General features: G+C 33.7%; 46 protein-coding genes and 11 pseudogenes (2 of these 57 cut by a window edge). 27 read left to right on the top strand and 30 right to left on the bottom strand.

Translation table 11 applies throughout. The annotated features are described in order from the left end of the window. The 3 genes from coxB to hemJ all read right to left on the bottom strand — a co-directional run. Positions 1 to 159 carry the start of a cytochrome c oxidase subunit II gene (coxB, locus tag AAE962_RS05920; RefSeq protein ID WP_343288959.1) on the bottom strand. Its footprint begins 606 nt before the window's first position, so the window shows 159 of its 765 coding nt (coding positions 1–159); its start codon is at positions 157 to 159; its stop codon lies beyond the left edge, outside the window. 556 nt (positions 160 to 715) lie between these two features. Continuing rightward, a complete protein-coding gene (locus AAE962_RS05925; RefSeq protein WP_343288960.1) occupies positions 716 to 2,227 on the bottom strand; it encodes an HlyD family type I secretion periplasmic adaptor subunit in 1,512 nt (503 codons plus the stop codon). Positions 2,228 to 2,381: 154 nt separating this feature from the next. Beyond that, the gene (gene hemJ / locus AAE962_RS05930) at positions 2,382 to 2,810 is read right to left on the bottom strand and encodes a protoporphyrinogen oxidase HemJ (protein ID WP_343288961.1); all 429 of its coding nucleotides are present in this window, start codon (positions 2,808 to 2,810) and stop codon (positions 2,382 to 2,384) included. Positions 2,811 to 2,875: 65 nt separating this feature from the next. Here hemJ and pdhA point away from each other — a divergent pair, with 65 nt between their 5' ends. Both pdhA and gatB read left to right on the top strand, forming a co-directional pair. Then, positions 2,876 to 3,856: a pyruvate dehydrogenase (acetyl-transferring) E1 component subunit alpha gene (gene pdhA / locus AAE962_RS05935; RefSeq protein ID WP_343288962.1), complete on the top strand. Its 981-nt coding sequence runs from the start codon at positions 2,876 to 2,878 to the stop codon at positions 3,854 to 3,856. A gap of 199 nt (positions 3,857 to 4,055) precedes the next feature. Then, positions 4,056 to 5,486, top strand: coding sequence for an Asp-tRNA(Asn)/Glu-tRNA(Gln) amidotransferase subunit GatB (gatB, locus tag AAE962_RS05940; protein WP_343288963.1), 1,431 nt, complete (start codon positions 4,056 to 4,058; stop codon positions 5,484 to 5,486). A 206-nt stretch (positions 5,487 to 5,692) separates the two neighbouring features. Here the strand turns inward: gatB and AAE962_RS05945 are convergent, their stop codons facing one another. From AAE962_RS05945 to AAE962_RS05965, 5 genes are all read right to left on the bottom strand, one after another. Beyond that, the gene (locus AAE962_RS05945; RefSeq protein ID WP_343288964.1) at positions 5,693 to 6,613 is read right to left on the bottom strand and encodes a tyrosine-type recombinase/integrase; all 921 of its coding nucleotides are present in this window, start codon (positions 6,611 to 6,613) and stop codon (positions 5,693 to 5,695) included. A 2-nt stretch (positions 6,614 to 6,615) separates the two neighbouring features. Beyond that, positions 6,616 to 7,995, bottom strand: a complete 1,380-nt coding sequence (lpdA, locus tag AAE962_RS05950; protein ID WP_343288965.1) for a dihydrolipoyl dehydrogenase — start codon at positions 7,993 to 7,995, stop codon at positions 6,616 to 6,618. After that, a complete protein-coding gene (locus tag AAE962_RS05955) occupies positions 7,988 to 9,097 on the bottom strand; it encodes a PQQ-binding-like beta-propeller repeat protein (protein WP_064085945.1) in 1,110 nt (369 codons plus the stop codon). Before AAE962_RS05955 ends, lpdA begins: the two co-directional genes overlap by 8 nt. 84 nt (positions 9,098 to 9,181) lie before the next feature. Continuing rightward, entirely contained in the window at positions 9,182 to 9,358 is a 177-nt protein-coding gene (locus tag AAE962_RS05960; protein WP_343288966.1) for a hypothetical protein, read from the bottom strand. 53 nt (positions 9,359 to 9,411) lie between these two features. Next, positions 9,412 to 9,609, bottom strand: a complete 198-nt coding sequence (locus AAE962_RS05965; RefSeq protein WP_410543844.1) for a hypothetical protein — start codon at positions 9,607 to 9,609, stop codon at positions 9,412 to 9,414. Between AAE962_RS05965 and AAE962_RS05970 the strand changes: the two are divergent. Continuing rightward, positions 9,518 to 10,706 (top strand): annotated as a pseudogene (locus AAE962_RS05970) (cbb3-type cytochrome c oxidase subunit I). The gene AAE962_RS05965 and the pseudogene AAE962_RS05970 overlap by 92 nt on opposite strands. 96 nt (positions 10,707 to 10,802) lie before the next feature. Here AAE962_RS05970 and AAE962_RS05975 read toward each other — a convergent pair. Continuing rightward, entirely contained in the window at positions 10,803 to 11,453 is a 651-nt protein-coding gene (locus AAE962_RS05975) for a hypothetical protein (protein WP_343288968.1), read from the bottom strand. A gap of 147 nt (positions 11,454 to 11,600) precedes the next feature. Between AAE962_RS05975 and AAE962_RS05980 the strand changes: the two genes are divergently transcribed. The 10 genes from AAE962_RS05980 to AAE962_RS06025 all read left to right on the top strand — a co-directional run bounded on the left by AAE962_RS05980 (position 11,601) and on the right by AAE962_RS06025 (position 24,281). Further along, complete coding sequence (locus tag AAE962_RS05980) at positions 11,601 to 14,048, top strand: valine--tRNA ligase (protein WP_343288969.1); 2,448 nt, start codon at positions 11,601 to 11,603, stop codon at positions 14,046 to 14,048. Between the two features lie 41 nt (positions 14,049 to 14,089). Further along, positions 14,090 to 16,624: a hypothetical protein gene (locus AAE962_RS05985; RefSeq protein ID WP_343288970.1), complete on the top strand. Its 2,535-nt coding sequence runs from the start codon at positions 14,090 to 14,092 to the stop codon at positions 16,622 to 16,624. A 37-nt stretch (positions 16,625 to 16,661) separates the two neighbouring features. Further along, a complete protein-coding gene (pyrF, locus tag AAE962_RS05990; RefSeq protein WP_343288971.1) occupies positions 16,662 to 17,342 on the top strand; it encodes an orotidine-5'-phosphate decarboxylase in 681 nt (226 codons plus the stop codon). A gap of 732 nt (positions 17,343 to 18,074) precedes the next feature. Further along, on the top strand, positions 18,075 to 19,199 hold the full coding sequence (locus AAE962_RS05995) for a phage major capsid protein (protein WP_343288972.1): 1,125 nt from the start codon (positions 18,075 to 18,077) through the stop codon (positions 19,197 to 19,199). A gap of 112 nt (positions 19,200 to 19,311) precedes the next feature. After that, positions 19,312 to 19,632, top strand: coding sequence for a hypothetical protein (locus tag AAE962_RS06000; RefSeq protein ID WP_343288973.1), 321 nt, complete (start codon positions 19,312 to 19,314; stop codon positions 19,630 to 19,632). Between the two features lie 270 nt (positions 19,633 to 19,902). Continuing rightward, positions 19,903 to 21,594 (top strand): hypothetical protein, encoded by a 1,692-nt coding sequence (locus AAE962_RS06005; protein ID WP_343289591.1) that lies wholly within the window; start codon positions 19,903 to 19,905, stop codon positions 21,592 to 21,594. Between the two features lie 208 nt (positions 21,595 to 21,802). Then, the gene (dapB, locus tag AAE962_RS06010; protein WP_343289592.1) at positions 21,803 to 22,597 is read left to right on the top strand and encodes a 4-hydroxy-tetrahydrodipicolinate reductase; all 795 of its coding nucleotides are present in this window, start codon (positions 21,803 to 21,805) and stop codon (positions 22,595 to 22,597) included. Further along, positions 22,594 to 23,352 (top strand): phosphate ABC transporter ATP-binding protein PstB, encoded by a 759-nt coding sequence (gene pstB, locus AAE962_RS06015; protein ID WP_343288974.1) that lies wholly within the window; start codon positions 22,594 to 22,596, stop codon positions 23,350 to 23,352. The genes dapB and pstB overlap by 4 nt, the downstream gene beginning before the upstream one ends. Before the next feature lie 74 nt (positions 23,353 to 23,426). After that, the gene (locus tag AAE962_RS06020; RefSeq protein WP_343288975.1) at positions 23,427 to 23,804 is read left to right on the top strand and encodes a hypothetical protein; all 378 of its coding nucleotides are present in this window, start codon (positions 23,427 to 23,429) and stop codon (positions 23,802 to 23,804) included. A 117-nt stretch (positions 23,805 to 23,921) separates the two neighbouring features. Next, a complete protein-coding gene (locus AAE962_RS06025) occupies positions 23,922 to 24,281 on the top strand; it encodes a hypothetical protein (protein WP_343288976.1) in 360 nt (119 codons plus the stop codon). A 322-nt stretch (positions 24,282 to 24,603) separates the two neighbouring features. On the opposite strand, the gene dxr is transcribed toward AAE962_RS06025, so the two are convergent. The 3 genes from dxr to AAE962_RS06040 all read right to left on the bottom strand — a co-directional run bounded on the left by dxr (position 24,604) and on the right by AAE962_RS06040 (position 26,939). Next, a complete protein-coding gene (gene dxr / locus AAE962_RS06030; RefSeq protein WP_343288977.1) occupies positions 24,604 to 25,782 on the bottom strand; it encodes a 1-deoxy-D-xylulose-5-phosphate reductoisomerase in 1,179 nt (392 codons plus the stop codon). A gap of 27 nt (positions 25,783 to 25,809) precedes the next feature. Continuing rightward, entirely contained in the window at positions 25,810 to 26,304 is a 495-nt protein-coding gene (locus AAE962_RS06035) for a hypothetical protein (RefSeq protein WP_343288978.1), read from the bottom strand. 116 nt (positions 26,305 to 26,420) lie between these two features. Next, entirely contained in the window at positions 26,421 to 26,939 is a 519-nt protein-coding gene (locus AAE962_RS06040; RefSeq protein WP_343288979.1) for a hypothetical protein, read from the bottom strand. Between the two features lie 303 nt (positions 26,940 to 27,242). Between AAE962_RS06040 and AAE962_RS06045 the strand changes: the two are divergent. After that, positions 27,243 to 27,840 (top strand): annotated as a pseudogene (locus tag AAE962_RS06045) (IS5 family transposase); the annotation flags it as partial. Positions 27,841 to 27,959: 119 nt separating this feature from the next. Here AAE962_RS06045 and AAE962_RS06050 read toward each other — a convergent pair. From AAE962_RS06050 to AAE962_RS06065, 4 genes are all read right to left on the bottom strand, one after another. After that, positions 27,960 to 28,271, bottom strand: coding sequence for an integrase core domain-containing protein (locus tag AAE962_RS06050; RefSeq protein ID WP_343288788.1), 312 nt, complete (start codon positions 28,269 to 28,271; stop codon positions 27,960 to 27,962). Positions 28,272 to 28,591: 320 nt separating this feature from the next. After that, positions 28,592 to 29,722, bottom strand: a complete 1,131-nt coding sequence (locus tag AAE962_RS06055) for a magnesium transporter (protein ID WP_343288980.1) — start codon at positions 29,720 to 29,722, stop codon at positions 28,592 to 28,594. A 145-nt stretch (positions 29,723 to 29,867) separates the two neighbouring features. Next, positions 29,868 to 30,626 carry a twin-arginine translocase subunit TatC gene (gene tatC, locus AAE962_RS06060; protein WP_343288981.1) on the bottom strand — a complete coding sequence of 253 codons (759 nt, stop codon included), beginning with the start codon at positions 30,624 to 30,626 and terminating at the stop codon, positions 29,868 to 29,870. A gap of 3 nt (positions 30,627 to 30,629) precedes the next feature. Then, on the bottom strand, positions 30,630 to 31,712 hold the full coding sequence (locus AAE962_RS06065) for a type I glyceraldehyde-3-phosphate dehydrogenase (protein ID WP_343288982.1): 1,083 nt from the start codon (positions 31,710 to 31,712) through the stop codon (positions 30,630 to 30,632). A gap of 300 nt (positions 31,713 to 32,012) precedes the next feature. Here AAE962_RS06065 and AAE962_RS06070 point away from each other — a divergent pair, with 300 nt between their 5' ends. The 4 genes from AAE962_RS06070 to AAE962_RS06085 all read left to right on the top strand — a co-directional run bounded on the left by AAE962_RS06070 (position 32,013) and on the right by AAE962_RS06085 (position 35,851). Further along, complete coding sequence (locus AAE962_RS06070; protein ID WP_343288983.1) at positions 32,013 to 32,222, top strand: hypothetical protein; 210 nt, start codon at positions 32,013 to 32,015, stop codon at positions 32,220 to 32,222. 264 nt (positions 32,223 to 32,486) lie between these two features. Further along, positions 32,487 to 32,615 carry a hypothetical protein gene (locus tag AAE962_RS06075; protein ID WP_343288984.1) on the top strand — a complete coding sequence of 43 codons (129 nt, stop codon included), beginning with the start codon at positions 32,487 to 32,489 and terminating at the stop codon, positions 32,613 to 32,615. A 361-nt stretch (positions 32,616 to 32,976) separates the two neighbouring features. Further along, the gene (locus AAE962_RS06080; protein WP_343288985.1) at positions 32,977 to 33,510 is read left to right on the top strand and encodes an HK97 family phage prohead protease; all 534 of its coding nucleotides are present in this window, start codon (positions 32,977 to 32,979) and stop codon (positions 33,508 to 33,510) included. Between the two features lie 94 nt (positions 33,511 to 33,604). Then, positions 33,605 to 35,851: a hypothetical protein gene (locus tag AAE962_RS06085; protein WP_343288986.1), complete on the top strand. Its 2,247-nt coding sequence runs from the start codon at positions 33,605 to 33,607 to the stop codon at positions 35,849 to 35,851. On the opposite strand, the gene AAE962_RS06090 is transcribed toward AAE962_RS06085, so the two are convergent. Continuing rightward, positions 35,844 to 37,070 carry a CCA tRNA nucleotidyltransferase gene (locus AAE962_RS06090; RefSeq protein ID WP_343288987.1) on the bottom strand — a complete coding sequence of 409 codons (1,227 nt, stop codon included), beginning with the start codon at positions 37,068 to 37,070 and terminating at the stop codon, positions 35,844 to 35,846. The two genes, AAE962_RS06085 and AAE962_RS06090, sit on opposite strands and share 8 nt — an antisense overlap. Positions 37,071 to 37,554: 484 nt before the next feature. Beyond that, positions 37,555 to 37,695 (bottom strand): annotated as a pseudogene (locus AAE962_RS06095) (IS110 family transposase); the annotation flags it as partial. Between the two features lie 233 nt (positions 37,696 to 37,928). Here AAE962_RS06095 and AAE962_RS06100 point away from each other — a divergent pair. Both AAE962_RS06100 and AAE962_RS06105 read left to right on the top strand, forming a co-directional pair. Further along, a pseudogene (locus AAE962_RS06100) lies at positions 37,929 to 38,228 on the top strand (phage tail protein); the annotation flags it as partial. A 225-nt stretch (positions 38,229 to 38,453) separates the two neighbouring features. Beyond that, a pseudogene (locus tag AAE962_RS06105) lies at positions 38,454 to 38,834 on the top strand (ankyrin repeat domain-containing protein); the annotation flags it as partial. On the opposite strand, the gene AAE962_RS06790 reads toward AAE962_RS06105, so the two are convergent. Further along, a complete protein-coding gene (locus tag AAE962_RS06790; RefSeq protein ID WP_410543829.1) occupies positions 38,720 to 39,004 on the bottom strand; it encodes a DUF2339 domain-containing protein in 285 nt (94 codons plus the stop codon). The pseudogene AAE962_RS06105 and the gene AAE962_RS06790 sit on opposite strands and share 115 nt — an antisense overlap. A gap of 246 nt (positions 39,005 to 39,250) precedes the next feature. Between AAE962_RS06790 and AAE962_RS06110 the strand changes: the two genes are divergently transcribed. From AAE962_RS06110 to AAE962_RS06120, 3 genes and pseudogenes are all read left to right on the top strand, one after another. Beyond that, a complete protein-coding gene (locus tag AAE962_RS06110; RefSeq protein ID WP_343288789.1) occupies positions 39,251 to 39,493 on the top strand; it encodes a helix-turn-helix domain-containing protein in 243 nt (80 codons plus the stop codon). A 320-nt stretch (positions 39,494 to 39,813) separates the two neighbouring features. Next, the gene (locus AAE962_RS06115; protein WP_343288788.1) at positions 39,814 to 40,125 is read left to right on the top strand and encodes an integrase core domain-containing protein; all 312 of its coding nucleotides are present in this window, start codon (positions 39,814 to 39,816) and stop codon (positions 40,123 to 40,125) included. A 105-nt stretch (positions 40,126 to 40,230) separates the two neighbouring features. Continuing rightward, positions 40,231 to 40,436, top strand: a pseudogene (locus AAE962_RS06120) (transposase); the annotation flags it as partial. Here AAE962_RS06120 and AAE962_RS06125 read toward each other — a convergent pair. The 4 genes and pseudogenes from AAE962_RS06125 to AAE962_RS06140 form a co-directional block, all read right to left on the bottom strand. Next, entirely contained in the window at positions 40,429 to 42,081 is a 1,653-nt protein-coding gene (locus AAE962_RS06125) for an ankyrin repeat domain-containing protein (RefSeq protein ID WP_343288988.1), read from the bottom strand. The pseudogene AAE962_RS06120 and the gene AAE962_RS06125 sit on opposite strands and share 8 nt — an antisense overlap. Before the next feature lie 141 nt (positions 42,082 to 42,222). Then, positions 42,223 to 42,444 carry a hypothetical protein gene (locus AAE962_RS06130; RefSeq protein WP_343288989.1) on the bottom strand — a complete coding sequence of 74 codons (222 nt, stop codon included), beginning with the start codon at positions 42,442 to 42,444 and terminating at the stop codon, positions 42,223 to 42,225. An 82-nt stretch (positions 42,445 to 42,526) separates the two neighbouring features. Further along, a pseudogene (gene tnpA / locus AAE962_RS06135) lies at positions 42,527 to 42,906 on the bottom strand (IS200/IS605 family transposase). 100 nt (positions 42,907 to 43,006) lie between these two features. Further along, positions 43,007 to 43,321 carry a hypothetical protein gene (locus AAE962_RS06140; RefSeq protein ID WP_343288990.1) on the bottom strand — a complete coding sequence of 105 codons (315 nt, stop codon included), beginning with the start codon at positions 43,319 to 43,321 and terminating at the stop codon, positions 43,007 to 43,009. Between the two features lie 200 nt (positions 43,322 to 43,521). Between AAE962_RS06140 and AAE962_RS06145 the strand changes: the two genes are divergently transcribed. Beyond that, positions 43,522 to 44,288 (top strand): IS5 family transposase gene (locus AAE962_RS06145; RefSeq protein ID WP_343288991.1). Its coding sequence is split into 2 segments (ribosomal slippage): positions 43,522 to 43,873 and positions 43,873 to 44,288, totalling 768 coding nucleotides; the frame shifts between segments, so codons are not numbered across the junction. A 478-nt stretch (positions 44,289 to 44,766) separates the two neighbouring features. Here the strand turns inward: AAE962_RS06145 and AAE962_RS06155 are convergent. From AAE962_RS06155 to AAE962_RS06165, 4 genes and pseudogenes are all read right to left on the bottom strand, one after another. Then, the gene (locus tag AAE962_RS06155) at positions 44,767 to 46,275 is read right to left on the bottom strand and encodes a hypothetical protein (protein WP_343288992.1); all 1,509 of its coding nucleotides are present in this window, start codon (positions 46,273 to 46,275) and stop codon (positions 44,767 to 44,769) included. Positions 46,276 to 46,417: 142 nt separating this feature from the next. Next, positions 46,418 to 46,837, bottom strand: a complete 420-nt coding sequence (locus AAE962_RS06795; protein WP_410543845.1) for a transposase — start codon at positions 46,835 to 46,837, stop codon at positions 46,418 to 46,420. Positions 46,838 to 46,889: 52 nt separating this feature from the next. Further along, a pseudogene (locus AAE962_RS06160) lies at positions 46,890 to 47,762 on the bottom strand (IS982 family transposase). A 328-nt stretch (positions 47,763 to 48,090) separates the two neighbouring features. After that, the gene (locus AAE962_RS06165) at positions 48,091 to 48,837 is read right to left on the bottom strand and encodes a transposase (protein WP_343288737.1); all 747 of its coding nucleotides are present in this window, start codon (positions 48,835 to 48,837) and stop codon (positions 48,091 to 48,093) included. Positions 48,838 to 48,966: 129 nt separating this feature from the next. Here AAE962_RS06165 and AAE962_RS06170 point away from each other — a divergent pair. Further along, positions 48,967 to 49,155 (top strand): annotated as a pseudogene (locus AAE962_RS06170) (transposase); the annotation flags it as partial. A 45-nt stretch (positions 49,156 to 49,200) separates the two neighbouring features. Here AAE962_RS06170 and AAE962_RS06800 read toward each other — a convergent pair. From AAE962_RS06800 to AAE962_RS06180, 3 genes and pseudogenes are all read right to left on the bottom strand, one after another. After that, a complete protein-coding gene (locus AAE962_RS06800) occupies positions 49,201 to 49,320 on the bottom strand; it encodes a transposase (protein WP_410543830.1) in 120 nt (39 codons plus the stop codon). A gap of 132 nt (positions 49,321 to 49,452) precedes the next feature. Then, a pseudogene (gene tnpA, locus AAE962_RS06175) lies at positions 49,453 to 49,923 on the bottom strand (IS200/IS605 family transposase). Positions 49,924 to 50,100: 177 nt separating this feature from the next. Further along, positions 50,101 to 50,846: pseudogene (locus tag AAE962_RS06180) on the bottom strand (IS5 family transposase). A 210-nt stretch (positions 50,847 to 51,056) separates the two neighbouring features. On the opposite strand from AAE962_RS06180, the gene AAE962_RS06185 reads away from it, so the two are divergent. Both AAE962_RS06185 and AAE962_RS06190 read left to right on the top strand, forming a co-directional pair. After that, positions 51,057 to 55,415, top strand: a complete 4,359-nt coding sequence (locus AAE962_RS06185) for a hypothetical protein (RefSeq protein WP_343288993.1) — start codon at positions 51,057 to 51,059, stop codon at positions 55,413 to 55,415. A gap of 703 nt (positions 55,416 to 56,118) precedes the next feature. Continuing rightward, on the top strand, positions 56,119 to 57,671 hold the 5' portion of the coding sequence (locus tag AAE962_RS06190; protein ID WP_343288994.1) for a hypothetical protein. Its footprint extends 592 nt past the window's final position; the window shows 1,553 of its 2,145 coding nt (coding positions 1–1,553); it begins with the start codon at positions 56,119 to 56,121; its stop codon lies off the right edge, out of view.

Consider the following 57,671-nt stretch of genomic DNA (forward strand, 5'->3'; position numbering starts at 1 on the left):
AATTGCAATCATTACACTCATCACAAACGAATGTGACTTAACTACAACCTCCATTATCTCAGTTGCAGGAGCAGGAAATCCAAATTGCCAAGAAGTAGGAGCAGAAGCAATTGATATGTTTGAGTAAAACATTATCAATAATGCAAATAACTTCACCATATTTTGCTGTAAAACTAACTGTATAATAATATATATATACACTTACTATGCAAACAGAAATTATAGAATGTACACAAGTGTTTTGCTAAATATTGAATCAAAAGTAAATGATGATTAATGTTTTTTTAGAATTTAATGAATATACTAATACGATACTAACTTGAGGAAAAAGCATTTACATGAATCTATTTTAACTTAAAATATTATAATATTTTAAGTTAAGTATTTACTTTAAGGAAGTTCTATAATAAGTTTAATAGTGTCTGTTATTGCTAATAACCCTCTAGCCTCACACCTAAAAGCAGTAACAGACACTATTAAACTTTAGGTAAGTTTGCCTATTTATAATTCATTGAGGTAAAAATCTTACTAATTCCTTTAATTCTATTATACAGCTGAGTTTACTAATTAACCTTTAATGTTTACGTTAGCATTTGCATCTTAAATCAAAGATTTACATATTATAGAAAATAATTATAAAATAATACACTACTTGTGTGTAAATTTTTTTGCATATCAAACTCTGTAAACAAATTTTTTAGAAAAGCAAAATAAATTATCTCTCTATGAAAGATCTATCGAATGTTGCAATTATAGGTGTAAACAAGAACGATAAAAGAGTGCGGGATTGAGTAACTATATATACTTCTGCTGGCATACCAGGATATAGGTATACGTTTTTAAATTGAGCAAGTTCTGATTTTGGTATCACCACTCGCACTGAATAATAACGCCCCATCCTTGGATCATCAAGAGCATCAGGGGAAATATGGTTTACTATACCGTTAATTAAACTTAAGCGACGTGCACTATAAGCGCTCAGCCTTACTTTAACTTTCAGCCCTTCTAGTCCGTCGATAGAGACTATATTACTATCTTTCTTTTTTGCTGACAGTATCTCTTCTATGTTTCTGGTTAGAACTTTAGCATCTATTATTAGATCATCATCTGATGGTACTATACTCATGATTGGAACTCCAGATTGTATAACACCACCTTCAGTGTGGTATCTTATATCTGTAACTATACCATCTTGAGGTGATTTAATTATTGTACGTGCTAACGAATCTTCAGCAACCATCATCCTCTCTTTTAAGTCTGCAATAGATGTATTAACTTCCTTAAGCTCAGCATTTGCTCTTTCTTGAGCATCATTCTTCACATTTATAATCTCTAACTCATTTTCTCCAATCTTTTGCTGTACTTGAGATATTGCAGAACGGTAATGTCCAACTCTACCCTCAATTTCAGCAAATTGTTTTTCTAAAGCTAAAATGTGTGGTTTGCTTATATGGCCACTATCAAGTAATTGTCTTTTTGTTTCTAACTCCTCAGTTATCAAGTCATATTGCTTATGGGCTGCATTTAGTTGAAAATTTAGCCCTGCTAATTCATCATTTAACTGCTTTATACGTTGTTGCAGTATGTCAGTTTTTCCTAATATACTCTTTCTCTGAGAGTTGAACAACTTTACCTGATTCTTTATCGCTTTATTTACAAGTTCATCGTTAGATAATCTTTTAACCTCATCAGAAAATTCTAGCGTATCTAAGTCTCCCCTAATTGCAATAAGTCTTGCTTCAGTTGCCAAAAATGATAAGAGTTTTTCTTTAATTATACTCAAATTTGCCTTTTCGTTAACATCACTTAATAAAACTAAAGGCTCATCTTTTTTAACTGTTTGACCTTCTTTTACTAAAATTTTGCTTATTATTCCCCCACCCAAGTGTTGCACTATTTTTCTATTTGAAGAGACAATAACTTCTCCACTTGCATGCACTGCTCCGTCAATTGGAGCTATAGATGACCAAATACCACCTATTCCAAAAAAGATGAATATCACCACTAAACCAAAAAATAGTGGTCCCCATGTGACTTTTAGGACTTCATTTACGTTATTACTCTCACGTTTAAAAATAAAATTTATCATCGCATCAATCCATGCGAACTTCTTATCCAAAAATTGATATTTCTTCTTTCTATTTCCTGCCCTTTGCATATCTATATCATCACTACCAATCAAGCCTGTCAAAGAAAGTCCAGCACTAAGCTTTTTTAACTTACTCATTATAATACTACTGCGAATTCTTGTTAACCAGGATAACACACAAAAACAAAGAATCTATACCTTAAGTAGTTTACTTAGACTACGGAACATCAGAATAAACTATTTAGTAACAATTCTTATACTCCATTCAATAGTTCAGCATTAGGCTAGAAAATCAAAAAGGTTTTACAATAACCATAATAACTATAATTATTATTAACACTGTTACTGCTTCGTTTAAAACACGAAAATAAACGTGAGTTTTCTTATTCAAGCCCACTGCAAAATTTTTCCTATGCTTTGCAAGTAGGACATGAATAGCAAACATCAAGAATAATGCTAGCGCTTTTACATGAAACCACCCTTCGCGATATGCTTCCCTAATAATCATTAGCATAATTCCAAAACTAAGGGAGAAAAGCATTGCAGGATTTATGATATATCTAAGGAGTCTCTTCTCCATTATTTGAAGTAAGCTGTCATTTTCTGACCCTGGTTTTACAGATGCGTGGTAAACATAAAGCCTTGGCAAATATAGCATACCTGACACCCACATAATTACAGAGATAACGTGAAAAGCTTCAAGCCAGTGATAGTAGTCCATGTAGATAGTATTATAAAATGTTAAAAATTTCTGGTATGATCTCAATTTAATAAAAGAAAGTCAATATGAAAGCAGAAAATTTCACTAAAGAACAGGTGATTGGATTCTACAGAAAAATGCTTCTCATACGCAGATTTGAGGAAAAAGCAGGACAATTATACGGAATGGGATTAATAGGCGGATTCTGTCACTTATCAATAGGGCAAGAAGCAGTTGCAGTTGGGACTCAAGCTGCATCAAAACCTGGTGATGCTTTTATCACAAGCTATAGAGACCATGGCTTAATGCTCTCATGTGATTCTGATCCAAATGTTGTAATGGCAGAACTCACGGGCAAAGAAACAGGATGTTCAAAAGGCAAAGGTGGCTCCATGCACATATTTGATGTTGAAAAAAATTTCTTTGGTGGACATGGAATAGTAGGTGCACAAGTCCCAATTGGTACAGGAATAGCATTTGCTAATAAATACAAGAAAAAAGATAACGTTGTATTCACATATTTTGGTGACGGTGCTGCAAATCAAGGACAAGTATATGAATCATTTAATATGGCAGCTTTATGGAAATTACCTGTGGTTTACATCATAGAAAATAACGAATACGCAATGGGAACTTCTGTGCAAAGATCAACTTTAGTAACTGAAATATATAAAAGAGGAGAGAGTTTTGGTATTCCTGGAAAACAAGTTGATGGAATGGATTTTTTCTCTGTCTATGAGATAACAAGTGAAATAGCTGAGCACGTACGTGGGGGGAAAGGACCTCTCTTACTTGAAATGAAGACATATAGATATCGTGGCCATTCGATGTCAGATCCTGCTACTTATCGCTCAAAAGAAGAAGTTGAAGATATGAAGCAAAATCATGATCCTATAAGCACCTTAAAGCAGTATATAACAGAAAATAAAATCGCTTCTGATGAAGAATGCAAAGCTATTGATAAGGAAATACGAGATTTAGTAAAAAGGTCGGAAGATTTTGCCAAAAATAGTAAAGAGCCAAGCGTTGATGAGTTGTATACTGATGTTTATAAATTTATTGGATAATCAGTTGCCATCAAGTTATGTTTTAGCCTACTATAGACATTTTTTGGCAGCGCGTAATATAACAACCCTAGCCAATAGAAACTGTAAAGTAAATCTTATATTATTGATATATACCTCTCTTAAATAATAGGTTAAATGAGTTTTATTTGACTTTTTGTACTATTTTGCAAAATATAAAGTTATTAGTTGAGTAAAATACATGACAAAAGAAAACTGGGAAACAGTAATTGGACTTGAGGTACACGCTCAGGTTTCTTCTAAGACAAAGCTATTTTCTAGTTCACTAACGGAATTTAGTACTGAGCACAATACTCAAGTTTCTCTAGTTGATGCGGCAATGCCAGGTACATTGCCAATATTAAATTATTTCTGCATAGAGCAAGCAATATGTACCGGTCTTGCACTTTCTGCAGAAATTAATAAATTCTCTTATTTTGATCGAAAAAATTATTTTTATCCCGATTTACCACAAGGTTACCAAATAACCCAATTCTTTGAGCCAATAGTTAAAAATGGTAAAGTGTTTATCAATAATAATGGAAAAGAAATAAGAATCGCAAGAATTCACTTAGAACAAGATGCAGGAAAGAGTATTCATGAAGAAAGCAAAACTTACGTAGATTTAAATCGTGCAGGGGTTGCTTTAATGGAAATTGTTTCAGAGCCAGATCTTCGGTCATCTGCAGAAGCTGCAGAATTCATGAAAAAATTGAGGCAGATTTTGCGTTATATCGGTTCATGTGATGGTGATATGGAAAAGGGATCACTTCGCTGTGATGCAAATGTTTCCGTTCGCCCAAAGGGTAGTAGCATATTTGGCACTCGCTGTGAAATAAAAAACTTAAATTCAATACGTTATATTGTGCAAGCTATAGATTATGAAGCACAAAGGCAGATCAAAATTTTGGAAAGCGGAGGAGAAATAAGTCAAGATACCTTATTGTTTGATGTCACTTTAGTAAAAACAAAAGTGATGAGAAGCAAAGAAGATTCAAGTGACTATAGATATTTCCCTGAACCTGATTTACTACCTGTTGAAATAAGCCAAGACAAAATTGATTCTATTAAATCATCTTTACCCGAGTTGCCAGATCAAAAAAAACTTCGATACATAAAGGAATTAGGTATAAATGAATACGATGCAGACGTTATCACTTCTGATAAAGAAATTGCTGATTATTTTGAAAAATTGGTAAGAAAGCACGATTCAAAGATTGCAGTTACCTGGTTAACCGTCGAGCTTTTCGGTCGTTTAAACAAAGCAAATATTGATATTGTTAGCTCCCCGATTAAAGCAGATGCTTTATCCGAGCTCCTCGACTTTATCGTCGATGGAACGATCTCTGCTAAACTTGGTAAACAAGTTTTTGATATTATGTTTGAAACTGGAAAGCCTGCATCCCTTATTATAGAAGAGCAGGATCTCAAGCAAATAACTGACACATGTCAAATCTCAGAGGTAATAGATACAATCATCAATAACAACCAAGATAAAGTTCAAGAATATAAGGGTGGTAAAACAAGATTGTATGGATTCTTTGTTGGTGAAGTTATGAAATCTACCAAAGGAAAAGCTAGCCCTGATGTCGTAAACTTGATTTTGAGTGAAAAATTAAAATTGAGTGCCTAGGTGTACGATCCCAGATCTTTTGCTATTTGCTTGACTTGTTTCTTTACATAGCTTCTAATTTAAATTCTGCTGTCTATTCTATTCACAACCTTTTGCAAAACGCTTTGCTTTCTCTCTGCTGGTCACTATTGCTTATATAAAGCAAGTATAGTACTGAATGATGTTGCAAGCACTCAGTTCGGTAATATTATCGATTTAAGACGAAGTTAAGATTTTGATTTTTTATTCAAACTCTTCTGAAAGTTTTTATACATATTGAAGACATCTTGATAATTTAGGTGAGTGTAAACTTGAGTAGTTTCAAGGCTTGAATGTCCAAGCAGCTGTTGTATTGATCTTATATCAATATCTTCATGAAGCAAATGAGTAGCAAAACTATGGCGAAATGCATGTGGAGATAAAATTTCTGGTAAGTTTAAAAATCTTCTTATTTTTTGCAAACGATTAGCAACATAAGTTCTTCCCAATTTTTTTCCTCTTACCCCCACAAAAAGATGTCCCGCTTCGTCAAAGTGGGGACAAGCTTTTATATATTTTTGTATACACTTTTTTACTACTGGAAGAATAAATACCTGCCTTTGTTTATCTCCCTTACCTGTTACTATTAAACTTTCATTGCTAATATCACTAACCTTAAGATTCAATGCTTCAGTGATTCTTAAACCCGTACCATATAGCAGAACGACAATTGCAATTTCTCTTTTTACCACCCAAGGCTCTCCTAGATCAGGCAATTTCATTTCTTTCAATAGAGTTTCTATGTTAGATATTGAAAGTGCTTTAGGTAGAGTTCTTCTCTGAATTGGCCTTGATAAAGAAAATACCGCTTCATTATTTATTTCATAATTGTTTTTTATATATTTGAAAAAATTTCTGATTACTGATAATGCGCGAGTGTTAGATCTCGCATTTACACCTCTTGTATAACGATAGGTAAACCAACTTCTCAGTTCAGGTATGCTTAATTTTTCTAAAGAGCCAACATTTACTTCTTCACTAATGTGAGTATTTAGGAAACTTATAAGATCTTTGAGGTCCCTCATGTATGACTCCAAAGTGTTTGGTGAGTAAGACCTGTTGTACTTTAGCCAATCATACCATTTTTCAATGATTGAACCGAGGTCCACAGTTACTTTTTAAAGAAAGCATCGATGCACGCATCCCTAAAGGCTTCATTTATATCAGGATGAGAGTGACAAATTCTGTATATATCCTCTGCTGCTGCACCATATGCCATTGCAACCGCTGCTTCATTGATTAGCGTATCAGCGTATGCTCCTATGATATGTACACCGAGTATTGTATCTGCTTTGCTACAAGTCAGAACTTTCACGAATCCCTCAGCATCGTCAGTGACTTTTGCTCTACCGTTTGCAGCAAATTGACATTTACCAACTTTATACTTTCGACCAGCACTTTTTAGTTCTTCTTCAGTTTTACCGATTGAAGAAACTGCAGGGTGGGTGTAAATGACTGACGGTATGATTTCATAATCAACGTGAGGCAATTGCCTTGCTAGTATCTCTGCAACTGCCACCCCTTCTTCCTCAGCTTTGTGAGCAAGCATTGCTCCACCAATCACATCACCAATAGCAAATATTCCTTTTAAGTTGGTTTCATAACTATTGTTGACTTTAATAAAGCCACGACTGTCTTTTTCTATTTTTTCAAGACCCTCAGAGCATGGTTTGCGTCCTGCTGCCACCAATACCTTATCCGCCTCTATAGTGTTTGTTTGATTATCTTTTACAGAGCAAACTTTCACACTCAAAGAGTTACTACTTTGTTTTATTACCTCAACTTTAGTGCTAAGTAAAAATTTTATTCCTTGTTTTTGTAGACTAGAAAGTAGAGACTTACTTAATTCTCCATCCATTGCTGCAGAGATTCTGTCAAAAAATTCTACTACAGTGACTTCAGACCCTAGCCTCCTCCATACAGAAGACATTTCAAGCCCTATTGCCCCTGCTCCGATTACGACAAGTTTTTTTGGTACTTCAGTTAAAGACAATGCACCAGTTGATGAAATAATACTTTTCTCATCGATATTAATTCCTGGCAAAGAAATAACGTCAGAACCGGTTGCAATTACTATATTTTTTGTCTTCAGCACCTTACCTTCAACTGAAACTTCAAGGTTGCCTTGATCAAAAGAAGTAATTTTTCCAAGTCCATTGATCTTAGTAATTTTGTAAAGGTTAAACAGATATTCTATGCCTTTTCCAAGCTCCTGAACTCTAGCGTCTTTATAGCCTATCATTTCTCTCAAATCGAGACTTACATCCTTAACTTTTATGCCAAGTTTTGATAGATTATTTTTCGCGCTAGCATACTGATAAGAGGAATGGAGTAATGCTTTTGATGGTATACACCCAACTCGCAAACACGTGCCACCAAAAATGCTATTTTTGTCTATACAAGCAACTTTGAGTCCAAGTTTTGCAGTAGCAATAGCGCATTTGTAACCACCTGGACCACCACCTATAATAATCAAATCATAATCAGTCATAAAAAACAAACCTATTTTCTAAAGAATAAACACCATTTCCTTCAGTCGTTATATACATCTTACCATGGGTAAATACTGGAGCATGAAACACATTAACGGGTATTTTAATTACCCTTCCTGTACTTTCAGATCCAGGAAAAGCAAATATTGAACCTTTATTACTTGTTACCCAAAGCGTATGGGCATACATAATTGGAACAAACAATTGCACATTCTCTATAAAATCAGATGTCCAAACTGTTTTTCCACTTTGTATGTCGATGCCAATTACCTTATTATCTTTAGTCACCATGAAAATTCTTCCGCCTTCTTTTTGTTTCTCTGCAGGAATAAGAGGGCTATAATATGACTCAATGTTTGATATACTTTTTACTTGTAGTGGCCTTGACCATAAAATATTTCCTGAGTTTACGTCAATGCTATAAATATAAGAGTTGCTCGTAGCTATTAAGATATTATCGTGTACTCTAGGTGTAGTAGTTACATCTGTAAGCTGTGTGTCTAAAAGATTTGTAGCTAATTTTTGGCTCCATAGTTTTTTACCTTCTTCATTAAAAGCTATTAACTCTCCATTTGAAAATGGTGCCATTATTTTATCATTAGAGACTGCTGGTGAGATGGAATATAAACCTCGAACCTCATTTATACCATTTTGATAAGCCCAAATGGGGCTGCCATCTTTTATATCAAATACATGTAGATAGTTATCAATAGTCAATACTACCAACTTATTGTTTATTACTATTGCTTTCCCTCTTGCCGGAGCTCTTAATTCTTTTTCCCATTGAATCTCCCCTGTTTTCGCATCTATTGTGTGTAGAATGTTATCCACTACAAAGAAAACATTTTCTTTGTAGCTCGATAAACTCATATTACCAATTTTTTTCCTACTTGAGAGGTATAATTTCCAATTTATAACTCTTGGGTTATCGATATCAAAGGAATATAAGGTACCGTGCTTGTCTGGTAAAATAACGCTATTTTCTGTAAGTATTGGAGCTACATATCCTTGAGATAATTTTTTATCTACTAAACTTATTCGTTCGCTTGCCATTGTATAGTTACTATACAATAACATTATCATGACAATTATTATTTTCATTATTTAGTGAAAACAAGATTCATTAATATACATACTAGAAACGTAAATCACAACGAAAATGTTCTTAATTGTGGATCAAAAGCATTAACGTAATGTCATGCCATTATGTAAAGATTCTCTTACTGTAATAATTTTTATCAAGTATTGATTAAAACACATTTCGATAGCCCAGACTAACTCTGTCAGTAATATTACCCCAATATGAAATGGAAATGGACGCAGCATTTTAACGATGAAAGATATTGTTGTAATGTCATTCATTTAAACTATGCATATCAATTTGAAAAATGTACATTGTCTTAATGCTATAGTATCTAAAAGTAAATGCTCAACATACAAAATAACGCTTCACTTTGCAGGCGATGGATATTCTTGGCAGTACTTGACCTTGCTTGTTCTGGATTATTGTCAATAATTGTTATTTTTTTGCGATTGCCTTTCATTTCCTCCCTTATTCCTTCTGCACAATATATTTTTGATAATGCACTGGTGATACACGTGAATTTATCAATTTTGGTGTGGATGTGCTCCATAATATCTCTACTCTTTATCATAAATCTACAAAACACCAGTAAATGGCTCAACTTTTTATGGGCTCTATCGACCCTTTCCATGTTGCTGATGTTTATATCCGCATTTGTTCCAAACACTGAAGTTATTAAAAGCAACTATATTCCGGTGTTACAAAACAAATTATTTTTGTTTGGACTAAGTCTGTTTGCTGCCAGCATATTGATAAATGCAGCTCTTACCTACATATCGAATAAACAAGCCTCCGTTGGGCAAATTGGACTGGTTATTATACTTGTGTCGTCATTTCTTTGCTTTGTTTTAGCATATAATAACATGCCGGCAGACATATATAACTTAGATAAGAGTATATTTTACGAATATCTCTTCTGGGGAGGCGGACATTTACTGCAGTTTGCCTTTTCTCAAGCAATGTTTTTAGTTTATTTGATCATACTGAATGCTCGCTATATTAGTCTAAATAAAATTACCATTTTATCACTATTTATAAACACAGTTTTGACCGTAGGTGCGCCGTTTATATACTTTATTTATTCGGCGGATAGTGCTGAATTGATACAGTTTTTTACCTGGCATATGAGAATTGCTGGAGCAGTTCTGCCGTGCTTTTTAACAATATTAGTGTATTGTAACATAAAAACTCTGCTCAATGATAAGGGTAATTATCTTCTCCATTCGTTTGTATTGTTCATTTATGGAGGTGTGCTTGGAGTGCTAACTATTGAAGGAAATGTCACTATCCCTGCGCATTATCATGGTTCTGTAGTTGGTATTACTATAGCTTTTATGAATTTTGTCTACTGGCTGTTACCAAAATTGGGCTGTAAAGAAATAAAAAGCTCCATAGTAAGATTACAGATTTATGCATATAGCTCGGGACATTTTCTCCACATTACTGGACTTGTTTGGCTTGGTGGATATGGTGCCTTAAGAAAAGTTGCAGATCTGGCCAAGTATTTCATCAATGTTGGCACGTGCTTGTTTTATTACGGGTGGAGCTATATCAGTTATTGGTGGAATGTTATTCGTAATAATTGTGATTTTACATCTTCTTAAAGGCAAGGCTAGTACCAACTAACCCACAGAAACAAAACTAAAAATTTTAGTGTAAAATTACCATACTTACTTTGTATTATGGTTTAAATAACTTGCTTCAAGTATGAGAATATAGATGTCAAGTTATTGAACTCTCATTTGCTACTCCTTGTGGTTCTTGTGTTCCATTTACTTGAAAGCTAGGTTTCATTATTAAACTACCAGCTAAGAATGCAGATACTGTTGCTATAACAACGATTAACCACATGTCCAATTTAGTTGTATGTTCAAGTGTAATATACACTACTAACCCAACAGCAAGACCAGTACTAGCAGTAGCGATGTATGTTGCTTTTTCTTTTAGTTGTTTATTTGCTCCATTTTTGACTTCTAATATTTTCTTTTCTTGCTGTGAATGCTGGATTTGAGTATTTAGTTTATTTTTTTCAGCTTTTAATTCTATATTTTCGTTCTGACCTGTCTTCCTTGCATATTCTAAGGATCTATTTAACCGTTCATCCTTATCCTTTTTAGTTTTTAAGTCTTTATTCTCCACCTCTAGCTGCTCAAGCTTACCTATCTTTTGTTTCATTTCATTTGATACTTTATTTTCTAGTTCATTTCTTATTTTGCTTTTTAATGTAGCTATTGCCTCTTCCGGGCTTTTTTTACCTTTTAGTTCCAACACGTCTTCAAGCAATTCTGCTAGTTTTATTTTTCCGTTGGAAGGTAGATACGTTCTATCGTATAGAGCATCAGCGAGATCTTTTAAATCAGAAAAACTAAGCATAATAAACCTCAATACTAAAAATTTATTGTGTAATACATAAAAAACTAAAATCAAGAAATTTTGTATTATAAACTAAAATGTCAGACATTAAAATTGCTGTATTTGCTCAATTGTGCTAACTTAGAGCTTAAAACTTAAGAAGTATTTATGTTAGAAGAAAAATATAGCTTTAGAGAAATTGAAAATAAATACAACATATTATGGGAAGGAAGTAAAATTTATAAATGGAATGGTGAAAAGGATAATACTTTCACTATAGATACGCCTCCACCAACGATATCTGGAAAGTTACACATCGGTCATATATTTAGCTATTGCCATACGGATTTTATTGCAAGGTTTCAGCGTATGCTGGGAAAAGATGTATTCTATCCAATTGGGTTTGATGATAACGGGCTTCCCACTGAAAGATTGGTTGAACAAACCTATAAAACCCGTGCAAAAGAAGTTGGCAGAGAAAAATTTATAGAGATGTGCCATGAAGTTATTGAGAAATCAAAGCAAGAATTCAAGGAACTATTTAAATCAGTCGGCATTAGTTATGATTGGAGTTTGGAATATCACACGATCAGCAAGGAAGCTGTGGCACTTTCTCAAATGTCGTTTGTTGATCTATATAATAAAGGGTATGTATGCAGGAAAATGCAACCTATTCTTTGGGACCCAATTGATAAAACCGCAATTGCGCAAGCGGAAATAGAAGATAAAGTCTTTGAGTCATCTTTGAACACGATAGTTTTTTCCACTGAAGAAAATGAGCAGATTCATATTGCAACTACACGACCTGAATTGCTACCAGCATGCGTTGCAGTTTTTTATCATCCAGAGGATGCACGATATGCACATCTGATTGGAAAAATAGCCATAGTGGCAATTACAGGGGAAAAAGTTCCAATAATAGCTGATGATAAGGTAAAAATAGATAAAGGTACTGGGCTTGTTATGTGCTGTACATTTGGTGATGAGCTTGACATATATTGGCAGCAAAAACATAACTTGCCGATGAAAATTATTATTGATCAGGATGGGAGGATGAACCTCTGTGACGGTGTCATCCGAGTAGCTGACACTGGGATCCATGGACTAAAAGTTAAAGAAGCAAGAAAGAGGATGATTGAAATCTTGAGTGGAAAGGGCCTTTTGATAGAAAGCACTAACATTTCTCATTCTGTTAAGTGTGCGGAAAGATCTGGTGCGCCACTCGAGATATTACCTACTTATCAGTGGTTTATCAATACTTTAAAACAAAAAGCTCAAGTGTTAGATAAAGTGAGAGAATGTAGATGGCATCCAGAATCTATGCGTAAACGTATGGAGATATGGATAGAAGGGCTAAATTGGGACTGGTGCATTTCAAGACAGCGTTATTTTGGTGTGCCATTTCCAGTGTGGTATTCAAAGCGTGAAGGAGAAGAAGGCAAAATTATTTTAGCTGAAGTAAAAGATTTACCTATAGATCAACTTAAAGATTTGCCAAAAGGATATAGTAAAGAAGAGGTTGTTCCAGATCAAGATGTGATGGATACTTGGGCCACAAGTGCGATCACTCCTCAACTAAGTGCACTAGCAGTAAACAGTGAGATCGGTTTACCAAACCATCGGTATGAGAAGATATTTCCTGCAGATCTACGCAGTCAAAGCCATGAGATAATAAGAACTTGGGCTTTTTATACGATTTTGAAGGCGCATTATCATGCAGATTCACTGCCGTGGAAAAATATCATGATCAGCGGTTGGTGTTTATCTGATGATAAAAAAAAGATGAGTAAATCAAAAGGTAACATCATCACTCCTCATGTAATACTTGAAACTTATGGAGCTGATGTAGTACGATATTGGGCAGCGAATTCAAGGCTGGGAGTTGATACAGTCTACTCTGAAAATATATTCAAAATTGGCAAGCGCCTAGTTACGAAACTTTGGAATGCTAGCAAATTTGTTTCCATGTTTATGGAAAAACATCAAGCATTGAGCATAAATTCTGCTCACGAGACAATGGATAAGTGGATATTGTCTAAGTTATACAAAGTTATAGAAAGAGCAACAAATAACCTATTACAGTTTGAATACTGCGAAGCTTTGGAGGCAGTAGAGGAGTTTTTCTGGAAGGATTTTTGTGATAATTATTTGGAACTAGTAAAGAAACGTGCGTATGGAAATGATTCAAGTGCGAAACAAAGTTTAGCATATGTATTGAACATTGTTTTGCGGTTATTTGCACCATTTTTGCCATACATTACAGAGGAAATATATCATCAGTTGTATAGTTATAATTCCGTTCACAATAAAAGTAATTGGCCTAACAAGGAAGAACTTATCTATGATAAGTATTCTGAGGAAATGGGAGATAATTTCGTGCAGATATTAAACCTTGTGAGAAAAATAAAAGCAGATAATAACGTATCAGTTAAGCATCTTATACAAAAGTTGATGATAAAAGCGAGTGTAAAAGAGGATGAGTTAAATTATTCTGCTCAGCATGATTTGCAGTTAGTTTGCAATGCTGAAGTGATAGAATGGGTTGAGAGTACAGAAGCAGAGCTTATAACTGAGAATGGAAAATTTACTGTAAGTTTATTGATTGATGTAACTTAGCATTCGTATTACTATACTAATTATTTAGTTGTGAGGTAATAATGATTGATAATACATATGATAATAAAATTGAAGAACAAAAAGATGATTATCATGACTTCATTCAAAGGTTTTTGTTTTTGCTCGGTAAGATAAAAGAAAAGAATAAATCAATTCACACTGCTGTAGCTAGTTTTCACATATTATCTTTTTTAATAAAATACAATGCCAATTTTAATGAAGATGAAGTGTATAAAGCCGTTATCCAAGATTTCAATAATGTAAAGGAGGCGAGACTAGAGCTTCAAGATAAGGCTAAAAAAGTATTGAATGGGTATATTGAAAGTGGTGTTGAAACAGTGTCAATATATGTTAGTTGTGCAGAAGTTAAATTGGGAGCTAATAAAAACAAATTCAAAGTCAGTGAGTTTTTGAATAGTAATTTCTGTCAAGATAATGGAATTGAAGGGTTTTCAACTCTACATAGCAATGGAAAAAATGGAATGCACGGTTTTGTTTCTGAAGAAGGAATAAGGCACTATGTTGTAACTGATGGTGCATACGAAATGACTCTGAATTGGTGTGATGAGGACGGAAAAAAGTGCACTATTATAATTAATATTGATGCTAATGGTATAGAACTTATCGAGCGTAATCGTGTTACTGATGATCAATTGAAAGCAAATAAAGATGTAAAAATAGGTAACTTATTCTTGTATCAAATAAAATTTAGAAATAAGGAGAAAGGCAATCATAAATCATCTGAGATTGTGATAGAAAATAGTAATAGAAATATTAACATTCAAACAACTCAAGAAATTGAGCGTGGCAGCAAAGAAGCTCAAATAGACAGTACTAAAATGCAAGACAAAAGTGCACAAGTTGTAGATGAAAGCTTAAACGAAAGAATTAATAAATTGGAAAAAGAAAATACAAGATTAACTGTAAATAATCAAACTATATTAGAACAATTACAGCAAAAAATGAGAGAGGTATATGAATTAAATGGAAAGGTAAGGAAAAAAGATGAAGTTTTGGATGAAGTAAAACAAAAACTCAAGCAGCTAAGTGATTCGGTAGAGAGTGAATTTGAAAAGAGAAGAGTAGAGAAGGAAGAGTTAGAATCGAAGTTAAGGAAAGCACAAAGAGAGATACAAAAGTTAAGTAAAGAAAAAGCTGAATTAGTGCAAGAAAAGCAACGCTTGGAAGAATATGCTAAAGTTCTAGTTGTCAAAATAGAAAAACTAACTGATCAAAGAAAGCGATCATATCTTAAACTGGATGAATTAGTGAATAAAAATAGAAGGTTAGAACAAGAATTGAATGATACTAAAAAAGAATTAGATGATAAATATAATCAAATCCAGAGATTAGAAAGTCAATCACATGAATTAGAATATAAAAAAGTAACAGAATTGATGACATGTTTAGAAAAGAAAGAGAAAAAAATAGCAGAGTTAGAAGCGCAGTTGCAAAAAGAAAGTTCTGAAACTTATGATTTAATACTTAAATCATCGGATTTAGAAGAAGAAAAAAGACGATTACAAGAAAAGTTAGATGAAAAAACTCAAGAAGTGATGAAACTAACTTTATATTTAGAAGAACTAGGTAATCAATCGGAAGAGAAAGAAGCTGGGTATCTCAATAGGATCAAAGAATTAGAAAGAAATCTTGATCAAGGAAGAAAAGAATTTGGTCAAAAAATAGAAGATGAGAGGAAATCTTTTCTTAAAGAAAAAAAATCTTTGGAGGAGAAATTAGAAGTAAAAATGAACCTTATAATTGGAATAACAGACGAATTAGAAAAAATAACGAAAGAAAGAGATGAGCTTGCTGCACAAGAAAAAGAATTACATTATAAAATCTTGCATTTGTGTAAACAGTTACAGGAAAAAGAAGCTAATCTAACTGAAAGGGAAAAACAAATAATGGAATTGAAAAGAAAAATAGACAATGATAAATATGAAGAATTGCATAAGGAAATAGAAAAATTATCCAAAGAAAAAGAGGAATTATCTAAGGAAATAGATAAATTACGTAAAGAGAAACATATGCTATATACACAAAAAGAAGAATTATATAAAAGGCAAGAAGAACTTTGTGTAGAATTAGGTGAATTACAATGTAAATTTAAAGAAATTAATCAAAAAAATAAAAACTTATCTCAAGAGTTAAAAAGGAAATTTGAAGAGCTAGATAAAGCAGATGGTTTAATTAAAAATCAGTCTTTTGAGTTAGGCAGAATAAGACAAGATTGTAATAATGAAGTGAAAAATTTAAGAAATTCACTTTTAGAGCGAGACAGTCAAATAAAACAACTTCAATATGTGATAGATAAGATAGAAGAATCGATAAGAGAAAATGAAACAATTAAAGATTATAGCAAAAAAATAATATTAGGGGAGACTCAGAAAATAAAATTTATATTAGGTGAACTTGTTCAATTCACGCCAGGTGAAGATTATAGACCATTAGAAGAAGCTTCAATGGGAGATCTTGGATATGAATCACTACCTGCCACACCAACCAAATCGCCAAATTCACTATTAACAGAATCTTATGAACTTAATCAGAGTGAAGGTATTTACAAAACATAATAACTAGCTTTATTATAAAAAAAAATTATACAAGATAATGAACCCAATAATATGCCCACTAGATACACAAGATTTGAATAAAGCTATATCTTTAGCTAATGCTCTGCGTGATAAGATTGGCATGATAAAACTTGGGTTAGAATTTTTTGCTGCACATGGTCCTTCTGGAGTGAGAGAAGTTGCAAAATGCAATGTACCAATTTTTTTAGATCTAAAATTGTATGATATTCCAAACACTGTAGCCAGAACAGTTGAAGCAATAAAAGCTCTAGATGTTGAAATGCTAACATTGCATATCAGTGGTGGAACAAAAATGCTTAAAGAAGCACTAAGTGTAGTGCAAGGAAAGAAAATAAAGCTAATTGGAGTAACAGTACTAACCAGCATGATCAATGAAGATCTGAGAGAACTCGGAGTGGCAAGAGAAACAAAATCACAGGTAATTTTGCTGGCAAAGCTTGCAAAAAAGATTGGTCTACATGGAATAGTTTGCTCTGCACTAGAGGCTCAAGAGGTGCAGCAAGAATGTGGTAAAGACTTTAAAATTATTACTCCAGGAATCCGTATGAATCGAGGTCATGATGATCAAAAAAGGACAGCAACACCAAAAGAAGCAATAAATTCAGGAGCTGATTATATCGTAATTGGCAGACCAATTACAAAAAGCGGCAATCCCGCAAGTAGTGCAGAATTAATATTGAAATCCCTTACTGATTGAAGCAGGAGAGCGGTAAGGTAGATAAGGTACCATAGAATAAAAGCAACAAACGGTATGTATCCGTTCAGCAGGGTGGCAAAACAAGGTAGACGAGAAAAGATAACTAAATGGGTGTCATCCCAGTGCTTGACCATTTTTCTTTTTTTTCTGGATTCCAGCGTCACGCGCTGGAATGACAGGGCTGTGAGTGTCATCGAAGTAGCCGATACAGGCCTTTTTCTTCTGTCATCCCAGTGCCCTGAAACTGGGATCCAGTTAAATTTACAGGTATAAAAGTAATCAACGTTTCTGGTGATGATAGAAAAATGGATCCTAGCTTTATACGGCTACGTACTTTATTTGCACATTCTCCTACTCAGTGAAAATAAAGTGCTTGACACAAAAAAAATGGATGATGTATAGTACTGACAATTAAGTATAATACTTAGCGTGGTGTAATGCTACACTGCTTTTTTTACTTCAACAAGTAATCATTCATGAAGCCAATGCTAGAATCCAGAAAAAAGACAGGTAAATGGCAGGTACGAGCATTATACGTCACAGTTGTATGAACTTTGTTTACCATTAGGGCGCCTCCCAGCACTGGTTGTAAACAAGCGTTTGAGTTATACTAAGCTGCCATTCACCGGTCTTTTTTCTGAATGCAGTTTGCATGACAACGCTGAGATTACTGATAAAGATTACCTTCAAATTACAATAACTATTCTAATTTTATTTTTAAAGGAGGCTATTATGTCACTTACTGATATCACTCACCGTGTTAATGAACTTGCTTCATCATGGGAGCAATTTAAACTAATAAATGATCGTAAACTAAAAGAAATCGAAAGCAAAGGGCCTGAGCAGCTATGCAAGATAAATAGTAATATTGATAATTGCAAAGAGCGCTTAGATTTTATTGAAACCTCAGCTCAACGCCCAGAGATTAGCACAGATTTTAATACAGGTGATAAATATTTTTCTGATTATATTCGCAAAGGAATGGAAAACAGGTTATCACACAAAACCCTAAGTGGAGATGAAAATGATATTGGAGGGTATTTAGTTACTCCTCATATTGTAAAACGCATAAACAAGCGTATAGCTGATTCATCTCCAATGCGGCAGATATGTTCTAGTCAAAGAATCTCTACTGAAACATTGGATTATATTATAGAGGATTGTGACCGTGCTGGTGCAGGTTGGAGTGGTGAAGTCGTAGAGGACGAAGATGGTGGCTATAAATCTAAGTATGATTTTACACAAGACACAAGTACACCTAAAATTCAAAAGATTTCCATCACAACTTATGAGCTCTATGCTCATCCGCAAATATCACAAAAATTGCTCGATGATGCATTTGTCAATGTTGAAAGTTGGCTTGTAGAAAAGGTTGCCGAAACTTTCAGTAAGAAAGAGAATGAAGCCTTTATTAAAGGTGATGGCACTTTTCAGCCTAAAGGAATTTTAGCTTACGAAGATAAAATAGAGCAAATCAAAGCTGATAAGCTAGACAGCGACGCCATAATGATATTGTACTACTCTCTAAATGAACATTACTCTAAAAATGCATCATTTTTAATGAACAAGAGTACGTTAAAGGACGTGAGGCTACTAAAATCTGATACAGGTCAATATCTCTGGCAGCCGAGTTTATCGCTTGAGACTCCAGATACTTTAATGGGAATACCAGTATATCAATCTGCTGATATGCCACCTACAGTCATTGCAGTAGCAGATTTCAAACAAGCTTATAAGATCTTGGATAACAGAGGAATGAGGATACTGAGAGACCCTTATACAAACAAACCTTATGTTAGATTTTTTGTCAATAAGCGTGTAGGCGGGGAAGTTGTAAACACCAGCGCTATTAAATAGTTGAAAATTGCGAATAAGCACTAATGTTTTATATTATTTTATAAAATAGTTGACATATAATATTCTTTATATCATAATTTGGTAAATTTATTATTAATTTAAGGAGTAAAATATGTGGAAAAGTATAAAAAAGTTTTTTAAGTGGATTGCAGGAAAAATTTCATCAATCTGGGACAGCATTAAAAACTTGTGGTCTATTAATAAGGCAAACCTAGTAAGTGACCATGGGTTATCTTTTGTAAAATTGAGCAACGGTAAAATAGGGTTGGTTATGTTGCAAGATATAATATTTTCAAAAAATAAAGATCAAGATGGTAATGTAATTGATTGTGAATTTCGTTCAGATTTTAATGATGAATTATTGTATATTACAGTTCGTTACGACTCGAAAACGATAATGGAAGATGGTAATATATGTCTATCTATTAATTAAGTTGGTACCCTAGATGGCAAAGAAGTTTATGGTGATAATGAACCAGAAGAAATGAAAAGGCTTTTATTAAGTTCAAAAATTACTGATCTAGAAGTAAAACAACACGCTACTGATACTAGTCAATCTCTTAATGCATAGTCACTATAGCAAACTGTTAAAAAGAGCACCTCCTTTGGTGCTCTTTTTTTCTTTATAAGTTTTCTCCATAGGGAAAATTGACAAATTAAACTTTATATGTAATAATTAAATTATTAACTTAAGGAATAAACTATATTAAAAAAAATAAAAACCTTTTTTAAGCGGATTGCTGATCATACAGGAATCTCGTGGATTGCAAAAAAAGTTTCATCAGGCTGGAATTGGTTATTTAGCAGTAAAGCAAATGCTGATCCAAAAAATACATCACCAAAGAGACCTTTAGATGATAAAAATAATACGTTGCCAAAAACTCTAGATGGTAATCAATTAATACTGACAAAGCAGATAGATAGACCCAAAGTTTGTCTTGAAGTTATCGATGATGAACTACTATTAACTATGATAAATAAAAATTATAAAATCCTTGAAGAGAAATATAAGAATCCATGTCAATATGATGAATTTCATGCATTTGTAAGATGTGACAGTGGAGATTTTCATATTACCGGCCCTTATCGCTCACAGAAAAATATAGGTGTTGAGAGGAAGTCTGTGTCAATAACTTCAGTAAAGAAACAAAGTGATGAAGGTTCTGTATTAAGTAATCCATTAGAAATGATACGTGTATTAGGCTTAGGTAAAAACAAAGAGTTCGTTAAAGTGGATAAGATAAATTACAAGCCATTAAAAACAAAAAAAACATCAGTATTAGGTGAGCTTGAATTTGAAGGGAATAACTTTTGGTTAAATTTGGAAGAGTGTATAAACATTAAGGATTATAAAAGTAGTTTAACCAAGGACGCATATCATCCTAAGTTTCTTGTATATCTAAAGTATAATAAAAGAGAATATTGCATTACTGGGAGGAGTGTTAATTTTCCTGAGTTTGCTAAACATTTAATTGTAGAATCGATAATAGAGAAGAACGAAGATGGGAAGTATATCGATAGCGATAAAATATTAGTGCAAGACGATATTGAGCATGTGAAAAAAATGTTAGGATTGGGAATTGGTACAACAAATGTTAAAGTAGATAGTATATCTAATCAGCCGTTTGGAGTTGAAACACCCACTAGTATGGCACAACAAATGGTGAACAATACAACTATTGATCAACTAATATCATTGGCAGTAACAAGAGAATCTTCTACTATCAACATTTTTAACGGAAACTTAGAACTACGTCTTGCAGATGATATTAAACAAAATCTAGAGGATTATAATCATCCAAAAAAGGAGGGTAAATATCGTATAAAAATACACTGCAATAAAAATGATTTTAACATTAATTTTAGTAAAAGAGATAACGATGATGGTTCCGTATCTCTAATTATTAATATGATACAAAAAGATAAACGCGAACTTTGTCAGGTAGCGCAAATGAAAAAGTTCTTGGGCTTCAAGAAGGGGTCAACATTTGTTGTAATAGATTCTATTGAAAGTTTTAAAGCGCGTGGCGTACCAAGCTCAGAAACTACTAGTCTGGCTAACTATAATAAATCTCTATTAGTTAATGCACATAAAGAAAAAGATGAGCATAATACTGATGCTAGTAACAAGATAATACAGCAAGAGGTTGATAATGAGGATAATGAACAAGAGGAGTTTTATGATGCAGAAGAGGAATTATATGGTGATTTTCATGATGCATTGTTTATTCCAGAAGAAGCAAAATTGGAATTTTCTCAAGAATTATCTAACTACTTATCAAAAGCAAGAGGCTCAGAAATAAGAAGATTGCTTTGCGATGAAGTAGTACCAAATTCGTTACTTATGCGATTAATAGTTGAAGAAAAGCTTGCGAGTAATAATTGTTCTTGCTAGTTAATTTCACAAAAGAGCAACTCCTTTGGTGCTCTTTTTCTTTATAAGTTTTCTCCATAGGATAAAATTGACTAATTACAATTTGTATCTTCCTCGTATCAATTTTCAATAGATTCATCGATGTATATCTATAGTTTATCAGTGTAAGGCTAAATATGCTAAGCTTATAAAAATGACAAAGCTCGAAAAAAGGCCTAATATAAGCTTTATGAAAATCAGAGTTGGAGTAATAGGCTGCTTAGGCAGAATGGGCAAGAAAATACTAAATGAATTAATTACAAATACCAAAGTGGAAATAGCAGGTGCTGTTGCTCGCTTGGGCAGTGAGTATATAGGCTTAGATATTGGGCCTATTGTAGGCAATAATTGCAATTTAGGAATCAAAGTTACAAGTTCTATTAGTGAGGTATTTGAATCGTCCGATATTGTAATAGATTTTACAACTAAAGAATGTATGCTAGAATGCCTTAAGGCAGCCGTGAAATTTAAAAAACCTCTAATTAGTGGCACAACTGGAATAGAAGGTCTAAATTTAAAAGAATATGCTGCTGAAGTTCCAATATTATGGTCAGCAAATATGAGTTTTGGAGTTAATGTGTTGCTGAAATTGGTAAAAGAAGCTGCCAAGCTTTTAGGTAATGATTATGACGTCGAGATTTGGGAAATGCATCACAATTTAAAAAAGGATTCACCATCTGGAACAGCTATAGAGTTTGGTAAAGCAGTTGCTAACGCTGCAAAAGTGGATTTTGAGCTCAATCAATATGCACATAATAATTCAAATATAAGAGGGAAAGGAGGAATAGGCTTTGCAGTATCTCGTGGAGGTGGAGTAATAGGAGATCACAGTGTCATGTTTGTCAATTCCGATGAACGAGTAGAATTAAATCACAAAGCAATTGATCGCACAACGTTTGCTAGAGGGGCGGTTCAAGCAGCAATATGGTTGTGCGAGAATAAAAAGGAAATACCAGGACTTTATTCAATGCAGGATTTAGTATGAACGATAAATACGCTTTCGTTAAAAATTTAAATCTTTGGTATGGCTCTAAACAAGTTTTATTCGATATAAATTTGAATATTTGCAAAAAGAAAGTCACAACTTTTATCGGACCGTCTGGGTGCGGTAAATCGACATTCTTGCGTTGTTTTAATCGTATGAATGATTACGTACATGGATGTAAAGCGACCGGTGAGCTGGCAATCGATGGACTGGGTAATATATATTCACGTGATATGGATGTTGTATTGCTCAGAGCAAAAGTTGGTATGGTATTTCAAAAACCCAATCCTTTTCCAAAATCAATATATGATAATGTTGCTTATGGGCCTAAATTGCATGGCATGGTGAAAAATAAGCAAAAATTAGATGAAATAGTAGAGAGTAGTTTAACTAAGGTTGGTTTATGGGAAGAGTTGAAAGATAGATTGCAAGATAGTGCACTAAATTTATCCGGTGGCCAGCAACAAAGATTATGCATTGCTCGTGCAATTGCAGTAAAGCCAACTATTTTATTAATGGATGAACCATGCTCTGCTCTTGATCCAATGGCAACCAATGCAATCGAAAATCTTATACAAGAATTGAAATTGAGGTTCACCATAATTATGGTAACTCATTCGATGAAGCAAGCTAAAAAATTAGCTGACAGCATAGTTTTCTTTTGCAATGGCAAGATTGTTGAATTCGGAAGTACTCAAGAAATCTTTGAAAATGCTCAGTCTCCTTTAACGAAGGAGTATATCCTGGATCATTAGCCTTATAGTCAACAGTTGATATTTTAATTTTTTCTATGTATAATTTATCAAAGTTTTAATTACAGGAGGATAAAATGCTTTGTACAAATGAGGAAACAAGAAAGTTGTTTAAAGCTATTGAATTTCAAAATGTTAGTAATGAAAACATAGCACCTAAGGAAGCTTGGAATCATTTTCAACAAGCATTGAAAGAAGGAGCGAATGTTAACGCTTTTGAAGATGGAATGACACCTTTGATGTGCATTGCTTCAGCTTTTGTTACTAGTAATAACGAGGAACATCAATATTTAGAACTTATGGCTAAGTTGCTTGTAGAGCATAAAAAAATTGATGTAAATATTAAAAGCAAGCAAGCTGTTATTGAGAGAAAACCAAAGGAAAATGATGGTTATCCAGTGTACGAATTTGAGGATAGAGAAGTAGTAGATCAGGGTAAAAGGGGTTGTGTATAACTTGACAATTTACAACCTGTTAATGAAGAATTTGTACCTCAAGGTTATGCTCGTGCAGAGGAGGAAATTAAGACCGGCAAGAAGGAAAAAAATACAGCTCTACACATTGCTTGCAATTTGGGAAATGTAAACATGATAAAAATATTACTTACACATCCAAATATCAAACCTAATATTCAAAACTATGAAAACAAAAGTCCAAGAGATTGTATTGCAGAACATGTTAAGGAAATAATAGAACCAGAATTCCTAAAGATAGAAGCAGTCGCTCAAAAAAGGAAACAAACTAATTATGCTTGTGCTTTTTTGTTATCTGGAGTACTTGCTGCTGGTCTATGTTTCGCAATTTATAACCCAGTTCCACTTGCTGTAACTTCGTTGCTTTTTTTTTCAATAGGGTGTGGTTGTCTGTATAGAGCAAATACAGTTCTTAACGATGTAAATTTCTCTCAGGTTGATTTCGAACATGCTAAGTGATTTATCTGTTCAGGTAAGGTGTTATTCCAGCACTTGATGCTGGTTTTCATTTAATCTCATTGAATTTAGCATAAGCTTTGTAAATTTTTCTAGATCCCAGTGTCAAGCACTGGGATGACACCCATTTCTTTCTAGTCTTGTAATTCGAGTAGCTGAAACTAGCTGCTTTTCTTAATACCAGTGCCAGCTACTAGGATGACATTATGGAAATCTGGATCACGTTGTCAGCTACTAGGATGACAAAAAGGCAAGGTACTGAGATGACAGGAGTATGAAATTGGTCTACTTGACCATTTAGTTGTCTTTTCTCGTCTACCTTATTTTACCACTCTGCTGAACGGATACCTTTATTTTCAATAATTTTGTTAGCAATAATACGGCTTTCAAAATCTACACTTATTATGTCAGATAGTGAGTTAATATCAGAGTACTTGTCAAAGTTTTCTATTGTTGATTTTACTACCTCTACTACTTCTAAAAAGCCGATTCGTGATTTCAAGAATTCATTAACAGCTATCTCATTTGCAGCGTTCAAAACAATACTATTTGTATGTGGAGAAGAAGAATTTAACACTTCCGTGCTTAGCTTTAGTGAAGAAAAACATTTGTGGTCTGGTTCTTGAAAAGTCAATTTTTTTTGTTTTGTTAAGTCTAACTTGTAGTTCAAAGTTGATCTTTTTGGCCAAGACAAAGCGTATGCAATGGGAATTTCCATATCAGTTTCTGCAAGCACAGCAAAGCTGAATCCATCGTGATAAACGACAATTCCATGTACTATCGATTCAGGGTGCACTACTGCTTCAATTCTATTTGGGCTAATATTAAACAAATGATGTGCTTCTATTATTTCTAGTGCCTTATTCATCATTGTTGCACTATCAACTGAGATTTTCTTTCCCATTTTCCAAGTAGGGTGACTTAGTGCCTGATTTACTGTGATATTTCTTAATTGTTCAAGGCTATAATTTAAAAATGGTCCACCAGAGGCAGTGAGTATAATCTTTTCTACGCATTTATCATCATTTTGCAAAACTTGAAAAATTGCGTTGTGTTCAGAGTCGATGGGAATTATTTGTACGCTCTTTTCTTTAGCTTTTTTAAGGAGTAACTTGCCACCACAAACAATACTCTCTTTGTTTGCTAGAGCAATAACTTTAGTACCGCTTTCTATAACCTTTATAACTGGCTCAAGGCCTGCGATGCCAACTATTGCAACAACTGAGAGATCAACAGTTAGAGAAGCAACATTTGCTAGACCTGAAGCACCCCACTCTACTTTGACATTTGTACCAAGCAGATCTTCTTTTAAATCTTTGTAAAACCTTTCATCAGAAATAGCAACATATTGTGCATTAAGTAGCTTTGCCTGTTGTGCTAGCAGAGCAAAGTTAGAATTGGCACTTAGTGCTTCCACCTGATATTCTTCCTTTCTCTTTGAGAGCAAATCTACAGTCTTTTTTCCAATGCTTCCTGTTGATCCTAAAACTGAAACTTTTTTCACTAATTACAATAAAATCTTCTTAGTTATTTAGTAAACAAGCTCATGATCATCACCAACAGATGGTGAAGGACCAGGTGAAAAAGATTGGCCATGATGATCACCTGCATCATGCATATCATGCAAACCATCAGCACTTTGAGCTATTTCATTGTTAGAGTGGGGATAATCATCAGGATGATGCCCCTCATCACCATAGTCCATACCCATTCCTTCTGATGGCATATCTTCTCCACCACCACCTGAAAAATATTCAGCAAGGCTTTCAAGAAATTTTATGCCAAACATATTACCTGATTTCCCAAATAACGTTACTAGACTGCTACCACTGACCAAACCTTCAAACACATTATTATAAGCAGCAATTGCTCCTTCATGAAAGTTGAACATCCACTTCATTCCATCCACAATTGTTGAAATAGAATCACTATGACCAAGACCGAAGCCACTTTTATCACTAGCAGCTTCCTGATGTTGCTGCTGTGCCTGCCATTCTGCAATATTTGGACCTTGTGCTTCACTCATAAACTTTTATTCTAAGCCTTAAGGTATTATTTTACCAAAAACACTGTAAAATATCAATTATTTTAAAAGAGGGTCATCAAAAAGCTGAGTGTCAGCTATTTTGATGACTCTAAAAATTAGGCAGCAAGTATAGTATCCCTTACTTGAATATTTGGTTGTTCAATGGCAACATTTTGCATATTTGTTGAAGCACGAATAGTATCCGATCCTAGAATATTTAGTTGTTGAATGACAACATTTTGCACATTTGTGGAAGTATGAATAGTACACGTTCCTAGAATATTTAGTTGCTGAATGACAACATTTTGCACATTTGTGGAAGCATGAATAGTATTCGGTCCTAGAATATTTGGTTGTTCAGTGGCAACATTTTCCACATTTGTAGAAACATGAGAAGATGCTCTTCTTGCATAAGCCATTGATAACGCACCAACTCCAGCTCCAATTATGAAACTAGGTACAGATGATTCTCCAAATTCCTTACTTATTTCGTTAAACAACACTGTTGCAGCTACTGATAATCCAACTTCAAGTATTGGTTTACACACATCTTGTTTTAACTTTTGTTGTAACTTTTGTTTTAATTCTAACGATCTGTTATCTAACCCTTCTCGTCGTAAGTGTTCTAAATTCATAGTCATTATCCATTAATTAATTATAGTTAAATAATATACTGTAATTAATATTTAATCAAGATAATTATTAATATATTAAAGAATGAAATGCCAAAAATAACTGACAGGCTCTTTTAACTAGAAATATTTAAGAAATTTACTAAATGAAAAAAGGCATTTACTCTATACCAAAACATCGATGATGTGCTGTAGTAACAAAGTGATGACTTGAGGTTTAAGACAGCTTCTATTTCTTCTTAGAACCTGTTTAAAATCTCTAGAAGAAGAGGTAAAGTAGGTATAGATTAAGAGTGTGGTATATATATGCAAAAAAGTTATCCAAGTGATATAAGTAGAAAGAAATTTGAAAAAATCAGACCAATACTGGAAAGAAGCAGAAAGAAAACAAGGCCAAGAAAACTTGACTTATATGATGTGTTTTGTGGAGTGCTATACGTCCTGAAAAGTGTCTGCCAATGGAGAATGTTGCCAAAGGATTTTCCAAAGTGGGAAAACATATACTACTATTTTCAAACCTGGAATAAAAAAATGGAGAATAATCAAGTTTGCTGCAACTAGTCTTAAAAAAATTAGTTGGAGAGGTCCGACAAGGCAATGGTCGGAAAGAGAAAACCAGTTTCTGTATAATCGATGCTCAAAGTGTTAAAAACACAGATACTGCTGAAGAAAAGGGTTATGATGCTGGTAAAAGAATTTCAGGAGTCATATTGCAGTAGATACACAAGGTTTGCCACATGCAATCCATGTAACAACGGCAGAAGTAACTGACCGTAGCAGTGCTGTAAAAATGGTTGCAAATGCTAAAGAAAATCTCTCTGAAGTTAAGAATATACTAGTTGATGCTGGCTACACTGGAGAAAATTTTGCAACTCAAATAAAAGATACTATTGGTGCAACTGTTGAGGTCATAAAGTGTGTGATTCATAGAGGTTATTACAATTGACTTGTCAGATTGAGTCTGAACTAGTTGGCTTGTTAAGAGATTTGCATTTTTGAAGTGATTGTAGTTTCTGATTGTGTTTACAATTTTGCATGACAAACGACTCTTTTGATAAGATATAGTTTTTCACTTAAGCAAGGAATCGTATTTTCCAGTTCCTTATATTTTTCCCAAGGAGTTTTTCCTTGAAGAGCGCTATGAGGGCGGTGTTTATTATAATACTCTTCCCAATCCCTAAGTTTAATTTGCAATTCAGAGCTCTTGATGGTAACGATACTGTAAAACTCATCTAAGTCTGTACGCTGTGCTCTTTCCACTTTACCATTTAAGTGTGGAGAAAACGGCTTAATAGGACGAAATTTAATTTTCCATTCCTTCAAACATTCTTGCACCTCATAAGCAAAAAATTCTTGCCCTCTATCAGTTTGAATCCTTTGGCAATGGAAAGGTATTCTTTCTCTTAGTTGTTTTAGGAAATCTAAAGTGTTTTTTGAAGTACTTCTTGAATATAATGCAACAATTTTATAACGTATCTATAGCAGTATATTGATAAAGCCCTGACGATATTTTGCACACATCCATCTGCACACGCTCTCCAGGTACTTTACAGTTATAACGCTTGACATGTTTGCGATAATGACGTTTAACATGCAGAAGACTTACACTATGTTTTTTGAAAATTTTGTGTATAGTAGCCAATGACAAGGATAAATCATATAGACGTCTTAACTCGGTTTCTTGCCCCTAGCTTTCTAGTTTGTCTTAGATGAAGAATAAGCTGCTCATCTGATTCATTGATCTTTTGCAAAGGTGAAGTTTTAGGAACGCTGCTTTCAGCCATTGAAGACTGTTCATTACTTTCGTAATCAGGTACGTTCTTTTGAATTAATGTCAACATATCAGCAACTTGCTGTGGATATGATGATACTTTACCTGATGGTACTTTAAAAGTCTCCTCGCTAAAAATCCCATTAAATATTTCACACCTGTCTTTATTTTCGTGATTAGGCACGATCCTTTCAAGGGTTACTTTCCAATCCTCTTGCTCTTGCTTTTTACATATCTCCTCAACTCCATCGTGCATTTCAATTTTGTCAGGATCATCTTTACTTTCACAACTAGATATGCTCTTTGCAAGTATTTTTAGCCAACCATCAATTTTAGCTTTTTGCTCTTCATCTTGCTCTTGATTTTTTAGTATTTTTAAAATCTCCTTCACTTTGTTAAGATGATCTTTTCTTACATTAGCGAAAACTTTTTCTAACATATCATTATCTTGAGCTACATCTATAATAGCTTTAATACTTTTCTGACTAACTTCCTGATTAGTAAGATTTATAGCACAGCTAAGCGGTGTTAGAGTATGTTCTTGATCATCTGAAAGCCTGATCTTTATATTCGCAGTAGTAAGAACTTTTTCTAATATACTATTTCTTTTAGCTACATTTAGGATAGCTTGAATGCCTCTCTGTTTATTAAGAATAATAGCATGGACAAGTGGTGTTGAAGTATATTCTTGACCATTTGAGAGCTTGATCTTTATATTCGCAGTAGTAAGAACTTCTTCTAATATATCTTTCTCTTTAGCTACACTTAGAATATTTGTAATATATCTCTGACTATTTAACGAGTTCTTAAGATTTATAGCATAGGCAAGCGGTGTTAGAGTATGTTCTTCACCATCTTCAAACTCTATACATTTCACAGTAGTAAGAATTTTCAGCAAATCCTCTTTTGAAAATCTTGTAAGAAGATCAATAATATTCTCACCTTCTTTCATCGAAGTCTGTAACTTATCATATAATCTTTTTTGTGTTTCGTTTAACTTCTCATACCTTGGCATATAAAATTCTCCTATTAAAAATAATATACTTTAATTATTATATATTTAAATAAAAAAGTCAATAAATTAACAAGATACTCTGTAACAAAAACACTAAAACAAGAAAGAAGAAGAGAAGCTCGAGTATTCATCTTTTTTTCGAAAACTAATACTTTGCTTTCTTCTCAATATATCTACATATCAGAATAGACAGCTCATATAATACCAACATTGGAATTGCAAGCCCTACTTGGCTTAGTACATCAGGTGGAGTTAAGATTGCAGCAATAATGAAAATTACCACTATCGCAATTCTCCGTTTATTTGACAAACTTTGTGCAGTGATTAGCCCTACTCTCACCATTAAGGTTAGTATGACTGGAATTTGAAATGCAGTACCAAACGCAAACATGAATTGAAGAACAATGTCTAAATATTCACTAACTGAAGGCATAAACTCTATCGGTATACCGAAAGATTTACCGCTATGTTCAAAAGCAATAAAAAATTTCCAAGCTAAGGGAAATATGTAATAATAAACTACGGCAGCTCCTGTTATAAACAAAACTGGCGTTGCAATTAAATATGGCAATAACACTGCCCTTTCTCTTTTATATAAGCCAGGTGCTAGAAATATGTAGAATTGCCATGCAAGCACAGGAAAAGAAAACAACAGTGCACTCATTATTGCAACCCTGAGATATACAAAAAACGCTTCTGTTAAATCTGTATAGATTAGAGAAAAATCATTGGTATCTTTTGTAACTTCTATTAAAGGTGCAAGTAAAAAGCGGTATATATTTTCTTTAAAATAGTAGCAAAAACCGAAAGCAACACAAAAAAATAGAAAGCAAAAAATAACTCTTTTTCTGAGTTCCGCAAAGTGCTCATAAAATGAAGCATATTTTTGTGAATTTTCTTTCATACTTTACAATAGCGCTATGTCTAACATTCTCAGTGAAAAAGCCCATTCATTGTCGTACCACGCTGCAACTCTACAGATATCGCCTGTGACATATGTACCAGCTAAATCCACAATTGCACTATAAGGGTTATGGACAAAGTCTATTGAAACTAGAGGTTCCGTGCATACAGAAAGTACATTTGACATTGGATAACCCTCTGTCATCCTAGTACTCTCTGATGTCATCCGAGTAGCTGACACTGGGATCCAGAAATTAGATTCCAGCGTCACGCGCTGGAATGACGTAGAGGAGAGAGCTGCATCCTTAAACATTTCATTTATTTCTCCAGCTGTTACCTTCTTATCAGTCGTAAATTTAAAATCAACCATAGAAACGTTGCTAACTGGAACTCTAATGGCAGTACCATCTAGCTTTCCTTTTAACTCAGGAATAACAGAACCAATTGTTTTTGCTGCTCCAGTTGTAGTTGGCACCATAGAAAGGCCACAAGCTCTTGCCCTTCGTAAGTCTCTATGGTTGCCATCAAGAATATTTTGATCATTCGTATAGGCATGTATAGTGGTCATAAAACCGCTTTTTATACCTAAATTGTAGTGTAAAATGTGTACAATCGGAGCCAGACAGTTTGTAGTACAAGAACCTGCTGAGATCACTGTATGATCCTTTTTTAGCATATCGTTATTTACGCCGTAAACTATAGTTACGTCAGCATCTGAAACTGGAGCAGAGACAATTACTCTCTCTGCATTATGCTTTGCTGCTTCCGCACGCTTGTTGAATGCACCAGTGCATTCAAGTACTACATCAACATTCCAAGGAATATTTTCAGGGCTACGTTCTCTATATAAAGAAAATTTCCTGCTATTTATAGATAGCCAATTTTCAGACTCGTTAAAATCAATATCGCCGTTAAATTTGCCATGAACAGAGTCATATTTAATCAAATGTGCATGCTGCTCAGCACTGAGCGACCCATTTACCGCCACAACTTCTATTTGCTCGCTATAGTTTTCTACTTCAAAAATAGCACGCAATACACTTCTGCCTATTCTACCAAGACCATTAATTCCTACACGAATTGTCATTTTTCCATCTTAAAAGTTTAATTATAGAGGATATTGCCTGATATTTCATTCTATTCTTTTAGTTGTTAATCCTAATGTTATAATATATTGATTGACTAAAGAAACTGTATCACTTAATTAATAATGTCTAAATTTTAACTTGGAGTAGGTTATGCATGGATTACCAATGACAAATTCAGATAATCAGTATCAGCAAAGAAAAATAGAAGCATTGTAAAAAGAAAATAAAGGGCTGTCAGAAAAAGTGAAAACACTACAGAAAATGTCAGTGCTGCAAAATGAAATGCTAGTAATGCTAAAGTGGAAATCAATAACAGAGAAACTGCGCACAGAAATATAAAAAAACTGCTAGAAGCACCTCAAGAGGCAGCAGCATTTCAATTAGAAGAAAGAGATGAGGATCAGCAAGTAATAGAAGACATACTGGATATTCAAGAAGAATTTAAATCTTTACAAAATTTGGAAAGTACTACTATTGAACAAACAAATATTCAAGGACAGAGCATATAAACTTGTAATAGCTTCAAACTATTATAAGTAACTTTCCCTATTTCCTTCTTTATCATTACCCCGGGTGTTGTAAAACTGGAGTAACACCTTCCGCTACGCAAATCACCTACAAAACACAATCTTTTTATTCCCCCAAACAATTAGTTGTTAATTTAAGCAACCATATTAATATAGTAAATATTTACTTAATATACTAGTATTTACCTTGACTAAACAATTATAGTGCTGTATAATTTGTACTTAAGCTTTAATAGTGAGGTTTTGATGGACGCACAAGAATTAGAAAACTTACAGAAAAGTTCATCAACAAAATCCCAAGATGCTGGGAAGAAAACATCAGAAGAGTTGGAAAGAAATTTAAACCCTAATGAAGCCAATAATGATATATTATAAAATCTATCAAGAATACGAGGGAGAAACATGGACAGAGTCATTAATGAATGGTTTTATAGCCGCTGTTTCTTTGGGATTTGGCTTCCTTCTAGGAAAAATTCTACAAACGAAGCTGTTTCTACAAATCTAGAAAACGCTGCTGTTGAACAACCCAATGTGCAACAAACCCTACCCTTATGTATATAAAATGACAAATTTTATAACTAAAAAAGTACTTCCCAATTTTCAAAGCACTGCATACAATAGAATTATATTGTAGTCCCTTATACTCATCCTGAGATATAGGAAAACAATCTGTACGACATTTTAAGCTGGCTCAGAGGGCTGGCAAACCCAATACCATAATTTACAAGGAGGACTTATGAATAAGAAATTTCTCTATTCACCATTGTCAATAAAAAGCATAGAAGAAAACGGAGTATTTTCTGGCTATGCGAGCGTTTTTAATATAGTTGATAAGCAAAATGATCTGATATTGCCTGGAGCATTTAAGAACAACTTAAATAAAAGTCAGATAAAACTTCTTTGGCAGCACAACCCAAGTGAGCCTATAGGTAATATTACAGATATTTGCCAAAATGATATTGGCCTATATATAACTGCACATTTGCTTTTTGGTATTCAAAAATCAGAGGAAGCATATTTAATGCTAAAAACTGGAACTATTAACGGGCTTTCGATTGGCTATATACCAATAGAGTATGATGTTGATCATGAAAGCGGAGCTCGAGTGTTAAAACAAGTGGAGCTATGGGAAGTTAGTTTAGTCACTTTTCCTGCAAATTTGTCAGCTCAGGTAATCAATGTGAAGAATCATTACAATGAACAAGAAATGTTAGCAAGAGCAATAGAAAAAGCAAATTCTGTGCTTACAAACATGTGTATTTCTACTTAAAATTTATAAAAATTTTCACACAATTTAACATTAATATTATTATTTAATAATATTAATATATATAACTTCAATACTTTGAAAATTAGGTCATTTTATGATGAATGATAACAATGAGGTTAATTACGAACCTAGTATTAAACAAAAGGAAAAAAAATATAGCTTATCCACTGTGCTTGCTTGGCTATATCTAAAAACAATTGGACGAATATTGCCAGAGAGATGGAATAAATGGTCAGAGAATATTCTACACCACAATAAGGTTATTGTGGATAGTGGATTTCAGACTGAGATAATGAGTAAAAATAAAACTACGAAGACTCAATATGATAAAATAGAGGGTAAAAATTTCCAAGCTAGTTCAGAATTTAAAGGAAAAAAGGAATTAGAGGATAAGAATAAAGAATTAAAGGAGCAACTGGAAGGTGTAAGTCAGGCACTCGAAGCGTTTATTGGGCTCTGTAATAATCAAGCACAGCAGATTAAAGACTTAGAATTAGAGAGTAATGTTTTAAAAGAGGAAAAAGAACAATTAAACTCCATAATTAAAGGACTGGAAAAGAACTATAGAGAATTGGAAGAAATTGCACAAAAAAGAGGAGAAGAATTTTTAGCACAGTTGAAGAAAAAGTCTGAGGAGATATTACATTTGCAGAAAGAATTAATTGAGTGCAGCAAAGAATTTGCAAATAAAACAGAAATGCTCTCAGTAAGGTTAGAAGAAAAAGACTTAAAAATAGGCAGTTTAACGCAATTAAATAAATCATTAGAACAAGAGAAAAAGGAAATGGAGACTAAAAATAACGAACAAAAGCAAACTATATTTGCAAAAGAGAAAGAAATAGAAGAGAAAAACACTTTAATTACTTCACTTATTGATAAAAATAAAGACATGGATGAAACTGTGAAGAGAGAGAATACAATCCTACTAGAGCAAAATACAGAACTTAAGAGTAAAGTTAGTGAGTTAAAAAACGAATCTGATACTCAAATAAAGCAATTAGAAAATCAACTTGAGGAGAAACAAGCAGAATTAGAGCAAGCTGAGAAAAAAAATGCTGAATTTAGAAAAGAATTGGAAAGTGCTCAGCAACAATTAGTGCAAAAAAATACTGATCTAACAAATCAATTACAAGATTTAAGTAGTAAACTACATGCTGCTGAAATAAAGAAAAAAGAATTAGAAGATGAAGTTAACGAATTGAAAGAAAAAGCTAAGAAAAAAGATGCTGAATTAGAGGTTCTTAAACAACAATTAGAGAAAGACAAAAGTGATTCAATTAGTAAAATAAATGCTACTAAAAAAGAGAAAAAAGAATTAGAAGGTGAAGTTAACGAATTGAAAGACAAAGTACAGACATTAGAAAAAAATAGAGCTGAAATAGAAAAACAAAAGGCAGATTTGGAGAAAAAATTAGAGTCTTCACAAGGGGAGAATAAAAAGTTACAAAAACAAGTTGAACATCCAAGTGCAAAAAAAACAGAAAATGTTACAACAGTTTCTATTAGAAATAGTAAAGAAATACCTAATCAAAGTGTGACATCAAAACCTGAAGGTAGACAACAAAAGTTACAAAACAAGCAAAAAGACGCTAGTAAAAAGCCAGAAGATATTAATAAAAAAACTAAAGCAGATACAAAGAGTATTTTCTCTACTTCTGGTTCTGTGAAGTCAAAATTTTCAAATAATTTATCTAAGCTTCGTGGGAATGACAGTCTCGATAAATTTTTATCTGATCAAAATACAAAGTTGAAAAAAAGTTTTCCTGAATCTAAAGAAAAACACTTTTGCCATAACGTGCTTAAGGAAACTATAAAGTCTCTATCAAATCAAGGTGATGGTAAATTTGAAAGTGATAAATTACTTGAGTTATTGAAAAGTAATTTGATGAAATATGGAAGAGCGATTATAGAAATTAAGGTTAACACAGTTGTTGAAAAAGTTGGTAAAAAGCATTCTATCGAACAGGTATTTTTTGTTAAAGAGTGTGCAAAAGGGTTATATTTAAATGAAGAAGATAGTAAAGCAGTAATACATTCTTTCACAGACTTTTTAGCTCACAAAAATAATAGCAATAATGATTCAGTCAAAAAATTTGTTGTGCAGAAGTTAACGGAAGCTGAAATGAAATGTTTTTCAGATAAGATTCAAGGATTACAACTAGCATCAAGCATACGAGATAAATTTTTATCTCCAGATCAGGGAATGTGCGTTCAAACTTCAAAAGAAAACAATGAATATGAATTAACAGATAAAGCTAAAAAAGAATACACACCTAACTCTTCCATGAGTCACACTAATAGCACTCCGGTAAGTGTGAAGCAAGAAGCAAGGTCTAGATAAAACTTTTAGCATAAAGTATCAGCTCCTCTTTTGTTAAAGTGTAGGAGCTGTCTTCCCAGTGTTGTCGTAGCAATTCCAAGTTTCTACCTAAATTTTTCCCTGGTTGATGACCTATAGTTATTAAATCATCACCAGATAAAGGAAATTTTGGAATGTTAAACATCTTAGCAAATGAAATATACTCATCAACATTTATTCCAGACTCAATACCACAAATCTTCATTAAGTCACAATATAATTCCTTACCAAATAAAGATATGTATTTCTTTTGTTCTTTTTCTGAAAGCTCTGTTTTGATATCGTTTGATAATAAAAATAATAGCTTTTTCTTTTGCTTATTTGAAAGACGTAAAAACTTGCTCACTTCTTCTCCAAGACTAACTCTATCTTCGGCAGTCCTAAGAAGCAACGCTAATTTTGTTAGTGCATCCAAACTTGAATCTAGGAAAGGCGTACGGCCATACGATGAGGGTTTTGTAGGAGGTTTAGTGTTGATAAGAAGTGGTGAAGATAAAATTTCGCATTTTACTTCTTTTGGAATAATTTTTTGTAAAACATCAGATTTTTGCATGCTCTTAAGTGTTGTAGCAGGATTATCACACTCCAGTAATTTAAATATTTCTTCTCTTATTCTCTCTCCAGAGAGGTTTTGAATCATGTGCGAATGCTTTTTGCACACATCAAATATTTCACCACGTAAATCTCCTATGCATATTTTAGCATGAAAACGAAACGCTCTTAAAATACGTAGATAGTCTTCCTTAATCCTATCTTCAGCGTTACCTATAAAGTTTAACTTTCGTTCTTTTAAGTCCTTAATGCCACCAAAGTAGTCGTATATATGGCCATGCTTATCTGCATAAAGAGCATTAAATGTAAAATCGCGCCTTGAAGCATCATCTTGCCAATCATTAGTAAACTCTACCTTCGCATGTCTACCGTCACACTTTACATCATGCCTTAGCGTTGTAATCTCAAAGGACCTATTGTGTAAAATTGCAGTAATAGTTCCATGTTTCAGACCAGTTGGAATAGTCTTTATCTTGCAAAGCTTGAGCGCTTTAACTGTTTCATCAGGTAGCAGATTAGTAGCAAGATCAATGTCGTGAATTTCACGCTGCAAAATTGAATCTCTAACACATCCACCAACAAGCCTTGCCTCACCACCAAATTTCTCTATTGCCTCAATAATTATACTAACTTCATGATCAATTTTCATATACATCATGTTACACAAAATGCAAAATGTTTGCAAAAAGCCTCATATAAAAATATATAGGAAGGAGAGTGGTAAAATAAGGGGGTAAAGTAAAAGTAAGTCTACAACAAACCCAGTGCCTAGAAACTTATAAGTATAAAAGTAATACAACGTTTCTGATAAAAAGCTAGATTCCAGAATCATGCGCCAATGTTAAACAAAGTACTATAGAATTCAAGAAGACAATTTCCAGAAAGTTCCTAGACCCAAAAAAAGGTAAGTCATGTTAATGTTATTTGAAAAGGATAAGCTAAATTTTTTAATCTATAAAATGGAAAAATATAATTGATTAAAGATAATGATTGAAAGGTTGGAAAAATAAATTAAAGAAAAGATTAATCGATATTATGCCTTATAAGGTAGCGCTTCATAAGCAATTTTTGCGTTCTACTCCCCAACGGCAGATTACACGATGGCAAGGCATCAAGTAGGCAATTGCATTTGTATCTGAAAATTTTTGAAACATTTGTTGCCAATCAGAAGTATCATTGTCAAATTCGACAGCGCTTTTATGTTTGTGAACTGCAACAACATTTTTAAATTTTCCGATGTCAATGCCAATAAAATTTTGATAAGACGTAATCATAATAACTTCGATATTTTTAATTGATTTAAGATTGTAAACGGGTGCATATTTATGTCCCACACAACTATTCAAACATATCGAGAGATGGGCTAGTGTACCTTGATCCGAACGGTTATAATACCAATAGTTGGTCAGTCGCACACGCCCGTGATAGCACTATTTTCTTATAAAGATAGGACTATCTTCCCTCTTATCTTCTTTATATCATATTTTTAACTTACAATAGTTGAAGATTAGGAGAAATAAATTCGTGCTTTTCAGTTAGTAGTATAGAGGAAAGAGGAAATAAATTTGTATTGGAAAACGATAAGATTTCAGGGCAACGTTGGAATTTAAAACACAAACCAATTTTAGAAAGGTTTAGCGTTACCCATGATTACAAAGTAGAAAATTATACTGATCAAAAGATCACAAAATATGTTTTAGCAGAACACAACATTTACTCTAAAAATGATTTAGAGCAGAAAGACTCAATACACGAATTAGAAAATCACATTTTAGTGTTTTATCCAGGAGTACTGAAATGGCACTAACATCGACATTTGCACAGAAGTTGGAAAGATAGTCAAATAATATCTCTAATAAGTTAAGTACTTATATTTAGATCCTCATGTATTATATTGATAATAGGTTAAAATGTATGAAATAAAAAGAAAAGGACTTGCTTTCTCATGCTAAAAAAGACATGCTTTGAATAGCAGCAGGTAAATATAAGAAATTTATCTGGCGCTAGAAAAGCTAATTTTGTGAGGTATGAAATGAGTTTTAGCAAGAGTAAGTTTTTTAAAGAAGTATCAAGTAATGGATTTAAAAATATTAACAAAAAAAATGAAGAAGGAGAGACGATATTACATCAAGCAGTAGAAATCTCTGATTACAAAACAGTGAGGTTATTAATAAAAAAAGGGGCAGAGGTTAATGCAAGAGATAAAAATGGTTATACACCACTACACTGTGCAGTATTCGCAAAAAGTTTAGAAAATGTAAAAGTCCTACTAAGGGAAGGAGCAGAAGTAAATGCCACTCAATATGTCACCGGATGTACGCCACTGCACTCTGCATGCAAGATAGGAGGAGCAGGAGTTGAAATAATAAAAGATCTAGTAAAGGCAGGAGATGCAAAGATGCAAATGTATAAATCAGCAATACCTGCACCAGATAGTGCCTGCACAATTCGCATACCGTTAGCAAACTTAGGCCTAGTATGCACCCAATTTGTAGCATAAAGTAAACTAATGCCAAATATCAGACCTAGAATAATACGTACATTTGGCCCAAGTAGCCCTATTTCAATAGAATACTTAACCATAAAAAGCCAGCAAGCGCTAAAGCGATAGCACCTATCCACACAGGCAAGCGAATTCCAAAATGTCGCTCAAAGTTCGATTGCTTTTTAGATTGAGTAGATTGCTCTGATTCTTAAATTGTGTGATTCATAGATGTTATTACAATAAGAATATAAGGTCAAATAGAAATTTGGATTTGCAGTAGTTTATAGACCTTATTACAATTGCAAAGGATAAATTAGTTAATCTAGGGTTAAACTACGTCTGAGTTGGATAAAACTATACAAAAAGTTGGGTCATGCAGGAAAGAGCATTATGGTATTTCACGTTTTACCTTACGTAAATGGTACAAACGTTATGAAGAGTTAGGTGAAAAAGGATTAGTAGATCTCAGTAGTAAGCCTAAAACTTCACCTTTGCAAAAGATCAATGAATCAGATGAGCAGCTTATTCTTCATCTAAGACAAACTAGAAAGCTAGGGGCAAGAAACCGAGTTAAGACGTCTATATGATTTATCCTTGTCATTGGCTACTATACACAAAATTTTCAAAAAACATAGTGTAAGTCTTCTGCATGTTAAACGTCATTATCGCAAACATGTCAAGCGTTATAACTGTAAAGTACCTGGAGAGCGTGTGCAGATGGATGTGTGCAAAATATCGTCAGGGCTTTATCAATATACTGCTATAGATACGTTATAAAATTGTTGCATTATATTCAAGAAGTACTTCAAAAAACACTTTAGATTTCCTAAAACAACTAAGAGAAAGAATACCTTTCCATTGCCAAAGGATTCAAACTGATAGAGGGCAAGAATTTTTTGCTTATGAGGTGCAAGAATGTTTGAAGGAATGGAAAATTAAATTTCGTCCTATTAAGCCGTTTTCTCCACACTTAAATGGTAAAGTGGAAAGAGCACAGCGTACAGACTTAGATGAGTTTTACAGTATCGTTACCATCAAGAGCTCTGAATTGCAAATTAAACTTAGGGATTGGGAAGAGTATTATAATAAACACCGCCCTCATAGCGCTCTTCAAGGAAAAACTCCTTGGGAAAAATATAAGGAACTGGAAAATACGATTCCTTGCTTAAGTGAAAAACTATATCTTATCAAAAGAGTCGTTTGTCATGCAAAATTGTAAACACAATCAGAAACTACAATCACTTCAAAAATGCAAATCTCTTAACAAGCCAACTAGTTCAGACTCAATCTGACAAGTCAATTGTAATAACCTCTATGAATCACACAGATAAAGCGTATTCGTGATGAACAGGCTGTCCTTTCTCAAAAACTCGATGATGCTAAACATGAAGGCATCCTCATCAACGAAGAAAAAGGTGAAATGAAAGCTAAAATAGTGTGGTCAAAAACTCACTCAAGGCCGGTGTCTCTATTGATGTCATCTCTGAAAACAGTGGCCTTTCGGTAGATGAGATTAAGAAATTTATTTAACCTTATCCCGATTCAAATGGCCCTGAATAAAAGTGTTATTCAAATAACTTTGAGGCTCTAATCTCACTTGCTGTTCTTCTAAACCTAACTTATCATTTCCTTTGTCCAAGATCTGGTATATTGATTGATTTAGTACTACACTTAACCTGCTATTAAATTCTAGCATAAACTTGTTAAACTTTTTCGAATTTAATTTACCAGGATACCCTGCTTCTCTACCAGGACACGCCTTCTCTACATATGAGTTCAAAATCCCTGAAATCTCGGTAAACTTACCACTCATGACTTTTCTAGTAATCTCTCTATGCATTCCCATATAATCAATATTTAATCGATGCATTGACACACCACTCTTTAATCCAGCTTGCTCTACTAACTTCTCAAATCTCTTTGTAATATTGAGTGCATATCCCTGTGCTTCTAACAGTGATATAGACTGATCTAGTGTAGAAATATACTTTTGACCCGTAACCTTTCTAACCAATACATCAAGTAACATTATTGTACTATTTACATCCATTATTACATCAACTTGTGAGATTGGGCTTTTAGTTGTAGTGCTTGGGTTGGAATCTAATAACCCACCTATAGAGCTTTTTACCCAACCAAATAAATCATTTATCCATGAAGACGTTCGAGTAGCACTACTTGTAACTCCTATTTCATCATTTTTCAATGAATCTTCATTTTCTTTTGCAATACTAAGGTGATTATGTACACCTATTGATAGAGAGCTGTCTTCCTCTTGTGAGTGTTGATGACGTTTACGCCTTACAAGATTAAGATGTTGCATGTTTTCTTCATTTCTCCTTATTCTTCCCTCCAGAAGGTTTCGTATCTCTACACTGTCTTTTTTACTAAATTTGCCTACTACGGATAAGGCTCCTCTAACATCAATATCATCTCTCTTATCAATAATGAGCTTAACTACATCCAACTTACCATGAGCAGCTGCAGTATGTAAAGGTGTCCAATCATGTGCAGTAACTTTAATACCTGCTCTAGCATTAGCATCAGCACTCTTATCAAGAAGAAATCTTGCTATTTCTAAATAACCATCCCTAGCAGAACAATACAGAGGTGTAACATTTCTATCACCTTTAGCCTCAATATTAGCACCGTTATTTATAAGAAGTGTAACCAAATTTAAATTATTATCTTCAGCAGCATAGTGTAACATTGTCTTACCATACTTGTCTTTTGCATTTGCCAGAAAATTTGCTACTTCTATGTTATGATGTTCTAATGCTATTTCAAAAGGTGTCTTACCACTATTATCTTTAACATTAATGTCAGCACCCCTCTCTATAAGAAGCCTAGCTATACTCTCATCAGTAGCCTTGTGCAAAGGCGTCTGACCAACATTATCTTTAGCATTGATGTTTGTATCACTATTCAGAAGATCTGTAACTTTACTAATATCTCCACTTTGCACAGCAGTAGATAATCTTCCATCATATCCACTTTCTCTTTCCTTTAAGAGGAAAAATATTTCTTTTCCTACTTCCCAGTCAAAAGCATAGACCTCATCATGTTCTGTATGATTACCTCTTGTTATCATATCTATAACATGCTTTTGCCGATTATAGTAATTAAGAGAGTGAGCAATTTCATGTGCTAAAGTCGATTTATATTCTGGATGCAATTTTATATAATCTTCATCTACATAGGACAGATAATGACTTAACCCATTAGCATGACCAACAACATAACCACCTTTAGATAAACTTGCTCGAGTTTATGGATATGCATCAGCGTAATCTCTCAGATTGTTGTATATGTAGCCTTAAAATGTAACATCTACATTGACGGGCAAGTTATACTTCTTTTTATAAGCACGAAAAATATAATTAACTCGTTCTTCAAGACTCAGAATAGCTTTATCATCTAATTGATCGTAATGTAGCTTATACTTAAAATATGTCCCTTTAATATTGAAGATTTTTGAGTTTGGTAGCTTTATTTGAAGCTCTATTGAGTTTATGTCCTTTTTATTATCAACTACCATTTTTCTGACTCATATTTTTATTATAAAATAAGATTCAACCACTATGGATTAAAATCCAAAGATTGAGAGAGAGCATAGAATGCTAACTTTCGACTTGAAAGTCACCAAATTTATCTTCTTTTTTAGAGTGATTTTCAATATAATTTTTTATCATTTCGTCAGTTACATTTCCGCTATTCCTGACAAAGTAGCCTACTGCCCATAAGTGTTTTCCCCAGTATCTTTTTTTTTCAGCTCTGGAAAGTTTTGCTGGATTTTTCTGGAACTTTTTCCTTTTATTAACTGCACTAACTTACTAATACTTAAGTATGGGGGTAGAGAAACGTATACATGACTTGAAGCAACTCTACCTCTGATAATTTCTACTTGATTATTTGCACATACTTCTTGTACAACTTCTTTAGCTTTCTGTCCAATATCTCCAACTAATACTGGATATCGATATTTTGTTATCCACACTATGTGATATGTACATTCATATACAGAGTGACTGCTTTTTCTATAATATTACACATTCTTTCAGATTTTTTACCTTAAAATTATATTCTTAAAAGGATGGACTTCAAGTCCAGGGTTTTTCTCCCAAATTTGGGACAATAAATCTTGTTTTACAGTGAGTTGCAATGTATTGCTTGCCGCAAGAATGAGATACGTAGTTATACGTGTTAATCAATCTTACGTGATTGCTATTGCCATATTGTATAGTTCCACCACGCAAATCAGCAATAATGTTATCAGCTTTAGTATCCATTACTACAGTATTTTCTTTTCCCATTCCACCTTCAAGAGTACCATACGTAGAACCATGAATAATGAAGAGAGTTTCATTATTTTTTGAGCCAATATAATGTATATTACTACCCTCTGGAGCATTCATCACTGCTGGATAATTCGCTCCTGCTGTTAACGTTTCTGCCCCTAAATATAATACTTATCCTTTAGGAAAGGTTTGCTTTTTTGTATTGCCAGGATCTTTTCTTTTCGGATTAGTAAAGATAAAAGGTTTGCCTAAGAGCCTGTCTTGAAAAGAAATGAGAAAGAGAATATGATGAGATAAGTAAAAAATAGTAGGTAAAAATGTATCCAAGTGATATAAGTGACAAAGAATGGGAAATTTTGGAGCCAAGTGTTGCACAAGGTGCAGTAGGACGGCCAAGAAAGCACAATATTAGAACAATTATTAATGCAATAAGATACATAATGAAAGGTGGTTGCCAGTGGAGAATGCTGCCAAAAGATTTTCCGCCATGGAAAACGGTGTATGATTATTTTCTCAGGTGGCGTAATAGTGGCAAATTGGAAGAAATACACGATATGTTAGTAAAAAAGGTAAGAAAAATGGTTGGCAAAAATGAAATACCTTCGGTAGGAATAATTGATAGTCAATCAGTGAAAACCACTCAAAAATGGGATCCAGAGGATATGATGCTGGCAAGAAAATAAAGGGTAGAAAACGTCATATCATTGTGGATACAATAGGCCTAATTATTACAGCTGATGTTCATAGTGCAGGCATTCAAGATCGTGATGGTGCTCTAAATCTTTTTACTCAAGCTAAACGAAAAGCTCCAACGATACAAAGGTTTCTCGCTAATCAGGGATATATTGGTAAACTGCAAAATTACTGTTTATTGAAAACAGGATGTTTATTGACGATTACTAAAAAATCAGCTGATGCTGTAGGATTTCAAGTTATTCCTAAACGGTGGATTGTTGAGAGAACTTTTGCTCGGCTTTCCAATTTTAGACGTATGAGCAAGGATTATGAGCATTCTCCTCTTACTTCAAAAACTAATATCTCCTTTAATATGATTACTATTATGCTTGCTAAATTAGCTGCTTAGTTCCTTGCAAGACAGGTTCTTAGTAGTGTTTTTTCAATCGCATTAGAAACGCCAAATCCTTTTGTCAGTATCACAAACCAAAATATAGAATTCATATGAACTTACTCACAAAAACCATCCTTGCTCTTTATGGACTAGAAAGTCGAAAGGGAATTTTTATTGGTTGATAAGATTAAGATATGGAAAAGAATCATGTATAGAGTATACTCTGCAGTACATCAGATTCTATACTCACTACCATAATTTACCCCAACATTAATGCTATCAAGTGCATGTCTTTAAACAGAACTGAAACACGAAGTTACCAAAGAACCAACATGGTGAAATCTGATACTACCAAAGCTTTTCTGAAAAATAATGGATTTGCTAACAAGACTCTTCAAGTATCTTACCAATTGAGACAAAAGTATTTTCACACTTCAATGTAGAAACTCAGACAACTCACCGACTCCAAAACCGTAACCAACCATAAAGTAGTTCAACGCGTAATATCCTTAGCTTCCTGAGAAGATTGAACACACTCTAAGCTGCCAGAAGGCACATCGGAAGGGAGAGAAACCGGATTGTCAGTGGACCGAAGACTGCTCACACTACTAGCAGAAGAAGCTGCACCACTGACATGTTGAGAAGGCAAACTCGAACGAACATGGGAAGGGAAGCGACCAATGTCAGGGAGACTACGCGAGCGAGGAAGAGAAGCGTAGGCGAAACGTTGAGGTGGAAAAGGAGGGGCATAGGCGAAACGTTGAGGTGGAAAAGGAGGGGCATAGGCTAAATGTTGAAGTGGAAAAGGAGGGGCATAGGCGAAATGTTGAAGTGGAAAAGGAGGGGCATAGGCGAAACGTTGAGGTGGAAAAGGAGAATTATTAGATGTATAATAACTAAGATAACTTGCTTGACCATAATCTTGACAAGACACACTACTTCTCAAACTTTCCCTACTTGTTCGAGAGCGACTTCCACTCTCTCCTCGAGAATACTCACTACTTCTCAAACTTTCCCTACTTGTTCGAGAGCGACTTCCACTCTCTCCTCGAGAATACTCACTACTTCTCAAACTTTCCCTACTTGTTCGAGAGCGACTTCCACTCTCTCCTCGAGAATACTCACTACTTCTCAAACTTTCCCTACTTGTTCGAGAGCGACTTCCACTTTCCATGAAAGATGTTTCCTGACTTTTTAGACCCTTATCACCACTTTGAGGCACACTGCCCGTAAACTCAGATCTGGAAGAAAGCAGCACTTTAGGTGATGCTAAATAACTACTGCAAAGTGCACTTTCCACAACCCTAGATAGATCTATCACCTTCTTAGCTGGAGATTCGGAACTCGTAGAAAAGTTTACCATGATTTCACTAGAGACAGAGGCTTGTGAAGGAAGCGGCGAAGAACTCGCTTTAACAAGTGAGGAGAAATGAGGCAGTAAAGTTTCACCACCACTTCGAGAACGCTCACTACTTCTCAAACTTTCCCTATCTTCACGAGGAGGTACATCTGATCCAACAATCTCTAGAAAAGACTTGACAGCTTTTTCAGCTTTCTCGAGTTGCAAACACAGTCTTGTCATGGAACCCAGAAAGCTTTTTAAAGACGCCTCTTGAAGTTTGTGATGAACTATATTCCGACGAAGACTTATGATCAAGGACGAAAAATTTCTGACAAAACTAACGAAGTTTTCCCCCTTCAACTCACCAACACCTCGCAGAAATGTAAGACCAGATGCATCAGGAACAAACAATTTATAAAGATCTAAGGAGGAAATAAAAAGGGCTTGTGAGATCGGTTCCAGTTCTAGAAGACTGCTTCGAGCACGACGTTTATCAAGACTACAATATTTCATCAACTCTTCAATAAACAGTGAAAGTGCCGACTCACTTCTGCACGCGCCCAGAAAATTATTTAAGGAACTAGCACTTTTGTTGAACAGGAAAAGCTGCTCAATAAAGGCGGAGGAAGAGGGAGAAGGTAAATTAACTTTATTTTCCATAAAATAGCCAGAGAATTAACAAAATCCCCTTTATGGTAGACTATTTTGAAAGCATTTCAACAATTATTTTTATTAACAATGCCTTAGAGCATGTCTTTAAACTCAAGAATAGGCTAATTTGCGAAGAATAATAGTGATCATATTAAAGAAATATTGTTTTTGAGGTATAAGGAGGAGAATGCTCGTAATCTTTGCTCATGCATCTAAAATTGGAGAGCCAGGCAAAAGTTCTTTCAACAATCCAACGCTTAGGAATAACTTGAAATCCTGTATTAACTACTTTCCTGGCAATCGTTAACAAACATCCAGTTTCCGATAAACAGCGGTTTTGTAACTTACCCATATATTCTTGATCAGCAAAAAACTTACGTAGAGTTGGAGATTTGCACTTATCTTCAGCAAAAAGATTTAGAGCAATATCACGATCTTGAATGCTTGCGCTGTGTACTTCAGCAGTAATTACAAGACCTGCAGTATCTACAACAATATAGCGTTTCCTGCCCTTTATTCTTTTGCCAGCATCATACCCTCTGGATCCCCTTTTTGAGTGGTTTTTACTGATTGAATGTCAATTAGTCCTACTGATGTAGTTTCTTTCTTACGCTAATTCTGGATTAAGGGAGGAAGAAAGTATAGTAAATAGAAGGCTTTTTGGGTTTCATGGAATAGGAAATAAGAGTAGAGAAGATATGAACCAAAAAATTAGTAAGAGATCTATGGCGAGTATGCTCAATTTCTAATCTGTTTTTCAAACAACCAAAAACCGTTTCAATAATAGACCTTTTTCTCAGCAAGATCTTTTCATTTAGTGAGATTAGCGCATTTTTCATATTTTTTTTCACTTTGGTAATAAGCTTTAATCCGCGGTCAAACAACTCTTGAAAAAGCTCCTTTTTTATATAACCCTTATCACCAAACAAGAGACCTGTTAATTTTTTTGTTAGATAGGATACAGTTTTTTTGTCATCAACATTGCCTTTTGTTAGCGTAAGTGCATGAATTTCTCCTTTATCATTAATAACTAGATGTAATTTGAAACCAAAAAACCATCCTTAAGAGCTCTTGCTTAATTTTGCAATACCAGCAAAAACCTTATTTTTAGATATTCTTTTTGCATGGCAAATTGCAATAGGAGTTGAATCATTATATGAGATACCAGTATTTTTAGAATTTTCACAAAGCCACTTTAATAACATTGCTAAATGCTATAGAACCCTAGGTTTTAGTGCAACAAACCTAGTATATGAAGGCAACTTTGAAAAATCTGATTTGTAGAAAAATGTTAAGTGATGCAGGTAGAAAGCTTTGAAATTTTCACATGGAGATTGTTGATAGAGAAGAATTATTGTAATGATTTCAGAAAGTGTAATTTCTGGTATTCTTGTAGGCTTTTTGTTGCTTGAAAGTAGTTTATCTGCAAAGTTTTCCTCTATAGCTTTACAAAAATCGTCGACCAAGCAAAATAGTTCCGTTATATCTTTATCCATGGGTATCCTCACTTTAATTTCTTAGTATTAGCTGAGTTTACCCTATTTCCGCTTCTTTTCTAATCCAGAATGGCTTTGTTGCATAGCACTGATAGGCATGTAAACCACAGTGAATTTAGGAAGATAATTTAAATTTAGCCATACCTATATCAGTAAATTTGTTTAGCAAGTAGCACTTAATTAACAGCTCTTTTTCACGATTTATCTCTGATTTATTTTTCAAGCCAAACCCAAATATTTGCTTTAACCTATAGAAAAAGACTTCAATATAAGATCGTGCTCCATACTTAACTTTTTTCTTCCATTCATTAATACCATCTTCATAGTTCTAATATGACCTAATTCTACTAATATACTTGTTTCTTTCTGATAAGTAATCAGCTAAACAAATTTTAGTATCCTTCCTAGGGCGAATAATAGGCACAATATTGTATTTTCTGCATTCTTTATACACACTTCTTATATCATAAGCCGCATCTGCTCGAATAGAACAAATGTTATATTTATTACTGACTTCCTCTAACATATCGTAGACCGGCAAATAGTCCACAGCAACACCACTAGTGTAGTTCATGCTTATTGCTTTCTTATCATTTACGTTTAAAACAACATGTAATTTTCTTACTTGACCATAACCACTGTATTTTCTTTTTCGAGTATTAAGCTTACTATGCCCACCGTTATTACTGTAGATACTAACTCTAGTGCTATCTACGTCAATTTCAATATTTTCCAAATCATCTTTATTGGTTCTATGGTCATCAATCTTCAAATTAAGCTTTTTAAATCTTCTGGAAGCTTGTGTATAGCTTATAACCTTAAGTTTTTTGCCTATTTGTACCATATAACCTTTTACAAAACCTACAGCTTGTCTCAGGCCAATTCTAAAAAGATGAACTATTATGTGTATTAAAATTACAACTTTATTACTATAAATGTTATTACCACCTGCAACTTTTGGACTGTTTTCGTACCAATTTTCTATGGCTTGATTAACAAAATGAAAAACATTTCCTCTTTTTTTGAGAAACTCGTTATATTCTCTTTGGTTACTTACTCTCATTTTTTGCGGCATAAGTTGTTTGAAAAATGCCTATTTTACAACAAAATGCGTTAGTAACCATATATTTAAAAGCTTTTCTCCTTACAATAACCTCAATCAACACTAGCTATGCAACAAAGCCATACAGAATTAGCGTTAAATGAAAAGATCTTGCTGAGAAAAAGGTCTATTATTGAAACGGTTTTTGGTTGTTTGAAAAACAGATTAGAAATTGAGCATACTCGCCATAGATCTCTTACTAATTTTTTGGTTCATATCTTCTCTACTCTTATTTCCTATTCCATGAAACCCAAAAAGCCTTCTATTTACTATACTTTCTTCCTCCCTTAATCCAGAATTAGCGTTTCTTATCAATTATTTTTCTTACTTTTTTAACTAGGAAATTGTGAATTTCTTGCCATGTTCCACTTTTTTTAAGTGTGAATTGCAGCCATACACGACCTTCCATGGCAGAAAATCCTTGGGTAATTGTCTCCATTGACACTCTGTTTTCATCACATAGCGAATTGCATTAATTATTGTTCTAATGTTATCTTATAACACACTTCTTAACTCCTTCCTATATGGTTTAAGACATGCTCTTACATGAAGCTTCTACAATGTAATTCTTTCAAAACTATCACACATTCAACCACTATGGATTGAAGTCCATAGAATGAGAGAACGTGGAATGCTCATTTTCGACTTACCGAAATTGTCTTCCCTTTTAGGGTGATTCCTATGATGTAGTCCTTTATCATTTGATCAGTCACATTCCGTTAGTCCTGATAAAACAACCAACTGCCAACAAATGATTCTCACCGCCCAATATTTTTCTTTAATTCTGGAAAACTCTACTGTATTTTTCTCAAGCACCTTCCTTTTATCAGTTGTACTAATTTTCTGATACTCAAATATAGTGGTACTGGAACATATATGTGGGCATGTCTTGATGTTACTTTACCTCTCTACTTAGTTACTTCCACATACTGCTTGAATTACCTCTCTTGCTTTTAGCCCTATGTCTCCAACAAGAACTAGGTATCTGTATTGAGCAATCCATACTATATGATAAATACAATTGTATGCCGCATGACTGCTATTTTTATAACATTTCACATTCCTCTAAATTTTTCACCTTTCAATTTATATTTTTGAAAGGATGGACTTCAAGTCCAGGGTTTTTCTCCCAAATTCGGAACGATAAAGGGGAAATGATATATCCGAATACATGGAAATTTTTTATAAAAAACAACAACGTCTTTCCACTGTTAACTAGGCTCTGTGAACAAAATTTTAGAGAAGCCATATGAGAGCTCCAACAAAATTTAAAAATTCCATGTAAACCTCTGCGGTCTTGTCAAATCTGGAAAAAATGTGCCTAAAATTTTTGATTTTACTGAAAAATCTCTCAATTAAATGACGTTCTTTATAAATATGCTCATCATAGTATCTTTGCACTTTTCGATTCCTTTTTGATGGAATTACGATTTCATATTTCCTGTTTTCAAGGCTGACCACAAAAGCATTGCTGTCATAACCCTTATTAGCTACTACAATGGAGTGATAGACATTTTTTGTTAATACTTCAGCTTGTGTAATTTCATTCCTCTGGCCAGGAGTCAGTATAAATTTTAAAGGATTTCCCAATGCATCAACAAGTGCATGAATTTTAGTTGTAAAGCCACCTTTGCTTCGCCCTAAAGCTTCTTGATCCTTCGATGTATATCCAACTGAACATGGATGGCTATAATGATCGCACCGTCGATTATGACGGCTTCTAAATCTGGCTCTTGTTTTGTGTACTCCAATAAATTTTTCCAAATACCCCTTTCGCACCATCTCTTAAATCGTTTATGTATACTTCTGTAATTGCCATAGATTTTTGGCAAAAGTCGCCATTGGCAACCACTTCGCGCCATATATCACACTGCTTCTATGAATATTCTTAAACGTCTTTCGTCTTTACTATGCATTCCTTTTATGCCTCTTATGAACTCTAAAATTTGTTTCCAATTTTCCTCTTTGATGTAATATTGCATATGGTAGTTTCTCCATTCTTTACCTATTAGGCTAAACTACCATCTTTTTCTCTCTTTTCATATTTTTTGTCCACAGAGCCTGCGTAATAGAAATTTTTTAACTTTTCCTGTACCTTTTCTAGGTTAAGTCAGACTTCTGATTTGTAAATTTACCTTTACTTTGTTTGGTTTTTCTTTTATGTATCATGACATTTAGTCTTTTTAGGTTTTATGGATTTTTCTCTCTACGTTGTAGGCGATCATCTTGATTTGACAGGAGTACAAGAACTCAATCCTACAAAATTGCAAGAGTTCTTGGAAAGCGAAGAAGTTGGTAGAATGGTACATGTTCTTTCTTTAAGTCCAGGGGTGATCGGTCATGATCTTGCTGATTCTAATAGTGATCTTGGTGCTATTTTCTCTATTCTTGGTATACATTGGCTTAAGTCAATTAACCTAGTAAGAAAAGAAGATGAAAGTATAGGTATCTCTGGTGACGATTTTTGTGAACTTCGTTCCTCTCTTAGAAAATGGAAGAGTATTCATTCTATAAACATAAGAGGTAACTCAGATATTGCTGTGGATGCGTTAGCAAAATTACTTACATTTGAATGTACTTCAAGATTGACTTCCCTTGATATGAGCGATATCAATCTCTCAGGTAATAAAATTTATGATTCTCTCCGTTCTCTTGAAAATCTTTCCAGTCTCTATTTAGCAGGTAGTTTGAGTAAGCAAGGAAGCCTAAAAACTCTAATTGATACAGGTTGTATAAAACAACTCACTTGTCTTGATCTGAGCAAAAACACCATGAGTAGTAAAGATCTAGTTGTTTTAATCAGTAGCGATCATATCAAAAAACTTACTCATCTTTACTTAAGTGATAACGAGATTGATGATAAAGGTCTGAAACTTTTAGCTAGGAGCCAATACCTTACAAAACTTACTCACCTCGATTTAAGCAATAATGCGATTGAATTTTTAGATGTAAATTCTTTACATAACAATAATCTCGTGTCTCTTGTCCATATTAATCTTAGCCATAACTTAAAAGGTAGAAGAGGTTCAATTGTCACTGATCTATTCAAAATTTGTTACAAAAATATTACCTATCTTAACTTGGCTTTTTCGTTTCTTATTACTACCGATACCATAGAAAGTTTATTTCAGGCAAATAATTTAGAAAACCTTGATTTTCTTGATATAAGTGGTAACAGCATTCAAGGTGAAGTTATGGAAGCTTTAGCCCGTTCTATGATTGGAAAACTTAAGCATCTTCACTTAAATAAATGTTCAATTACTGATAAAGATTTAGCTATATTAGGTAGTAGTGACTGGATTAAGAATGTGAACCATCTCTCATTAGGTAATAATTTACTCACTCTGTTGGGATTCAATACACTTATTGAATCCCAAGGTTTTAAGGCTCTTACCTTTCTTGATTTGAGTGGTATCAGAAGTTGCGAGATCGGAAATAGTATAACTCAAGGTAATATTAGAAACGTCACCTCCCTTGTTTTAGCAAATTCCATAATTAATGATGATCTTTTGAAAACTTTAGTGAATGTCCTTGATCTCAAAAGACTTATTTTTATTGATTTAACAAATACTCGTGTTTCTTTTTCATTCATAAAAGATTTGATTAAATCCTATTTCAAAAGTCTTCTCTCACTAAGCTTATCCTTTGATAGTGATAACATTAGAGAAATGCAGAGAGATGTTGATTCTTTAAGTGAAGTTGTCACTGAAAGGTTAACCGTCACCTTTGCTAGTTCTATTCTAGGAAAAAATAACACCCAATTCAGGACTATAGTTCCTGGATCTAGAGGTAGATCACCCGATAATGATTCTAGCGTGCAATGGGGAAATGATCGCTCTCATAATCTAAGTAATTCTTTAAGTGTGACAAGTACTAGTGGATTAGACTTAATCAACCATGGTCATCATTCAAAAAATGCTACTATTATACCTCGTATTGTCGTTAGTCAATGCCAAGCTAATGATGGTTCGGGGGAAGCTTCTCAAACACCACAAACAGAAACAAATCCCCGTCTTCAAGTAAGAAATGCAAGCCAATCGGAGAGGTGTTACTCTTATGTAAACGTACCGGTAACTTTTATTAAAAAAAAAACAACCGTAAAACATCAGTTTTTTGCCAGTAGTATGGATAACCATGCAAAGTTATCAGAGTGGATGCAATTATCTTGTAAAGCTTTTCCCTCTGATATTCCCCTTGCAGAAAATACAACAGCGTTTGGATTAGCATTCTCTGTTCTTGATTTAAATTGTTTGAAGTTATTTACTGATAAAAACCTTGGTTCTCTTGTGGAGATTGCTTTATTTGAATGTAAAATCGGTGATGAAGGTGTAAGGCTTTTGGCTGAAAATCTTCCGCCCTCATTTACTACAATTAGTATAAAATACAGCGACGTCACTTATGCTGGCGTATCATATTTATTTAGGCGTGGTCTCTCATATATTAATGCATCACACTGTCGTCAAAATTCTACTTCGGATACTTCTACTCAGCAGAATCCTTTTCCTCCTTCATCTGAAGATGTAACTTTTCCTATTGGCTCAAAGTTTATTTTAAAAGATATGCTCATGTTTGGGGGAGAATTCAAGAAGTATTTCTTGTCTGGTAACGTTAATTTTTATGGAGTTGTTCAGCTTGATTTAGAAAAGAACTTCTTGAATGTAGATGATCTTTCTGCTTTGTCTGAGAAAGATGTCAGTAATCTTGCGAAATTAGATTTAACTAATAATGGTCTTAATGATGACTGCGCAGTAGCTTTAAAGAATTGTTCGTTTCCGGACTCTATGGAACTTAATTTAGGAGATAATAATATTGGTAATAGAGGTTTACAATCTTTGCTCGAAGCTGTTTTTTTTGAAAATCTTTCTTTACTTCGTATGAACAATAACAGATTTGATCATAAAGGTTGGGAAATCTCAAAAACTCTTGCTTTTCGAGCCCTTCAATACCTTAATTTATCTGAGAACTCTATTGGTCCTATGGGTGCAAAACTCATAGCCTCTCATGAATACCCGAGGCTTCAAAAGCTTTATTTAAGTAGTGCTGGTATTGGTGATGAAGGTATGAAATATTTGGTAGAAAATAGTTTTCTATTACTTTCCTTAGTTGGTTTAAATTCTAATGACATTGGTAGTGCAGGTGCAGTAAGTTTAGCTCATGCAGCGTGGCCAAGGCTCGCTCATTTGACTTTAGATGGTAACCCAGTTGGTTGTTCAGGTGTATTAGCTTTTGCTGGTAAAAATTTGCAAAAGCCTAGAGTACTTTCCCTAGGTATTGTACCTCATGTCCCTCCCGAATGTATAGGAAGTTTATTCAGGTCTAGTTTTGAAGTTCTTAATATTAAAGCTGTTGCTAAGACTCCAGCTGACGTGGAACCTTATGAAAATTCTGGGTCGTTAGATAATGGTCAAGCAATAACTTTTTCTTCAAATTCGAAGTTTGCGTGTGTAGACATGTGTATGCCTGGTGGAAGTTTTGCACAATACTTCTTATATGGTAAGATTGACTGTAGAGGAATTGTTCACCTTAACTTATCAGGAAATACTCTCTCCACAAATGATATTGACGCCTTTGCCACTGCAAACATGGAACAACTTGATATTCTTATATTAAAAAATACTAATATTAATGATGAAAGTTTAGAAAAGTTAAGTAGTATTAGTTTTATGAGAATTAGAGAGATTGATTTATCTAATAATTCTATTAGCGGTGAGGGTGCATTGAAAGCTCTTCCTAGTTGTCGTTGGAAAAGTACTGTAAAAGTTTTCCTATTTAATAACGGAAATATTGATAAAGGTCACGAAATTCGAATAAGTAATTCTTGCAAAATTCATGTCCTTTTCGGTCAGGAATACGATAGGTATTGTAATTCATCTCGTAATTCATCTCGTAATTCATCTCGTAATTCATCTCGTAATTCATCTCGTAATTCATCTCGTAATTCATCTCGTAATTCATTGAGTCATTCATTGGATCATGCATCTGGTCATTTCTCTCATGATTCAATCGATGAATTGTCAAATGATTCAATCGTGAACATGAAGTTGACTGGTCGTACAAGTTCACCTAATCTAGGTTCTTTGCCAACTGGATTAACTAGGAAGAGTGTTCCTTCCATTGATAATGATTGCTCAATCTATTCTTCTTCTCCTGGAGATGGTGCTTCAGAGATCCTAGCAGGTACAAGTACAAATACTGGTAATATACGAGTAAATAACGGTAATCCATTAAATAACTCTATTCATTTCTCAGCTAACCATGCTTGTGCTGTTAATGAGAGTTTACCTTCAAGTACTAGTGATGTTGCTCAAAATTCAGTTCACAATGGTACTAATTTGTCAAAGAAAAGGGCTAGAAGTCCAAATGTGTCACCACCTATGCTGAAGAAATGTTACAAGAGTAACGTTCATAATTCGATTTCCAATAGTGCAGAAAGAGAAATATCACCACTTGGTGATTCTGGTAATTTTAGTAGCCCGCAGTCTAATTTAGAACATCCTGAAACTAGTAGTATTTCTCGCTGTAGCAAGGGTAAGAACGATAGGCAGAGGTAATAAGTGATGAAGGAAGTGTTAAAAAACGTACGCGCCAAGTCAAGAGATTGTAAGTAAATTTAGAGAAGTTAAGGTGAATACCAAGTTTTTTCTGTACTTACGTCAATATTTAATAGGGCACGTGGGCAAGTTAAATAAAGTAGAAGGGCACTACTAAATAGGCAGACGTTAATTGAGCGGTATATAGTGCTAACAAAATTTAAATGATACAACCATTTCTAGAACTAAAAACCAGCAAGCGTGAGAAGGGTTTGTTTTGGGATGGATTGGTCTACCATGTGTACCATACGAACTTTTTTATATGGTGATTTTATTATACGCTAAAACTAGCCATATTAGCTCATTTCATCCATATCTACATACGAACTGTTTTGCCTAAGCTTATTGAAATAATTTAAATCTTCTATTTTTACAATCCTATTTTTACGCTGCTTGTTCTCAAAAATATACGACCTTTTTTGCAATTTTTAAAATAGTCAATAATTCAATTCTTTATAACACTAATTAGCATGGTCTTTTTATTAAATTTATCCTTTCAAAAAGACTGCGCATTGCTTTAACCGTATCATAATATTTTGCATATAAATCTATTCGTAAGAATTCAAAGTATAAATGAGTTAATAGATTATACTTAAATCATTTGTACCTATAACATATAGTGCATACAATATATTATCTGTTTATTTTAGTAAGTGGTATAGGTATGTTTAATTCAAAGCAGGTAGTACAACATAGCTTATTTGGCAGTAATGGTTTTAAAAATACTCTATCTTGTGAATTTGAAGATTTTCCTGAAGAAATATTTGAAGTTGGCAATAAAGAAAATCAAGAAATAAATAGTTTAGAAAGTAAAATAGAAAAACTACATTACGAAGAAATAAGTGAACTCACAACAAAGAAGCAAACTCTAGAAGGGAAGGTAAAGGTACTTGAAGCTGAGTTACAAAGAAAGACGAAAAAATTAATTGAAAATAATCAAGATATTGAACAACTAAAACAGGAAGTAGAAATATTATTATTAGAAACGCAGAGTAAAACTGATGTAATTAAAAACTTAAACGATCAATTAAAAAATGTGAAGAATGAAGTTTATTTAACAGATAAAATAAATGAAGAGTTACAGCAAAAATTGAATCTGTCTGAAGATGAGTTAAGTACAGTAAGAAAAGAAAGTATAGCGCTGATGAGCAGTATAGGAAATTTGAAAGGTGTTTATGAAAATCAAATACTAGAAAAAGAGAAGGAATTTAATGATGTAAGAGATCAATTTTCTGTTCATTTATCAGAGCATGAAGAACTATTTGTAGAATTCAATAGACTACAGAAGGAAAACGAGAATTTAAAACAAAAAAACCTATATATTAGTAATGAAGTATCTCTTGCAGATGAAGTAAATGAAGAAAACGTAAGAAAAGAAATAGCAAGACTTCAACCTGAAGTAGAAATTAGGGATATTAATGATGATCAAGAATCAACCTTGCTATATGAAGAAGTAGAAAGTTATCAAACAAGTGAGTATAAAAACCTTGAAAACACTGATTTTGAGATTGGAGTATGGAATAAAGCTGACAATGAAAGTAGCGATGATCAGGAATCAACCTTGCTGTATGGAAAAACAGAAGATTATCGAATAAGTAAAGATAAAAATCTTGGAAATACTGATTTCGAGATTGGAGTATGTAATGAAATGGATAGTGAAAGTGACAATGTTAGCCCTTGCCCTGATTATGATGAAAGTTTTGGTAGGCGTTATAGTCAACTATTCTATGATGAAACCATAATTCATAAAGAAAAAGATACTTTTGTTTTAATTCGTCAAAAAGATTTTTTTTCTCTAGCAAAACTAAAACTGAATACAAGAGAAGAAGAAAAGTATGAAAGTATTTGGCAAAAAATAAATAAGATTCATGATTATCTGGACATTTTAGGTTACTCTGGTAGCGAAGAAGATTATGACAAGTGCGAAAAAGAGCTTGATAAAGTTATAAGCGAAGCACTGAAACAACAAATAATGCTCACTTTTCCATATAAATCTGATATGTCCTTGATAGATCGTATAGCTGACACATTCCCAAAGCTATATTTATCTGCTGATACTATTCGAATTCATGAATTTTTACACAGGAAAAAAATATTTCAGATAATATCAGAAGGTGCATCTTTAAATGGATTTAGTGAAGAAGAGCATGAAGATTTTGTAAACGTAATTTGTTCAGATATGGACACTTTAATTAAACGATCTGCAAATCTTGCAAA

Origin of the sequence: Wolbachia endosymbiont of Encarsia formosa (genome assembly GCF_039540065.1) — a bacterium.
In the GTDB taxonomy this organism is placed as follows: Bacteria; Pseudomonadota; Alphaproteobacteria; order Rickettsiales; family Anaplasmataceae; genus Wolbachia.

Coding starts and splice junctions, on each gene's coding strand:
- pyrF (WP_343288971.1), top strand. CDS start 16,662: ATGAACCCAATAATATGCCCACTAGATACACAAGATTTGAATAAAGCT.
- AAE962_RS06130 (WP_343288989.1), bottom strand. CDS start 42,444: ATGGTAGTTGATAATAAAAAGGACATAAACTCAATAGAGCTTCAAATA.
- dapB (WP_343289592.1), top strand. CDS start 21,803: ATGAAAATCAGAGTTGGAGTAATAGGCTGCTTAGGCAGAATGGGCAAG.
- AAE962_RS06000 (WP_343288973.1), top strand. CDS start 19,312: ATGTGGAAAAGTATAAAAAAGTTTTTTAAGTGGATTGCAGGAAAAATT.
- AAE962_RS05985 (WP_343288970.1), top strand. CDS start 14,090: ATGATTGATAATACATATGATAATAAAATTGAAGAACAAAAAGATGAT.
- AAE962_RS06020 (WP_343288975.1), top strand. CDS start 23,427: ATGCTTTGTACAAATGAGGAAACAAGAAAGTTGTTTAAAGCTATTGAA.
- AAE962_RS06800 (WP_410543830.1), bottom strand. CDS start 49,320: ATGAAAACAGAGTGTCAATGGAGACAATTACCCAAGGATTTTCTGCCA.
- gatB (WP_343288963.1), top strand. CDS start 4,056: ATGACAAAAGAAAACTGGGAAACAGTAATTGGACTTGAGGTACACGCT.
- AAE962_RS06155 (WP_343288992.1), bottom strand. CDS start 46,275: ATGGAAAATAAAGTTAATTTACCTTCTCCCTCTTCCTCCGCCTTTATT.
- AAE962_RS06085 (WP_343288986.1), top strand. CDS start 33,605: ATGATGAATGATAACAATGAGGTTAATTACGAACCTAGTATTAAACAA.
- AAE962_RS06080 (WP_343288985.1), top strand. CDS start 32,977: ATGAATAAGAAATTTCTCTATTCACCATTGTCAATAAAAAGCATAGAA.
- lpdA (WP_343288965.1), bottom strand. CDS start 7,995: ATGACTGATTATGATTTGATTATTATAGGTGGTGGTCCAGGTGGTTAC.
- AAE962_RS06065 (WP_343288982.1), bottom strand. CDS start 31,712: ATGACAATTCGTGTAGGAATTAATGGTCTTGGTAGAATAGGCAGAAGT.
- AAE962_RS06040 (WP_343288979.1), bottom strand. CDS start 26,939: ATGAATTTAGAACACTTACGACGAGAAGGGTTAGATAACAGATCGTTA.
- AAE962_RS06055 (WP_343288980.1), bottom strand. CDS start 29,722: ATGCCAAGGTATGAGAAGTTAAACGAAACACAAAAAAGATTATATGAT.
- AAE962_RS05960 (WP_343288966.1), bottom strand. CDS start 9,358: ATGAATGACATTACAACAATATCTTTCATCGTTAAAATGCTGCGTCCA.
- AAE962_RS05925 (WP_343288960.1), bottom strand. CDS start 2,227: ATGAGTAAGTTAAAAAAGCTTAGTGCTGGACTTTCTTTGACAGGCTTG.
- AAE962_RS06140 (WP_343288990.1), bottom strand. CDS start 43,321: ATGAATGCTCCAGAGGGTAGTAATATACATTATATTGGCTCAAAAAAT.
- AAE962_RS06165 (WP_343288737.1), bottom strand. CDS start 48,837: ATGCCGCAAAAAATGAGAGTAAGTAACCAAAGAGAATATAACGAGTTT.
- pdhA (WP_343288962.1), top strand. CDS start 2,876: ATGAAAGCAGAAAATTTCACTAAAGAACAGGTGATTGGATTCTACAGA.
- AAE962_RS06090 (WP_343288987.1), bottom strand. CDS start 37,070: ATGAAAATTGATCATGAAGTTAGTATAATTATTGAGGCAATAGAGAAA.
- AAE962_RS05975 (WP_343288968.1), bottom strand. CDS start 11,453: ATGCTTAGTTTTTCTGATTTAAAAGATCTCGCTGATGCTCTATACGAT.
- AAE962_RS06075 (WP_343288984.1), top strand. CDS start 32,487: ATGGACGCACAAGAATTAGAAAACTTACAGAAAAGTTCATCAACAAAA.
- AAE962_RS05980 (WP_343288969.1), top strand. CDS start 11,601: ATGTTAGAAGAAAAATATAGCTTTAGAGAAATTGAAAATAAATACAAC.
- AAE962_RS05995 (WP_343288972.1), top strand. CDS start 18,075: ATGTCACTTACTGATATCACTCACCGTGTTAATGAACTTGCTTCATCA.
- AAE962_RS06035 (WP_343288978.1), bottom strand. CDS start 26,304: ATGAGTGAAGCACAAGGTCCAAATATTGCAGAATGGCAGGCACAGCAG.
- tatC (WP_343288981.1), bottom strand. CDS start 30,626: ATGAAAGAAAATTCACAAAAATATGCTTCATTTTATGAGCACTTTGCG.
- AAE962_RS05955 (WP_064085945.1), bottom strand. CDS start 9,097: ATGAAAATAATAATTGTCATGATAATGTTATTGTATAGTAACTATACA.
- pstB (WP_343288974.1), top strand. CDS start 22,594: ATGAACGATAAATACGCTTTCGTTAAAAATTTAAATCTTTGGTATGGC.
- hemJ (WP_343288961.1), bottom strand. CDS start 2,810: ATGGACTACTATCACTGGCTTGAAGCTTTTCACGTTATCTCTGTAATT.
- AAE962_RS06185 (WP_343288993.1), top strand. CDS start 51,057: ATGGATTTTTCTCTCTACGTTGTAGGCGATCATCTTGATTTGACAGGA.
- AAE962_RS06790 (WP_410543829.1), bottom strand. CDS start 39,004: ATGGTTAAGTATTCTATTGAAATAGGGCTACTTGGGCCAAATGTACGT.